Origin of the sequence: Streptomyces sp. SCL15-4, from assembly GCF_033366695.1 — a bacterium.
Taxonomy (GTDB): domain Bacteria; phylum Actinomycetota; class Actinomycetes; order Streptomycetales; family Streptomycetaceae; genus Streptomyces.
On the sequence record NZ_JAOBTQ010000001.1, the window covers coordinates 6,770,925 to 6,828,595 of the forward strand.

Here is a 57,671-nt window from a genome sequence, read left to right on the forward strand (position 1 = left end):
AGGTCACCCGTGTCCACCACCGACAACCAGGCTCCCGAGACCGGCACCGCCCGTGTGAAGCGCGGCATGGCCGAGCAGCTCAAGGGCGGCGTCATCATGGACGTCGTCACGCCGGAGCAGGCGAAGATCGCCGAGGACGCGGGCGCCGCCGCCGTCATGGCCCTCGAGCGAGTCCCGGCCGACATCCGCAAGGACGGCGGCGTGGCCCGTATGTCCGACCCGGACATGATCGAGGGCATCATCGACGCCGTCTCCATCCCGGTGATGGCCAAGTCCCGCATCGGCCACTTCGTCGAGGCCCAGGTGCTGCAGTCCCTCGGCGTGGACTACATCGACGAGTCGGAGGTGCTCACCCCGGCCGACGAGGTCAACCACTCCGACAAGTGGTCCTTCACCACCCCGTTCGTGTGCGGCGCCACCAACCTGGGCGAGGCCCTGCGCCGCATCGCCGAGGGCGCCGCGATGATCCGCTCCAAGGGCGAGGCCGGCACCGGCAACGTCGTCGAGGCGGTCCGCCACCTGCGCCAGATCAAGGGCGACATCGCCCGCCTGCGCGGCCTGGACAACCACGAGCTGTACGCCGCCGCCAAGGACCTGCGCGCCCCGTACGAGCTGGTCAAGGAGGTCGCCGAGCTGGGCAAGCTGCCGGTGGTGCTGTTCTCCGCCGGCGGCGTGGCCACCCCGGCCGACGCGGCCCTGATGCGCCAGCTCGGCGCCGAGGGCGTGTTCGTCGGCTCCGGCATCTTCAAGTCCGGCGACCCGGCCAAGCGCGCCGCCGCCATCGTGAAGGCCACCACCTTCTACGACGACCCGAAGATCATCGCGGACGCGTCCCGCAACCTCGGCGAGGCCATGGTCGGCATCAACTGCGACACCCTCCCCGAGACCGAGCGCTACGCGAACCGCGGCTGGTGACCCCCTTCTTCGGAAGACACTCATGAACACTCCTGTCATAGGCGTCCTGGCCCTCCAGGGCGACGTCCGGGAACACCTCATCGCCCTGGCCGCGGCGGACGCCGTGGCCAGGCCGGTGCGGCGCCCCGAGGAACTCGCCGAGGTCGACGGTCTCGTCCTGCCCGGCGGCGAGTCCACCACCATCTCCAAGCTGGCCGTCCTCTTCGGCGTGATGGAGCCCCTGCGCGCGCGCGTGCGCGACGGCATGCCCGTCTACGGCACCTGCGCGGGCCTGATCCTGCTCGCCGACAAGATCCTCGACCCGCGCTCGGGCCAGGAGACCATCGGCGGCATCGACATGATCGTGCGCCGTAACGCCTTCGGCCGGCAGAACGAGTCGTTCGAGGCCGCGGTCGACGTCAAGGACATCCCGGGCGATCCCGTGGAGGGCGTCTTCATCCGCGCTCCCTGGGTGGAGTCCGTGGGGGCCGCCGCCGAGGTGCTCGCCGAACACGACGGCCACATCGTCGCCGTCCGCCAGGGCAACGCGCTCGCCACCTCCTTCCACCCGGAGCTGACCGGCGACCACCGCGTGCACTCGCTGTTCGTCGACATGGTGCGCGCCAACGGGGCGGCGGAGTCCTTGTAGGATCTCCGGGGGTCCCCCCGGCCTTTCGACCGAGGGGCGTTCGTACAGGATGGGTTACGCGAAGGAGACAGGCAGATGTCCGGCCACTCTAAATGGGCCACGACGAAGCACAAGAAGGCCGTGATCGACGCCAAGCGCGGCAAGCTCTTCGCGAAGCTGATCAAGAACATCGAGGTCGCGGCACGCATGGGCGGCGCGGACCCCGAGGGCAACCCGACGCTGTACGACGCCATCCAGAAGGCGAAGAAGTCGTCGGTTCCGAACAAGAACATCGACTCCGCGGTCAAGCGCGGCGCGGGCCTGGAGGCCGGCGGCGCCGACTACGAGACGATCATGTACGAGGGTTACGGCCCGAACGGTGTCGCGGTGCTCATCGAGTGCCTCACCGACAACCGCAACCGCGCCGCCTCCGAGGTCCGTGTCGCCATGACCCGCAACGGCGGCTCCATGGCCGACCCGGGCTCGGTGTCGTACCTGTTCAACCGCAAGGGCGTCGTCATCGTCCCCAAGGGCGAGCTGACCGAGGACGACGTCCTCGGCGCCGTCCTGGACGCCGGTGCCGAGGAGGTCAACGACCTCGGTGAGACCTTCGAGGTCATCAGCGAGGCCACCGACCTGGTCGCCGTGCGCTCCGCGCTGCAGGACGCCGGCATCGACTACGACTCCGCCGAGGCCAACTTCGTCCCGACCATGCAGGTCGAGCTGGACGAGGAGGGCGCCAAGAAGATCTTCAAGCTCATCGACGCGCTGGAGGACAGCGACGACGTGCAGAACGTCTTCGCCAACTTCGACGTGAGCGACGAGATCATGGAGAAGGTCGACGCGTAACGCGCAAGGCTGACGACCGGGCCGACGGGACACACCCCGTCGGCCCGTCGCGTTGTACGGCGTTGTCGGTGTCACCCGATAGCCTGCACAAACATGCGAACGGGTGACGGTGACGAAGGGAGGCGGGCGTGCGTGTTCTGGGGGTGGACCCCGGCCTGACCCGGTGCGGGATCGGCGTCGTCGAGGGCGTGGCGGGCCGCCCGCTGGCCATGCTCGGCGTCGGAGTCGTGCGGACCCCGGCCGACGCCGACCTCAGCCACCGGCTGCTCGCCGTGGAGCAGGGCATCGAGGAGTGGCTGGAGGAGCACCGGCCCGAGGTCGTCGCCGTGGAGCGCGTCTTCAGCCAGCACAACGTGCGCACGGTCATGGGCACCGCCCAGGCCAGCGCCGTGGCCATGCTGTGCGCCGCCCGGCGCGGCATCCCCGTCGCCCTGCACACCCCGAGCGAGGTCAAAGCCGCCGTCACCGGCTCCGGACGCGCCGAGAAGGCCCAGGTGGGCGCCATGGTCACCCGGCTGCTGCGGCTGGCCGCGCCCCCGAAACCCGCCGACGCCGCGGACGCCCTCGCGCTCGCCATCTGCCACATCTGGCGGGCCCCGGCCCAGAACCGGCTCCAGCAGGCCGTCGCCCGGCACGCCGTCCACGCAACGAAAGGCCCCACGGCATGATCGCCTTCGTCAGCGGCACCGTCGCCGCGCTCGCCCCCGACACCGCGGTCGTCGAGGTCGGGGGAGTCGGCATGGCCGTCCAGTGCACCCCGAACACCCTGTCGACGCTGCGGATCGGCCGGCCCGCCCGGCTGCACACCTCCCTCGTCGTGCGCGAGGACTCGCTCACCCTGTACGGCTTCGCGGACGACGACGAACGCCAGGTCTTCGAGCTGTTGCAGACCGCGAACGGCGTCGGTCCGCGCCTCGCCCAGGCCATGCTGGCCGTGCACACCCCGGACGCGCTGCGCCGCGCGGTCGCCACGGGAGACGAGAAGGCCCTCACCGCCGTCCCCGGCATCGGCAAGAAGGGCGCCCAGAAGCTGCTGCTGGAGCTGAAGGACCGGCTCGGCGAGCCCGTCGGCGCCCCGGCCGTCGGCGCGCCCGTCAGCCAGGGCTGGCGCGACCAGTTGCACGCGGCCCTGATCGGCCTCGGCTACGCCACCCGGGAGGCCGACGAGGCGGTGGCCGCCGTCGCGCCCCAGGCCGAGGCGGCGGACGGCACTCCGCAGGTGGGCCAGTTGCTGAAGGCCGCCCTGCAGACCCTGAACCGCGCCCGCTGACCTCCCGCCACCCCGCTAGGAGAACTTCGTGAACTGGGACGACACCACCGCTACCCCCGCCGAGGAGCGGCTCGTCGGTGCGTCGGCCGATCGGGAGGACCAGGCCGTCGAGGCCGCCCTGCGCCCCAAGGACCTCGGCGAGTTCATCGGCCAGCACAAGGTCCGCGAACAGCTGGACCTGGTGCTGCGCGCCGCACGCGCGCGGGGCGCCACCGCCGACCATGTGCTGCTCTCCGGGGCGCCCGGCCTCGGCAAGACCACCCTGTCGATGATCATCGCGGCGGAGATGGGCGCCCCCATCCGCATCACCTCCGGACCCGCCATCCAGCACGCCGGGGACCTCGCCTCGATCCTGTCCTCGCTCCAGGAGGGCGAGGTGCTCTTCCTCGACGAGATCCACCGCATGTCCCGGCCCGCCGAAGAGATGCTGTACATGGCGATGGAGGACTTCCGCGTCGACGTCATCGTCGGCAAGGGCCCCGGCGCCACCGCGATCCCGCTGGAGCTGCCGCCGTTCACCCTGGTCGGCGCCACCACGCGCGCGGGCCTGCTGCCGCCCCCGCTGCGCGACCGCTTCGGCTTCACCGCGCACATGGAGTTCTACTCCCCGCAGGAGCTGGAGCGCGTGGTGCACCGCTCGGCGAGCCTGCTGGACGTGGGCATCGAGCCGGACGGCGCCGCCGAGATCGCCGGCCGCTCCCGGGGCACGCCCCGTATCGCCAACCGCCTGCTGCGCCGCGTCCGTGACTACGCGCAGGTCAAGGCCGACGGGCTGATCACCCGGGAGATCGCCGCCGCCGCGCTCGCCGTCTACGAGGTCGACGCGCGCGGCCTGGACCGGCTCGACCGCGCCGTCCTTCAGGCCTTGCTGAAGCTGTTCGGCGGCGGACCGGTGGGCCTGTCCACCCTCGCCGTCGCGGTGGGGGAGGAGCGGGAGACCGTGGAGGAGGTCGCCGAGCCGTTCCTGGTCCGCGAGGGCCTGCTCGCCCGCACCCCGCGCGGCCGGGTCGCCACCCCCGCCGCCTGGGCGCACCTCGGGCTGACCCCGCCGCACGCGCCGGCCGCGGGAAACGGACAACAGGACCTGTTCGGGGCGTGACGGCGGCCGAGCGGCGAGGACGATGGCCCGGCCGGAACCCAGGTGCCATGCTGAGCGTTGTTCCATGAGAGCGGACTCGCTTAGACTCCGCCGATGCCGCCCTTGCGGGCGGCGCCGACCACACCCCCATCCAACAGGCCGCTCACCCGCGCGGTCGCGCGAAGGAAATTCCGTCCCGTGAATGCCTATACCCTTCTCCCGTTCATCGTGCTCATCGCGGCCATGTTCCTGATGACGCGTTCGGCCAAGAAGAAGCAGCAGCAGGCCGCCGACATGCGGAACCACATGCAGCCCGGCTCCGGAGTCCGCACGATCGGGGGGATGTACGCGACGGTCAAGGAGGTCAACGAGGACACGGTCCTCCTCGACGCCGGGCCGGGCGTCGACCTCCTCTTCGCCAAGAACTCGATCGGCGCCGTCCTCACCGACGACGAGTACAACCGCATCGTCCACGGCGTCGAGCACGACCTGAAGTCCGACACCGGCCTCGTCCCGGACGACGCCTCCTCCCTCACCGAGACCGACGAGACCGACGGATCCGCCGACGCTGCCGCCGCCTCGGACGACAAGATCGACCTCGGTAAGAAGGACGCCGCCGAGGCCGGGGCGGACGACCAGCCGAAGAAGACCGACGGCGACTCCGACGCGAAGTAGCCGCACCCCGGGAAGCGCGGCGGCGGCATGATGGGCCCCGCGTGCCCCGGCGCGTCTGTTTCCGCACGGGAGCCCGACACCATGTCATGGCCGACCGCGCCGACCGGGCGCGGGGCGGCCCGAGAGGGAGTACGAGAAGGTGGCAGCACCTAAGAGGGGCCGAAGCGCGAGCGCCCCGAGCAAGCCAGGGCGCTCGCTGGCCCTCATCCTGATCGCCATCGTGGCGCTCGCCGGAGGGATGTTCGCCTCCGGGCACACCACCCCGCGTCTCGGCATCGACCTCGCCGGTGGTACGAGCATCACGCTCAAGGCGAAGGCCGACCAGGGGTCCGCGATCAACAAGGCCAACATGGACACCGCGGTCGACATCATGAACCGCCGGGTCAACGGCCTGGGTGTCTCCGAGGCGGAGGTGCAGACCCAGGGGAACGACAACATCATCGTCAACATCCCCAAGGGCACCAACTCCAAGGAGGCCCAGGAGCAGGTAGGCACCACCGCCAAGCTGTACTTCCGGCCGGTCCTGGCCAGCGAGCCCAGCGGCCCCGCGGCGAAGAGCCCGTCGCCGAGCGCGTCCTCCGGCACCGGCTCCTCCCCGAAGCCGAGCGGCAGCCCGTCCGCGTCCGCCTCCTCCAAGGAGAAGGCGTCCTCGACCGGCGGCTCCACCTCCCCCTCGGCCTCGGCCACCTCCCAGGGCCGCGCCGTCACCGAGGCCCTGAAGAAGGCCCCCACCCCCTCGCCGAGCGGCTCCGCCTCCGGCAGCGCCAAGCCGTCCACCACGCCGTCGGCCCCGGCCGGCAGCGGCTCCGACGCCGCGCTCCAGGCGCGGTACGCGGCGCTGGACTGCACCAAGCCCACCGACCGGGCCAAGGCCGGCAAGAACATCAAGCCCGGCCAGCCCACCGTGGCCTGCGGCGAGATCGACGGCGCCTGGTACAAGTACCTGCTCGGCCCCGCCGCCGTGGACGGCACCGAGGTGAAGAAGGCGCAGGCCGTCTACGACACCCAGGGCGCCTCCGGCTGGCAGGTCCAGATGACCTTCACCTCCGGCGGGGCCAAGAAGTTCGCCGACATCACCGAGGAACTGGCCAAGAAGACGCAGCCGCAGAACGAGTTCGGCATCGTCCTGGACGGCGAGGTCGTCTCCAGCCCGTACGTGCGGCAGTCCATCACCGGCGGCCAGGCGGAGATCTCCGGCAGCTTCAAGCAGGAGGAGGCGCAGGGCCTCGCCAACATGCTGTCGTACGGCGCGCTGCCGCTGTCCTTCCAGGAGCAGTCCGTCACCACCGTCACCGCCGCGCTCGGCGGCGAGCAGCTGCACGCCGGCCTGCTCGCGGGCGCCATCGGCCTCGCCCTGGTCGTGATCTACCTGGTGGTGTACTACCGCGGCCTGTCCCTCGTGGCCATGGCCTCGCTGGTGGTCTCCGCGATCCTCACGTACGTGATCATGTCGCTGCTCGGTCCGGCCATCGGCTTCGCGCTGAACCTGCCGGCCGTCTGCGGTGCCATCGTCGCCATCGGTATCACCGCGGACTCGTTCATCGTGTACTTCGAGCGCATAAGGGACGAGATCCGCGAGGGCCGCACGCTGCGCCCCGCCGTGGAGCGGGCCTGGCCGCGCGCCCGGCGCACCATCCTGGTCTCCGACTTCGTGTCGTTCCTGGCCGCCGCCGTGCTGTTCATCGTCACCGTCGGCAAGGTGCAGGGCTTCGCCTTCACGCTGGGCCTGACCACCCTGCTCGACGTGGTCGTCGTCTTCCTCTTCACCAAGCCGCTGATGACGCTCCTCGCCCGCCGCCCGTTCTTCGCGGACGGCCACAAGTGGTCCGGTCTCGACCCGAAGAGCCTGGGCGCCAAGCCCCCGCTGCGCCGCACCCGCCGTCCCGCCGGTCCCGCCGGCCCCGTCGACCCGAAGGAGGCGTGAGCGATGTCGAAACTCGGCAACATCGGCGCTCGACTGCACCGCGGCGAGATCGCCTACGACTTCATCGGCAAGCGGAAGATCTGGTACGGCATCTCGATCCTGATCACCATCACGGCCATCGTCGGCCTGGCGGTGCGCGGCCTGAACATGGGCATCGAGTTCGAGGGCGGCGCGGTCTTCACGACGCCCACCAAGATGAGCGCCTCGGTGGCCCAGGCGGAGGAGTACGCCAACGAGGCCTCCGGCCACCAGGCCATCGTGCAGAAGCTGGGCAACGGCAGCCTGCGCATCCAGATCGCCGGCATCGACACCGACCAGTCCGACCGGATCAAGCAGGAGCTGGCCAAGGACCTCGATCTCGACCCCGAGAAGCTGGCCGCCGACCTGGTCGGCCCGAGCTGGGGCGAGCAGATCGCCAACAAGGCCTGGGAGGGCCTGGCGATCTTCATGGTCCTCGTGGTGGTCTATCTGGCGATCGCCTTCGAGTGGCGCATGGCCGTCGCCGCGCTGGTCGCGCTGATCCACGACATCACCATCACGACCGGTATCTACGCCCTGGTCGGCTTCGAGGTCACGCCCGGCACGGTCATCGGCCTGCTGACCATCCTCGGTTACTCGCTCTACGACACGGTCGTCGTCTTCGACAGCCTCAAGGAGCAGACGAAGGACCTCACCAAGCAGACCCGGTTCACCTACAGCGAGATCGCCAACCGGTCGATCAACGGCACCCTGGTCCGCTCCATCAACACCACGGTCGTCGCGCTGCTGCCGGTCGCCGGCCTGCTCTTCATCGGCGGCGGCTTCCTCGGCGCGGGCACGCTCAACGACATCTCCCTGTCGCTGTTCGTGGGTCTCGCGGCCGGCGCCTACTCGTCGATCTTCATCGCCACGCCGCTCGTCGCCGACCTCAAGGAGCGCGAGCCGGCGATGAAGGCCCTCACCAAGCGGGTCCTGGCCAAGCGTGCCCAGGCCGCCGCGGGGGAGGACCGCGGCGACGTCCGCGCCGGCGATGACGACGCCGACGACGGCGCCCCCGCCGTCGTCGGTCCGCGCAACCAGCCCGCGCCCCGGGGCCGGGGCCGTGGCCGCACCTCCGGGAAGCGCCGATGACCGACATCCAGGAACTGCTGCTGAGCCGCATCCGCGATGTGACCGACTACCCGGAACCGGGCGTGATGTTCAAGGACATCACCCCGCTCCTGGCCGACCCGGCGGCCTTCACCGCGCTCACCGACGCGCTGGCCCGGATCGCCACCGACACCGGCGCGACCAAGATCGTCGGCCTGGAGGCCCGGGGCTTCATCCTCGGCGCCCCGGTCGCCGTCCGCGCCGGCCTGGGCTTCATCCCGGTCCGCAAGGCGGGCAAGCTGCCCGGGGCCACCCTGCGCCAGGCCTACGACCTGGAGTACGGCTCGGCGGAGATCGAGGTGCACGCCGAGGACCTGGCCGCCGGCGACCGCGTGCTGATCGTGGACGACGTCCTGGCCACCGGCGGCACGGCGGAGGCGGCGATCCATCTGATCCAGCGCGCCGGCGCCGAGGTGTCCGCGCTCGCGGTGCTGATGGAGCTGGGCTTCCTCGGCGGCCGGGCCCGGCTGGAGGCCGCGCTGGACGGGGCTCCGCTGGAGGCGCTGCTCCGGGTCTGAGCGCGTGAGCGGTGAGACGGCCGCACCCGGCGATTCCGCGCCGGGTGCGGCCGTCCGCGTCCCACCGGCCCGCACCGGCTCAGCGGACGGGGCTCCGTAACCCCTGTGCGGGCGTTTGCCCAGGTCCGCGGCGATGCGCCCGCTCGCCGCCGGCGCGGACGCGGGCCACTGGCGACCGGCCGGCCGGAATCCCGTGGCAGCCTCCCGCGTTGCAGGGGTACACGGTCCTCACAGCCGCCTGAAGGCGATGACCGGGCGCAGGATCGCTACCATGGGGTGTCCGGAGCCTGACCGGGGGACCCGGATCGCGCACGAGGAGCCCTCTTGCCAGACGAGGCCCAGCCACTGACCGCCGCCAAGCCCGAGCCCGCCTCGGCCGCCGCGGCGAAGCCCGCGCCGAGCACCTCCCAGGTGAAGAACGACACCCGCGGGACGGTCGAGCACGCCCACTCCGCCCCGGTGGAGAAGAGCGCGGAGTCCGCGCGTCCCAAGCAGCCCCCGGCCGAGCGACCCGCACAGCCCCCGGTGGTGCGCCAGCCGGCCACGCCGCCCACTCGCAGCGGCTCCTCCAACCGGGTCCGGGCCCGCCTCGCCCGCCTCGGTGTGCAGCGCGCGAACCCCTACAACCCGGTCCTGGAGCCGCTGCTGCGGATAGTGCGCAGCAACGACCCCAAGATCGAGAACTCCACGCTGCGCCAGATCGAGCGCGCCTACCAGGTCGCCGAACGCTGGCACCGCGGCCAGAAGCGCAAGAGCGGCGACCCGTACATCACGCACCCGCTCGCCGTCACCACCATCCTCGCCGAGCTGGGCATGGACCCGGCCACCCTGATGGCGGGGCTGCTGCACGACACCGTCGAGGACACCGAGTACGGCCTCGACGACCTGCGCCGCGACTTCGGCGACGTCGTCGCCCTGCTCGTCGACGGCGTGACCAAGCTGGACAAGGTCAAGTTCGGCGAGGCCGCGCAGGCCGAGACCGTGCGCAAGATGGTCGTGGCCATGGCGAAGGACCCGCGGGTCCTGGTCATCAAGCTCGCCGACCGGCTGCACAACATGCGCACCATGCGCTACCTCAAGCGCGAGAAGCAGGAGAAGAAGGCGCGCGAGACGCTGGAGATCTACGCTCCGCTCGCCCACCGCCTCGGCATGAACACCATCAAGTGGGAGCTGGAGGACCTCGCGTTCGCGATCCTCTACCCCAAGATGTACGACGAGATCGTACGGCTGGTGGCCGAGCGGGCGCCGAAGCGCGACGAGTACCTGGCCATAGTGACCGACGAGGTCCAGTCCGACCTGCGCGCCGCCCGGATCAAGGCCACCGTCACCGGCCGCCCGAAGCACTACTACAGCGTCTACCAGAAGATGATCGTGCGGGGCCGCGACTTCGCCGAGATCTACGACCTGGTGGGCATCCGCGTCCTCGTCGACACGGTCCGCGACTGCTACGCCGCACTCGGCACGGTGCACGCGCGATGGAACCCGGTCCCCGGCCGGTTCAAGGACTACATCGCGATGCCGAAGTTCAACATGTACCAGTCGCTGCACACGACGGTCATCGGCCCCAACGGCAAGCCGGTCGAACTCCAGATCCGCACGTTCGACATGCACCGCCGCGCCGAGTACGGCATCGCCGCGCACTGGAAGTACAAGCAGGAGGCCGTCGCCGGCGCCTCCAAGGTCCGCACCGACGTGCCGAAGGCGTCCGGGAAGGACAAGGACGCCATCAACGACATGGCGTGGCTGCGGCAGCTGCTGGACTGGCAGAAGGAGACCGAGGACCCCGGCGAGTTCCTGGAGTCCCTGCGCTTCGACCTGTCCCGCAACGAGGTCTTCGTCTTCACGCCCAAGGGCGACGTCATAGCGCTGCCGGCCGGGTCCACCCCGGTGGACTTCGCGTTCGCGGTCCACACCGAGGTCGGCTACCGCACCATAGGAGCGCGGGTCAACGGCCGCCTCGTCCCGCTCGAATCCACCCTGGACAACGGCGACCTCGTGGAGGTCTTCACCTCCAAGGCGACCGGCGCCGGCCCGTCCCGGGACTGGCTCGGCTTCGTCAAGTCGCCGCGGGCGCGCAACAAGATCCGCGCCTGGTTCTCCAAGGAGCGCCGCGACGAGGCGATCGAGCAGGGCAAGGACGCCATCGTGCGGGCCATGCGCAAGCAGAACCTGCCGATCCAGCGCATCCTGACCGGCGACTCGCTCGTCACGCTCGCCCACGAGATGCGCTACTCGGACATCTCCGCGCTGTACGCGGCGATCGGCGAGGGCCACGTCTCCGCGCAGAACATCGTGCAGAAGCTGGTGCAGGCCCTCGGCGGCGAGGAGGCGGCCACCGAGGAGATCGACGAGTCGGTCCCGCCGTCCCGCGGCCGCGGGCGCAAGCGGCGCTCCAGCGCCGACCCGGGCGTCGTGGTCAAGGGCGTCGACGACGTATGGGTCAAGCTGGCCCGCTGCTGTACGCCGGTGCCGGGCGACCCGATCATCGGCTTCGTCACCCGCGGCAGCGGCGTATCGGTTCACCGCAGCGACTGCGTCAACGTCGACTCGCTGTCCCGCGAGCCGGAGCGCATCCTCGACGTCGAGTGGGCGCCGACCCAGTCCTCGGTCTTCCTGGTCGCCATCCAGGTGGAGGCCCTGGACCGCTCCCGGCTGCTGTCGGACGTCACCCGGGTGCTGTCCGACCAGCACGTCAACATCCTGTCGGCGGCCGTGCAGACCTCCCGGGACCGGGTGGCCACCTCCCGGTTCACCTTCGAGATGGGCGACCCCAAGCACCTGGGCCACGTCCTGAAGGCCGTCCGTGGCGTGGAGGGCGTGTACGACGTGTACCGCGTGACCTCGGGCCGCAGCCGCTCGTAGCCGCGCACCGGTACCGGCGGCCGCCCACCGGTCCCGGCCGGTCCCGCGCACCGGACAGCGAGAAGGGCCCCGTACGCCTGTACGGGGCCCTTTCAGCGGGAGGGCGGGGGGATCAGCCGCCGAACTCCTGAAGGCCCTTCAGGGCCTGGTCCAGGAGTGCCTGGCGGCCCTCCAGCTCCCTCTCCAGCTTGTCGGCCCGGGCGTTGTTGCCCTGGGCGCGCGCCTGGTCGATCTGCGCCCGCAGCTTGTCCACGGCGGCCTGGAGCTGACCGGTCAGACCCTCGGCACGCGCGCGTGCCTCCGGGTTGGTGCGGCGCCACTCGGCCTCCTCGGCCTCCTGGAGCGCCCGCTCGACGGCGTGCATCCGGCCCTCGACCTTCGGCCGGGCGTCCCGCGGGACGTGACCGATGGCCTCCCAGCGCTCGTTGATCGAGCGGAAGGCGGCCCGCGCGGCCTTCAGATCGGCGATCGGCAGGAGCTTCTCGGCCTCCTCGGCCAGCTCCTCCTTCAGCTTCAGGTTCTCCGTCTGCTCGGCGTCCCGCTCGGCGAACACCGAGCTGCGGGCGGCGAAGAACACGTCCTGGGCGCCGCGGAAGCGGTTCCAGAGGTCGTCCTCGTGCTCGCGCTGGGCGCGGCCCGCGGCCTTCCACTCCGCCATCAGCTCCCGGTACCGGGCGGCCGTCGGACCCCAGTCCGTCGAACCGGACAGCGCCTCGGCCTCGGCGACCAGCCGCTCCTTGACCCGGCGGGCCTCCTCGCGCTGCGCGTCCAGCTGCGCGAAGTGCGCCTTGCGGCGCTTGGAGAACGCCGACCGGGCGTGCGAGAAACGGTGCCACAGCTCGTCGTCGGACTTGCGGTCCAGCCGCGGCAGCCCCTTCCAGGTGTCCACCAGCGCCCGCAACCGCTCCCCGGCGGCCCGCCACTGGTCGGACTGCGCGAGCTGCTCGGCCTCGGCGACCAGCTCCTCCTTGGACTTGCGGGCCTCGTCGGACTGCCTGGCCCGCTGCGCCTTGCGCTCCTCGCGGCGCGCCTCCACGGTCGCCACGAGCTTGTCCAGCCGCTTGCGCAGCGCCTCCAGGTCGCCGACCGCGTGGTGCGCGTCCACCTGCTCGCGCAGGTGACCGATGGCGGCCTGGGCGTCCTTCGCCGACAGGTCGGTGGTCCGCACTCGCTTTTCGAGGAGGCCGATCTCGACAACCAGGCCCTCGTACTTGCGCTCGAAGTAGGCCAGCGCCTCATCGGGGGAGCCGGCCTGCCAGGAACCGACGACCTTCTCGCCGTCGGCCGTACGCACGTACACGGTCCCCGTCTCGTCGACGCGGCCCCACGGGTCGCTGCTCACAGCGCCTCCTCCACATGATGCCTGCGGGGGGCCGCAGCACCCCCGGGCATCGTCCACAGTTTCGTCACGGCCAACATAGGCGACCAGCGGGTGGCCTGTCCGCATCCAGCACGACCGAAATTCCGCTGCCCGGCCTGTTGACCTTCGGGTCCGGGCAGCGGAGGGGGGCCGGCGGGGTCCGGCGTACGGGGGTCAGGACTTGACGACCGTGGCCTTGTCGATCACGACCGTCGCGTTCGGCGCGCCGTCGCCGGCGCCCGTGCTCTCACCGGCCGCCGCGATCTTGTTCAGCACCTTCATGCCGGCCGCGTCGACCGTGCCGAACGGGGTGTAGCTGGGCGGCAGCTGGCTGTCCTTGTAGACGAGGAAGAACTGGCTGCCGCCGGTGTGCGCCTGCCCGGTGTTGGCCATCGCCACCGTGCCCGCCGGGTAGGTGTTGTTCTTCAGGCTCTTGTCCTTGAGGTTCTCGTCCGGGAGCGTGTAGCCCGGGCCGCCCGCGCCGGTGCCCTGCGGGTCGCCGCACTGCAGGACGTAGATGCCCTGAGTGGTGAGCCGGTGGCACTTGGTGTGGTCGAAGTAGCCCTTGCCCGCCAGGAAGTCGAACGAGTTCGCCGTGTGCGGCGCCGCCGACGTCTTCAGCGCGACGCCGATGTCGCCGCACGTCGTCGCCAGCTTCAGCGTGTACTTCGCCGACGTGTCGATCGTCATCGCCGGCTCCTTCTTCCAGCTCAGCTTCTTCACCGAGCCGGCCGCCGGCTTCTCGCAGGGGTCCGGTGCCTTGCCGGACGGCGAGGCGCTCGGGGTGACCTCCGCGCTCGCGTTCGTCTTCTTGCCGTCGTCGTCCTTCAGGACCCCGGTCGTGTACAGGGCGACACTGCCGATCACGACCACGCCCAGTACCGACGCGATCACGGAGTTGCGCAGGCGGGCCTTGCGCCGCGCCTCGGTGCGCCGCTGCTGCTGCCGCAAGAACTTCTCCCGGGCGAGCTGACGCCGCCGCTGTTCCTGGCTGACCACCGGGTTTCTCCTCATGCGTGTCGTGTGTCGGGCGGTACGCGTGCGTCCTCGTGCTCCGACCGCTGCGTGTAGCCCCGTACCGTATATGGGTTCGCTGAGGAAAAGGCAGCGCCGGTAGGCTCTGGGAGCAGCTGAAGCCGCCCGTAACCGACACAACGAAGGACGATCGTGCTCATTGCCGGGTTCCCCGCCGGGGCCTGGGGGACGAACTGTTATCTCGTCGCCCCCGCCGCCGGTGAGGAGTGCGTGATCATCGACCCCGGCCATCAGGCCGCCGAAGGCGTCGAGGAAGCACTGCGCAAGCATCGGCTCAAGCCCGTCGCCGTCGTCCTCACCCACGGCCACATCGACCACGTGGCCTCGGTCGTCCCCGTCTGCGGCGCGCACGAGGTACCGGCCTGGATCCATCCCGAGGACCGGTACATGATGAGCGACCCGGAGAAGGCGCTCGGCCGGTCCATCGGCATGCCGCTGATGGGCGAGCTGACCGTGGGCGAGCCGGACGACGTCAGGGAGCTGACGGACGGCACGGCGCTGGAGCTGGCCGGCCTCACGTTCTCCGTCGCGCACGCGCCGGGCCATACCAAGGGGTCGGTGACCTTCCGGATGCCCGAGACCGCCGACGTCCCGTCGGTGTTCTTCTCCGGGGATCTGCTGTTCGCCGGCTCCATCGGACGTACCGACCTGCCGGGCGGATCCATGGCGGACATGCTCGAGTCGCTGGCCCGTGTGTGCCTGCCGCTCGACGACTCCACCGTGGTGCTGTCCGGCCACGGCCCCCAGACGACCATCGGCCGGGAACGCGCCGCCAACCCCTATCTGCGGCAGGTGGCCGCCGGCCCGGGAAGCGTGGACGCTCCCCGACGAGGAATGTGACGAGAGACCTTTCGTGAGCACTTTTCAGGCCCCCAAGGGCACCTACGACCTGATTCCGCCGGACTCGGCCGCGTACCTGGCGGTCCGCGAGGCCATCGCCGCGCCGCTGCGCAACTCCGGCTACGGCTACATCGAGACGCCCGGCTTCGAGAACGTCGAACTGTTCGCGCGCGGTGTCGGCGAGTCCACCGACATCGTGACCAAGGAGATGTACGCCTTCGAGACCAAGGGCGGCGACAAGCTCGCCCTGCGCCCCGAGGGCACCGCGTCCGTGCTGCGGGCGGCCCTGGAGGCCAACCTGCACAAGACGGGCAACCTCCCGGTCAAGCTCTGGTACTCCGGCTCGTACTACCGCTACGAGCGCCCTCAGAAGGGCCGCTACCGCCACTTCTCCCAGGTGGGCGCCGAGGCGATCGGCGCGGAGGACCCGGCGCTGGACGCCGAGCTGATCATCCTGGCCGACCAGGCGTACCGCTCGCTGGGCCTCAGGAACTTCCGCATCCTGCTCAACAGCCTCGGCGACAAGGAGTGCCGCCCGGTCTACCGTGCCGCGCTCCAGGACTTCCTGCGCGGCCTGGACCTGGACGAGGACACCCGCCGCCGTATCGACATCAACCCGCTGCGGGTCCTGGACGACAAGCGCGAGTCGGTCCAGAAGCAGCTCACCGGCGCCCCGCTGCTGCGCGACTACCTGTGCGACGCGTGCAAGGCGTACCACGAGGAGGTCCGCGAGCTGATCACCGCCGCGGGCGTCTCCTTCGAGGACGACCCCAAGCTGGTGCGCGGCCTGGACTACTACACCCGCACCACCTTCGAGTTCGTGCACGACGGCCTCGGCTCGCAGTCCGCGGTCGGCGGCGGCGGCCGCTACGACGGCCTGTCGGAGATGATCGGCGGCCCCGCGCTGCCCTCGGTCGGCTGGGCCCTGGGCGTCGACCGCACGGTCCTCGCGCTCCAGGCCGAGGGCGTCGCGCTGGACCTGCCGTCCTCGACGTCCGTGTACGCCGTCCCGCTCGGCGAGGAGGCCCGCCGGATGCTGTTCGCCAAGGTCACCGAGTTGCGCAAGGTGGGCATCGCGGCCGACTTCGCCTACGGCGGCAAGGGCCTGAAGGGCGCGATGAAGAACGCCAACCGCTCCGGCGCCCGCTATGCGATCGTCGCCGGCGAGCGCGACCTCGCCGAGGGCCTCGTCCAGCTCAAGGACATGCAGTCCGGCGAGCAGACCGCGATCGGCGTCAACGAGATCGTGGCGGAACTGGAGTCCCGGCTCGGCTAGCCGCACGCGCGCGCGGGCGCCGGACGCTCCTCTCGGGGAGCGGCCGGCGCCCTTGCTGTACCTGGGCGGGAGAGGCCGGCTTACCGAGCGGGGGCATCGGTCGTACGCACATCCTTATGCGCATCGAACGGTGCGGACACAGGCGCGTGCGGCACAATGACCCGTGCCCGAAGAAGGTCCGACCCTCGAGTGACGGAATCGGCGTGATGAGCAAGACGACAGTGAACGACGTCTCCGCGGAGCCCGGTCCCGAGCGCGCCGCCGACGCCCCGCGCACGGCCGGCGGCAGCCGTGCCCTCGCCATCCTGCTGGTGATCACCGGCGCGGCCGGACTGCTGGCCTCGTGGGTCATCACGATCGACAAGTTCAAGATCCTCGAAGCCAAGGTCGCGGGCACGTCCTTCACGCCCGGATGCAGCCTCAACCCGGTGGTCTCCTGCGGCAGCGTCATGGAGAGCAAGCAGGCCGCCGCCTTCGGCTTCCCCAACCCGATGCTCGGACTGGTCGCCTACGGCATCGTCGTCTGCGTCGGCATGAGCCTGCTGGCCCGCGCCCGGTTCCCGCGCTGGTACTGGCTGACGTTCAACTTCGGCACGCTGTTCGGCGTGGCCTTCTGCACCTGGCTGCAGTTCCAGTCCCTGTACCGGATCAACGCGCTGTGCCTGTGGTGCTCGCTGGCCTGGGTCGCCACGATCACCATGTTCTGGTACGTCACCTCGTTCAACGTCCGCAGCGCCTTCCTGCCGGCCCCGCGCTGGCTGCGGTCCTTCTTCGGCGAGTTCACCTGGGTCCTGCCGGTCGCGCACATCGGCATCATCGGCATGCTGGTGCTGACCCGGTGGTGGGAGTTCTGGACCAGCTGACGGCCCGGACCGGATTGTCGGTGCGGTGTTCTAGGGTTTCAGCGTGGAACCCGACCTGTTCACCGCCGCAGCAGAAGAACGCCAGGAGAAGGACCCGGCGGGCAGCCCCCTGGCGGTGCGCATGCGCCCGCGCTCCCTCGACGAGGTCGTGGGCCAGCAGCATCTCCTCAAGCCCGGCTCGCCCCTGCGCCGCCTGGTCGGCGAGGGCTCCGGCGGGCCCGCCGGACCGTCCTCGGTGATCCTCTGGGGCCCGCCCGGCACCGGCAAGACCACCCTGGCCTACGTGGTGTCCAAGGCGACCGACAAGCGGTTCGTGGAGCTGTCCGCGATCACCGCCGGCGTCAAGGAGGTCCGCGCGGTCATCGACGGCGCCCGCCGCGCCACCGGGGGCTACGGCAAGGAGACCGTCCTCTTCCTGGACGAGATCCACCGCTTCAGCAAGGCCCAGCAGGACTCGCTGCTGCCGGCCGTGGAGAACCGCTGGGTCACCCTGATCGCGGCCACCACGGAGAACCCGTACTTCTCGGTGATCTCCCCGCTGCTCTCCCGCTCCCTCCTGCTCACCCTCGAACCCCTCACCGACGACGACGTGCGCGGCCTGCTGCGGCGCGCCCTCGCCGACGAGCGCGGCCTGAAGAACGCCGTCACGCTCCCCGAGGAGACCGAGGAGCACCTGCTGCGGATCGCCGGCGGCGACGCCCGGCGCGCCCTGACCGCCCTGGAGGCAGCCGCCGGCGCCGCCCTGGACCAGGGCGAGAGCGAGATCGGCCTGCGCACGCTGGAGCAGACCGTCGACCGCGCCGCGGTGAAGTACGACCGCGACGGCGACCAGCACTACGACGTCGCCAGCGCCCTCATCAAGTCCATCCGCGGCTCCGACGTCGACGCGGCCCTGCACTACCTGGCCCGCATGATCGAGGCCGGCGAGGACCCCCGGTTCATCGCCCGCCGCCTGATGATCTCCGCCAGCGAGGACATCGGCCTCGCCGACCCGGGCGCCCTGCCGATCGCGGTCGCCGCCGCCCAGGCCGTCGCCATGATCGGCTTCCCGGAGGCCGCCCTCACCCTCAGCCACGCCACCATCGCGCTGGCCCTCGCCCCCAAGTCCAACTCCGCGACCACCGCGATCGGCGCCGCCCTGGACGACGTACGCAAGGGCCTGGCCGGCCCGGTGCCCCCGCACCTGCGCGACGGGCACTACAAGGGCGCGGCCAAGCTCGGCCACGCCCAGGGCTACGTCTACCCGCACGACCTGCCCGAGGGCATCGCCGAGCAGCAGTACGCCCCGGACGCCCTGAAGGACCGCGAGTACTACACCCCGGGCCGGCACGGCGCCGAGGCCAGATACGCGGACGCCGTCGAGTGGACCCGCAGGCACCTCGGTCGCAAGCGTTCCTGAGCAGCCTGTAGACTGCTGCGGAGTGCCGAGTCCCGTGCCGTCAGAGCGGGACACCCGGCCGGAGCCCGGTCCCCCGCGGACCGGCTCCAGGAGCGTCGCGCACCGTCGAACGGTGTCGCGGGCAGCCCACCACCCCCCGTGCAACCCCGGGACGGTCGGTGGGCCACTCGCGTGCTGCACGTATGTGCCCAGACCAGGGAAGCGGCTGCCCGGCAGGTCCCGCGCGGACCCGACGGGTTTTCCCGGCTGCGGATGCGACCTCCCTAACTCTGGCAAGCCGAAAACTACGAAAGAGATTGAGACAGTGGCGAACCAGTCCCGCCCCAAGGTCAAGAAGTCGCGTGCCCTCGGCATCGCGCTGACCCCGAAGGCCGTCAAGTACTTCGAGGCCCGCCCCTACCCGCCGGGTGAGCACGGCCGCGGCCGCAAGCAGAACTCGGACTACAAGGTCCGTCTGCTGGAGAAGCAGCGTCTGCGCGCGCAGTACGACGTGTCCGAGCGCCAGCTCGTGCGCGCCTACGAGCGTGCCTCCAAGGTCCAGGGCAAGACCGGTGAGGCCCTGATCATCGAGCTGGAGCGCCGTCTCGACGCGCTGGTCCTGCGTTCGGGCATCGCCCGCACGATCTACCAGGCCCGCCAGATGGTCGTCCACGGCCACATCCAGGTCAACGGCCAGAAGGTCGACAAGCCGTCCTTCCGTGTCCGCCCGGACGACGTCGTGCAGGTCCGCGACCGCTCCAAGGACAAGACGCTGTTCCAGATCGCCCGTGAGGGTGGCTTCGCCCCCGACGGCGAGACCCCGCGCTACCTCCAGGTGAACCTCAAGGCCCTGGCGTTCCGCCTGGACCGCGAGCCGAACCGCAAGGAGATCCCGGTGATCTGCGACGAGCAGCTCGTCGTCGAGTACTACGCCCGCTGACCCCGGTCACGGCGTAAGCCTCAGCCCGCCGTCTCCCCGCCCTTCCGGGTGGGCGAGGCGGCGGGTTCGCGCTGTCCGGGGCCGGTGTCGGCGGCCGGGCCGCGCGGCGCCGGCAGCGCGCCCAGCGTTCCCGGCTCCCGGTGCCGCAGCGCCCGGGCCACCGCCGCCTCCCGGTCCAGCCCGGCCCCCTCCCGCACGCACTCGGCGTACCGCGCGTCGCCGAGCGCCCGCCGCGCGGCGGCCTCGCACCGCTCGTGCGGCGCGTTGAAGTACGCGGAACCGAACAGCGGCAGCCCGACCGAGGGCCACAGCCGCCCGGCGGCGCCCTGGAGCACCGCCGCCTCCACCGGATCGCCCTGTGCCACCGTCACCAGCGCCAGCAGCTCGATCACCAGCACCGAGCCCAGCAGATCGCGGAAGGCGTGCGCGTCGGCCAGCGCCTTCGCCAGCAGCTCCCGCGCGCCCGCCGCGTCACCGTCGGCCCAGGCCGCGTACGCCAGCACGTACAGCGCGTAGCAACGCGCCCACCGCTCCCCGCGGTCCTCGGACATCCGGCGCACCTCCTCGCACAGGCGCACCGCGTCCGGCAGGTCCCCCTGGAACGCCCGGGCCATCGCCAGCTCCACCTGGCCCATCAGGACGTTGCTGTTCAGCTCGCCGATCGCCCGGTAGCGCTCCAGCGCCGCGCGCAGCAGCGTTTCCGCACCGGCCATGTCGTCCGTGACCAGGGCCAGACAGCCCATGCGGTGCTCGGCGTAGGCCACCGCCGCCGGATCGGCCGCCCGCTCCGCCCGCTCCCGGCACATCCGCAGCGTCCGCAGCGCCGGCCCGGTGTCGCCCTGGAGGACCGCCACATAGCCCAGTACCCACAGCGCCTTCAGCCGGGCCCGCTCGTACCCCGACTCCCGCTCCACGCTGCGCTCCAGCCACCGCCGCCCCTCCGACAGCCGCCCGCAGCCCACCCAGCAGAACCACAGCGAACCCGCCAGATGCTGACCGAGGTGCGCCTCGCCCGGCTCGGTCAGGCACAGCTCCAGCGCGCTCCGCAGATTCGGCAGCTCGGCGTCCACCCGCGCGGCCACCTCCCGCTGCCGGGGCGTGCACCACTCCAGCTCGCACCAGGTCGCCAGGCCCAGGTACCAGTCCCGGTGCCGTCGGCGCAGCCGGTCCGCGTCCCCGGCCGCAGCCAGCCACTCGGCGCCGTAGGCCCGCACCGTGTCCAGCATCCGGTAGCGCGGGCCCGCCGGGGTCTCCTCGCGGGCGACGACCGACTGGGCCAGCAGTTCCGACAGCACGTCCAGCACGTCCTCGGCGGGCAGCCCCGACCCGCCGCACACGTACTCGGCCGCCTCCAGGTCGAAGGTGCCTGCGAACACCGACAGCCGCGCCCACAGCATCCGTTCGGGCGGCGTGCACAGCTCGTGGCTCCAGCCGATCGCCGTGCGCAGCGTCCGGTGCCGGGGCAGGGCGTCCCGGGTGCCGCCGGTCAGCAGCCGGAACCGGTCGCCGAGGCGTTGCAGCAGCTGCGCCGGGGACAGCGCGCGCAGCCGCCCGGCCGCCAGCTCCAGCGCCAGCGGGATCCCCTCCAGCCGGCGGCACAGCTCCCGTACCTCCGGGCCGTCGGCCACCGGCACCCCGTGTGTGCGGGCCCGGTCGGCGAACAGCTCCACCGCCTCCTCGGGGCCGAGCGGCGCCAGCGGGAACAGCAGCTCGCCCGCGAGTCCCAGCGGCCGCCGGCCCACCGCCAGCACCCGCAGCTCCGGCAGCCCGCGCAGCAGCCGGGCCACCAGGGCGGCACAGGACGCCGCAAGGTGCTCGAACCCGTCCAGCACCAGCAGCATCCGCCGCCCCGCCAACTGCTCCAGCAGCGTCTCGCGGGGCAGCCGGGTGGTGTGGTCGGTCAGGCCCAGCGCCTCCACGACCGCGTACTCCACGAAGTGCGGGTCGCACACCTCGGCCAGCTCCACCCGGCCCCAGCCCGCGGTCTCCGCCGCCTCGCCGGCCGCCCACCGCACCGCCGCCCGCACCGCCAGCCGGGACTTGCCCACTCCGCCCACTCCGGTCACGGTCACCAGCCGGGCCCGGCCGAGGGCCGCCGCCAGCCCGGCCAGCTCCGCCGATCGACCGACGAAAGCGGTGAGTTCGAGGGGCGGGGCGCCGCCCGTCCGGGGGCCGGGACCGTGAGGATCTCGCATGGGACACGGAGCGTACTGAACCGTGTTCACTGCGTACAATCACCCGGCGCCACCGCGTTCGCACCGCCGGGGAATCCGGTACGGAGCCGTGGCCCCGGCGCGATAGGCTCGGGGCACGACTTTTCCGATGCTCAGGCACGTTTCAGGGAGCGGGTGCGCACAGTGTCCGGTACAGAGGTGGCCGGGATCCTGGTGGCCGTCTTCTGGGCGATCCTGGTCTCCTTCCTCGCGGTCGCGCTGGCGAGGCTGGCCCAGACGCTCAAGGCGACCACCAAGCTCGTCGCGGACGTGACCGACCAGGCCGTCCCGCTGCTCGCCGACGCCTCCCAGGCGGTGCGCTCCGCGCAGACCCAGATCGACCGGGTCGACGCGATCGCCTCCGACGTCCAGGAGGTCACCTCCAACGCCTCCGCGCTGTCGACCACCGTCGCCTCCACCTTCGGCGGCCCGCTGGTCAAGGTCGCGGCCTTCGGCTACGGCGTCCGCCGGGCGCTCGGCGGCCGCAAGGGGGAGGACGTGCCTGCGAAGTCCCCCCGGCGTACCGTGATCGTGGGCCGGACGGTCCCTGCCGCACGGCGCAAGCGGAAGTAAGGACTGAGACCGAGCGATGTTCCGCCGAACGTTCTGGTTCACCACCGGTGTCGCCGCCGGCGTGTGGGCCACCACCAAGGTCAACCGCAAGATCAGGCAGCTGACCCCGGAGAGCCTGGCCGCCACCGCGGCGAACAAGGCCCTGGAGACCGGTCAGCGCCTGAAGGACCGCGCGGCCGGCTTCGCGTCCGACGTCCGCGACAACATGGCCCGGCGGGAGGCCGAGCTGGAGGAGGCCCTCGGCATCCACGAGGACCCCGAACTCCCCGCGTCCCGGCGGTACACCGCCATCGAGAACGACAACAGCAGCACACCGAAGTACATCGAAGCCCCGATGTACTCGTACAACCGGAATGAGGACCACTGATGGAGTCGGCCGAGATTCGCCGCCGCTGGCTGAGCTTCTTCGAGGAGCGCGGGCACACCGTCGTCCCTTCGGCGTCGCTCATCGCGGACGACCCGACTCTGCTCCTCGTCCCCGCCGGCATGGTGCCCTTCAAGCCCTACTTCCTGGGTGAGGTCAAGCCGCCGTTCCCGCGCGCCACCAGCGTGCAGAAGTGCGTGCGCACGCCCGACATCGAAGAGGTCGGCAAGACCACGCGGCACGGCACGTTCTTCCAGATGTGCGGCAACTTCTCCTTCGGCGACTACTTCAAGGAAGGCGCCATCAAGCTCGCCTGGGAGCTGCTCACCTCGCCCCAGGACAAGGGCGGTTACGGCCTCGACCCCGAGCGCCTGTGGATCACCGTCTACCAGGACGACGACGAGGCGGAGCAGATCTGGCACGAGGTCGTCGGCGTGCCCAAGGAGCGCATCCAGCGCCTGGGCATGAAGGACAACTTCTGGTCCATGGGCGTGCCCGGCCCCTGCGGCCCCTGCTCCGAGATCAACTACGACCGCGGCCCCGAGTTCGGAGTCGAGGGCGGCCCCGCCGTCAACGACGAGCGGTACGTGGAGATCTGGAACCTCGTCTTCATGCAGTTCGAGCGGGGTGAGGGCATCGGCAAGGACAACTTCGAGATCCTCGGGGACCTGCCGAGCAAGAACATCGACACGGGCCTCGGCCTGGAGCGGCTCGCCATGATTCTGCAGGGCGTGCAGAACATGTACGAGATCGACACGTCCATGGCCGTCATCGACAAGGCCACCGAGCTGACCGGCGTCCGCTACGGCGAGGCCCACGACTCGGACGTGTCCCTCCGCGTGGTCACCGACCACATGCGCACCGCCACCATGCTCATCGGCGACGGCGTCACCCCGGGCAACGAGGGCCGCGGCTACGTCCTGCGCCGCATCATGCGCCGCGCCATCCGCAACATGCGGCTGCTCGGCGCCACCGGTCCGGTCGTCCAGGACCTGATCGAGACCGTGATCGGCATGATGGGCCGGCAGTACCCGGAGCTGATCACCGATCGCGAGCGCATCGAGAAGGTCGCGCTCGCCGAGGAGGCCGCCTTCCTCAAGACGCTGAAGGCCGGCACCAACATCCTCGACACCGCCGTCACCGAGACCAAGGCCGCCGGCGGCACCGTCCTCTCCGGCGACAAGGCGTTCCTGCTCCACGACACCTGGGGCTTCCCGATCGACCTCACCCTGGAGATGGCCGCCGAGCAGGGCCTGGCCGTGGACGAGGACGGCTTCCGGCGCCTGATGAAGGAGCAGCGGGAGCGCGCCAAGGCCGACGCCCAGGCCAAGAAGACCGGCCACGCCGACCTGGGTGCCTACCGCGAGATCGCCGACGCCGCCGGCGCGACCGACTTCATCGGCTACACCGACACCGAGGGCGAGTCCACGGTCGTCGGCATCCTGGTCGACGGCGCCTCCTCCCCGGCCGCCACCGAGGGCGACGAGGTCGAGATCGTCCTGGACCGCACGCCGTTCTACGCCGAGGGCGGCGGTCAGATCGGTGACACCGGCCGCATCAAGGTGGACACCGGTGCCGTCATCGAGGTCCGCGACTGCCAGAAGCCGGTCCCGGGCGTGTACGTCCACAAGGGCGTCGTCCAGGTCGGCGAGGTCACCGTCGGCGCCAAGGCCCACGCCAGCATCGACGCCCGCCGCCGCCACGCCATCGCCCGCGCCCACTCGGCCACCCACCTCACCCACCAGGCCCTGCGGGACGCCCTCGGCCCGACGGCCGCCCAGGCCGGTTCGGAGAACCAGCCCGGCCGCTTCCGCTTCGACTTCGGCTCGCCGTCCGCCGTACCGACGGCCGTGATGACCGACGTCGAGCAGAAGATCAACGAGGTGCTCGCCCGCGACCTGGACGTCCGCGCCGAGGTCATGGGCATCGACGAGGCCAAGAAGCAGGGTGCCATCGCCGAGTTCGGCGAGAAGTACGGCGAGCGGGTGCGCGTCGTGACCATCGGCGACTTCTCCAAGGAGCTGTGCGGCGGCACGCACGTGCACAACACCGCCCAGCTGGGCCTGGTGAAGCTGCTCGGCGAGTCCTCCATCGGCTCCGGTGTGCGCCGTATCGAGGCCCTGGTCGGCGTGGACGCCTACCACTTCCTCGCCCGCGAGCACACGGTCGTCAACCAGCTGACCGAGCTGCTCAAGGGCCGCCCGGAGGAGCTGCCGGAGAAGGTCTCCGCGATGCTCGGCAAGCTGAAGGACGCCGAGAAGGAGATCGAGCGCTTCCGCGCCGAGAAGGTCCTCCAGGCCGCCGCCGGCCTCGCCGAGTCCGCCAAGGACGTCCGCGGCATCGCCGTCGTCACCGGGCGGGTCCCGGACGGCACCACGCCCGACGACCTGCGCAAGCTGGTCCTGGACGTGCGCGGCCGGATCCAGGGCGGACGGGCCGCCGTGGTGGCGCTGTTCACCGTCAACAACGGCAAGCCGCTGACGGTCATCGCCACCAACGACGCCGCCCGCGACCGCGGCCTGAAGGCCGGTGACCTGGTCCGTGCCGCCGCCAAGACCCTCGGCGGCGGCGGTGGCGGCAAGCCGGACGTGGCCCAGGGCGGCGGCCAGAACCCGGCCGCCGTCGGCGAGGCCGTCGAGGCCGTCGAGCGGCTCGTCGCCGAGACCGCCAAGTAGGAACGGTCGAAGCAGATGCGCAGAGGACGTCGGCTCGCGATCGACGTCGGGGACGCCCGGATCGGGGTCGCCTCGTGCGACCCCGACGGGATCCTCGCCACCCCGGTGGAGACCGTCCCCGGCCGGGACGTCCCCGCCGCCCACCGACGGCTTCGTCAACTGGTGGAGGAGTACGACCCGATCGAGGTCGTCGTCGGCCTTCCTCGCTCCCTCAAGGGCGGCGAGGGCCCGGCCGCGGTCAAGGTCCGCGCCTTCGTCCAGGAACTGGCCAAGGGCGTCCAGCCCGTGCCGGTGCGCCTGGTGGACGAGCGGATGACGACCGTGACGGCCGGCCAGGGACTGCGCGCCTCGGGCGTCAAGTCCAAGAAGGGCCGCTCGGTCATCGACCAGGTGGCGGCCGTCATCATCCTGCAGCAGGCCCTGGAATCCGAACGGGTGTCAGGCAAACCACCCGGTGAGGGCGTCGAAGTGGTCATCTGATCGCGATACGGTAACGTTCCGCGCGATGCGCCGGTGTTCGAACAGCCGGGGCACAGCAAGAGGCGGAACGGAATCCGGCCCACGAGCCGCGGGACCGTCGGCCTCGCGGCTCTAGGGGATCGATGACTGAGTATGGCCGGGGCCCGGGCTCCGAACCGTGGAATCCGGAGGACCCGTTGTCCGGGGACGGCGGATGGGGAGGACAGCAGGCCCAGGAGGGTTCGCAGTCCCCCTACGGCGGCCAGCCGCAGCACCATCCGCAGGCGCCGCGGTACGGCGACTGGAACGAGGGACAGCAGCCCGGGTACGACGCGCAGCACCACCCCCGGCACGACGGTCAGTACCCCCCGCACCACGACGACCCGCAGCGGTACGACCAGCAGTTCGCCGGCCACGCCCAGCACCAGTTCCACCAGGGCGGCTGGGACGCGACCGGCACCCACGGCCATGTGCCCTACGCCGCCGACCCCGGCGACCCCTACGGCCAGCAGCCCGTGGCCTACGGCGCGGAGCAGCCCGACCTCTACCCCACCGAGGACGCCTACCCGCCGCCGGAGCCGCCCGGCCGCAGACGCCCCGAGCCGGAGCCGGCGGACGAGGAGGAGAGCGTCCTCGCCGGGCGCGACGGCGAGGACGGCGACGGCGGCGAGGAGCACGAGCTCCAGGGCCGGCGGGAGCGGCGCGGCAAGGGCCGCAAGCCGGTCAAGCCCAGGAAGCGGCGCACCGGCTGCGCCTGCATGGTGGTCGTCCTGGTGTTCGGCGGCGGCCTCGGCGGGGTCGGGTATTTCGGGTACCAGTTCTACCAAAATCGTTTCGGCGCGGCTCCGGACTACGCGGGCGACGGCACCGGCCAGACCGTCACCGTCGAGATCCCCAAGGGCGCGGGCGGCTGGGAGATCGGCCGCCGGCTGAAGGAGGCCGGCGTCGTCAAGAGCGCCGACGCGTTCGTCCACGCCCAGACCACGACACCGGGCGGCGACGGCATCCAGGCCGGTGCCTACCTCCTGAAGAAGGAGATGTCCGCCGCCAGCGCCGTCCGGCTGATGATGGACCCGCGCAGCCAGAACAACGTGATCGTCACTCCCGGTGAGCGCAACACCGACGTCTACGCGGCCATCGACAAGAAGCTGGAACTGTCCAAGGGCGCGACCAGGAAGCTCGCCGAGAAGCAGTACGCGTCCCTCGGCCTGCCCGCCTGGGCGCGCAACGGCGGCGGCGTCAAGGACCCGCTGGAGGGCTTCCTCTTCCCGGGCACCTATCCGGCCGCCAAGGGCATGAAGCCCGACGCCGTCCTCCGGCAGATGGTCGTCCAGGCCAAGCAGAAGTACGCCGCCTACGGCCTCGACGACAAGGCCAGGGAACTCGGGGTGGAGAACGCCTTCGAACTCGTCACGGTCGCCAGCCTGGTCCAGGCCGAGGGTAAGACGCACGACGACTTCCGCAAGATGGCCGAGGTGGTCTACAACCGCCTCAAGCCCACCAACACCGAGACCAACCGCAAGCTGCAGTTCGACTCGACGTACAACTACGCCAAGGGCACGAGCAACATCCACATCTCCGAGAAGGAGATCAACAGCGACCCGAGCCCGTACAACACGTACCGGCACCCGGGGCTTCCGCCCGGCCCGATCGGCAACCCCGGCGAGGACGCGCTGAAGGCCACGCTGAACCCGACCCACGACGGCTGGGTCTATTTCGTGGCGACCGACGGTATGAGCAATACCGAATTCGCCAAGACGTACGCGGAATTCCTAGAACTCAGGGACAAGTTCAATGCCAACACGGGCAACTGACGGCCGTCGTGCCGCCGTGCTCGGCTCTCCGATCGCACACTCCCTCTCCCCGGTGCTGCACCGGGCGGCGTACGAGGCGGCCGGGCTCACCGGCTGGTCGTACGACGGCTTCGACGTCGACGAGGCCGCGCTGCCCGGCTTCCTGGACCGGCTCGGGCCCGAGTGGGCCGGGCTGTCGCTGACCATGCCGCTGAAACGGGCGGTCATCCCGCTGCTGGACGAGGTCAGCGACACCGCCGCCTCGGTCGACGCGGTCAACACCCTGGTCTTCACCGAGGACGGACGCCGGATCGGCGACAACACCGACATCCCGGGCATGGTGGCCGCGCTGGGCGAGCACGGCATCAAGGAGGTCGGCTCCGCCGCGATCCTCGGGGCCGGCGCCACCGCCTCCTCCGCGCTCGCCGCGCTCGCCCGGATCTGCACCGGCGAGGTCGTCGCCTACGTGCGCAGCGAGGCCCGCGCCGCCGAGATGCGGCAATGGGGCGAACGGCTCGACGTGGAGGTCCGCACGGCCGACTGGTCCGACGCCGCCGAGGCGCTGCGGGCGCCGCTGGTGATCGCCACCACGCCCGCCGGGACCACCGATGCGCTCGCCACGGCCGTGCCCGAACGCCCCGCCACCCTCTTCGACGTGCTCTACGACCCCTGGCCCACCGAACTGGCGGCCCGCTGGTCCATGTTCGGCGGCGCCGTGGTCGGCGGCCTCGACCTGCTGGTCCACCAGGCCGTGCTCCAGTTCGAGCAGATGACCGGGCAGATCCCGGGCCCGGTGGACGCCATGCGGCAGGCCGGCGAGAAGGCGCTCGCCGCCCGCTGACGGCCCCGCACGCGTCCGCCTGCTGGACCGGCGGCCGTCCTCCGCCCGCGGACGTGGGAGGATCGGAGGCGGCGTGCCGGGGTCGCGCACCCGGAGACGCCGTCGCCGTACGCGAGGACGCGTGCGCCGGGCAGTACCGGGCGCGAGCACTGAGGAGCACCGTTGAGCAGGCTGCGTTGGCTGACCGCGGGGGAGTCCCACGGTCCCGCACTTGTCGCGACGCTGGAGGGTCTTCCCGCCGGCGTGCCGATCACCACGGAGATGGTGGCGGACCACCTGGCGCGGCGGCGGCTCGGCTATGGCCGTGGTGCGCGGATGAAGTTCGAGCGGGACGAGGTCACCTTCCTGGGCGGCGTCCGGCACGGGCTGACCCTGGGCTCGCCGGTGGCGGTCATGGTGGGCAACACCGAGTGGCCGAAGTGGGAGCAGGTCATGGCGGCCGACCCGGTCGACCCGGAGGTGCTGGCCGGCCTGGCCCGCAACGCGCCGCTGACCCGCCCGCGCCCGGGCCACGCCGACCTGGCGGGCATGCAGAAGTACGGCTTCGACGAGGCCCGCCCGATCCTGGAGCGCGCCTCGGCCCGGGAGACGGCGGCCCGTGTGGCGCTCGGCGCGGTGGCCCGCTCCTACCTGAAGGAGACGGCCGGCATCGAGATCGTCTCCCACGTGGTGGAGCTGGCCTCGGCGAAGGCGCCGTACGGCGTGTACCCGACTCCGGCGGACGTGGAGAGGCTGGACGCGGACCCGGTGCGCTGCCTGGACGCGGACGCCTCCGAGGCGATGGTCGCGGAGATCGACCAGGCCCACAAGGACGGCGACACCCTCGGCGGTGTGGTGGAGGTGCTGGCGTACGGCGTCCCGGTCGGCCTGGGCTCGCACGTGCACTGGGACCGCAGGCTGGACGCGCGTCTGGCCGCCGCCCTCATGGGCATCCAGGCGATCAAGGGCGTGGAGGTCGGCGACGGCTTCGACCTGGCCCGGGTGCCCGGCTCCCAGGCCCACGACGAGATCGTCACCACCCCCGACGGCATCAAGCGGGCCACGGGCCGCTCCGGCGGCACCGAGGGCGGGCTCAGCACGGGTGAGCTGCTGCGCGTCCGGGCGGCGATGAAGCCGATCGCGACCGTGCCCCGCGCGCTGCGGACGGTGGACGTGGTCACGGGCGAGCCCACGCAGGCCCATCACCAGCGCTCCGACGTGTGCGCGGTGCCGGCCGCCGGGATCGTGGCCGAGGCCATGGTCGCGCTGGTGCTGGCGGACGCGGTGGCGGAGAAGTTCGGCGGCGACAGCGTCACGGAGACCCGCCGCAACGTGCGCTCCTACCTCGAAGGGCTGGCGATCAGGTGAGCGCCGTGCCGGCGGTCGTCCTGGTCGGCCCGATGGGGGTGGGCAAGTCCACGGTGGGCCGGATGCTCGCCGAGCACCTCGGCGTGGGCTACCGGGACACGGACGACGACATCGTGGCCGCCGAGGGCCGCGCCATCGCCGACATCTTCCTGGACGAGGGCGAGAGCGCCTTCCGCGCGCTGGAGAAGGCGGCGGTGCGGGCGGCCCTCGCCGAGCACGACGGGGTCGTGGCGCTCGGCGGCGGGGCCGTGCTCGACCCCGGGACGCGGACGCTGCTGGCCGGGCACCGGGTGGTCTACCTGTCCATGGACGTCGAGGAGGCTGTCCACCGCACCGGTCTGAACGTGGCCCGCCCGCTGCTCGCGGTCAACCCGCGCAAGCAGTGGCGCGAGCTGATGGAAGCGCGCCGGCACCTGTACGAGGAGGTCGCCACCGTGGTGGTGGCGACGGACGGCCGCACCCCCGAAGAGGTCACGCAGAGCGTGCTGGAGGCACTGGAGTTGAGGCAGCGATGAGCGAGGCAGTCACCCGGATCCGGGTCGGGGCCACGGCGGGCACGGACGCGTACGAGGTGCTGGTCGGCCGGCAGTTGCTGGGCGAACTGGCCGGGCTGATCGGCGAGCGGGCCAAGCGGGTCGCGGTGATCCATCCCGAGGCCCTCGCCGAGACCGGCGAGGCGCTGCGGGCCGACCTGGCCGAGCAGGGCTACGAGGCCGTCGCCGTGCAGGTGCCGAACGCGGAGGAGGCCAAGACCGCCGAGGTCGCCGCCTACTGCTGGAAGGCGCTGGGCCAGAGCGGCTTCACCCGCACCGACGTCATCGTCGGCGTCGGCGGCGGCTCCACCACGGACCTGGCCGGGTTCGTCGCGGCGACCTGGCTGCGCGGGGTGCGCTGGGTGGCGATCCCCACCACGGTGCTGGCGATGGTGGACGCGGCGGTCGGCGGCAAGACCGGCATCAACACCGCCGAGGGCAAGAACCTGGTCGGCGCCTTCCACCCGCCGGCCGGTGTGCTGTGCGACCTGGCGGCGCTGGACTCGCTGCCGGTGCACGACTACGTCTCCGGTCTGGCCGAGGTCATCAAGGCGGGGTTCATCGCCGACCCGGTGATCCTGGACCTGATCGAGGCCGACCCCGAGGCCGCCCGCACGCCGGCCGGCCCGCACACCGCCGAGCTGATCGAGCGGTCCATCCGGGTCAAGGCCGAAGTGGTCTCCGCGGACCTGAAGGAATCCGGGCTGCGGGAGATCCTCAACTACGGCCACACGCTCGGCCACGCGATCGAGAAGAACGAGCGGTACAAGTGGCGGCACGGCGCCGCGGTCGCGGTCGGCATGCACTTCGCCGCCGAACTGGGCCGCCTGGCGGGCCGCCTGGACGACGCGACCGCCGACCGGCACCGCGCCGTCCTGGAGGCCGTCGGCCTGCCGCTGCACTACCGCTACGACCAGTGGCCCAAGCTGCTGGAGGCGATGAAGGTCGACAAGAAGTCCCGCGGCGACCTGCTCCGCTTCATCGTCCTGGACGGCCTGGCCAGGCCGACCGTCCTGGAGGGCCCGGACCCGGCCGTCCTCCTCGCCGCGTACGGCGAGGTCGGGCAGTAGATCCCGGACTGTTCCGCCTCGTCCGATTCCCTTCGCGGGCCGGGCACTTCGGGCCGTCCCCGGCCGTTTCACCGAACGACGGCCGGGGACGGTACCGTTCGGTAGGCGGCCGGGGCGTGCTCCTCGCCGCCGGCAGCACAGTGCCTGTACGAGACGGAGTGGCAACGGATGCAGCACGCAGTGGGTTCTCCGCTGCCGCCGCCCCACCAGCCGGGGCAGGGGCCGCACACCGGCTGGGCATCGGCCCCCCACCAGCCGACCCCTCACCTGCCGGCCGCCCACCCCCAGGGCCCGCACCCGGCAGCCTCCCGGCAGCCCGCCCCCGTACCCCCGTCACCCCCGGGCTTCCCGACCCCACCGGCCCCACAGCAGCCTCCGGCCTCACATCCGGCTCCCGCTTCCCAGCAGGCCTCGGCTCCCCACGGGGCCGGCTCTCCGCAGCAGCCTCCGGTCTGTCATCAGCCTTCCGGCCCCCAGCAGCCTTCGGCTTCCTCCGCGGCCCCGGCTCCGCAGCCACCGCTCTCTCATCCGGCTCCTGGTTCCCAACAGCCTCCGGCTTCTCATGCGGCTCATGCTCCGCAGCAGCCTCCGGTCTCTCCGGCTCCCGGTCCCCAGCAGCCTCCCGTCTCTCATCGGACGCCGGTTCCGCAGCAGCCGCCGTCCTCCCACCCGGCCCCGGTTCCGCACCCCCCGGCCTCCCACCCGGCCCCGCCGCAGCCCCCGGCCCCCGCCGGCCCGCCGCCCGCGCAGCATCCCGCGGCACCGCCGGCCCCCGGCGTCACCGGGCACGTGCCGCTGCCGTCCGGCGGCCCGGTCGGCGCCCCCGCGGCGCCGCCCGCCACGGCCCCGGCCCCGGACCCGGCGGCCGTCACGCTCGCCGTCCTCCTCATCGGCCCGGCCGGCGCGGGCAAGACCAGCGTCGCCAGGTACTGGGCGGACCACCGGCGCGTCCCCACGGCCCACATCAGCCTGGACGACGTACGCGAGTGGGTCCGTTCCGGCTTCGCCGACCCCCAGTCCGGCTGGAACGAGAACGCGGAGGCCCAGTACCGCCTGGCCCGCCGCACCTGCGGCTTCGCCGCCCGGAACTTCCTGGCCAACGGCATCTCCTGCATCCTGGACGACGCCGTCTTCCCGGACCGTCCGGTCGTGGGCCTCGGCGGCTGGAAGCGGCACGTGGGCCCCGGCCTGCTCCCGGTGGTCCTGCTCCCGGGCCTGGACATCGTCCTGGAGCGCAACGCCGAACGCACCGGCAACCGCCGCCTCACCGACGAGGAGGTGGCCCGCATCCACGGCCGCATGGCCGGCTGGTACGGCTCGGGCCTCCCGATCATCGACAACTCCCAGCTGGACGTTCCCGGGACGGCCCGTGTACTGGACGAGGTCCTGGCGCGCGCGATAGCGAGTCCGCCGAGCTGGTAGGCGGGCAAACCCCACTCGGCCCCCCTCAATCGGCACAACTCGGACAAAACTCCTACGCTCATCTCATGTCAGAGGTGTACGCGACCCGCCGATCCCGGCTGAGGGACCACGTCAACGCGGCCGGCACCGCGGCAGCGCTCGTCACCCGCCCGGCCAACGTCCGCTATCTCGCCGCCGCGGCCCCGCAGGGCTCCGTCCTGCTGCTCGGCAGACGCGAGGACCTCCTGGTGTGCGCCGGCCCGCCGGACGACCGCCCCTACGAAGGCAGGCCGGACGAGCACCTGCGCCTGCACGTCCTCCCGGCGAGCGGCGGCGACACCGGCGCGGCGGCGGCCGGCCTCGCCGTGGCCCAGGGAGCCGACTCCCTGGCCGTCGAGGAACACCACCTCACCGTGGCCCGCCACCGAGCCCTCGGCTCGGCCGCCCCGGCGCTGCGCCTCACCGACCTGGACACAGCGGTCGAGCAGCTGAGGGTGGTCAAGGACGAGGAGGAGATCTCCTGCCTCCGCATCGGCGCCGAGATCGCCGACCAGGCCCTCGGCGAGCTGCTGGAGTCCATCCTGGTCGGCCGCACCGAACGGCACCTCGCGCTGGAGCTGGAGCGGCGCCTGGTCGACCACGGGGCCGACGGCCCGGCCTTCCCGACCTCCGTGGCGACGGGACCGCACGCCGGCCGCCGCGGTCACCGCCCCACCGACCGGCGGGTGGAGGAGGGCGACTTCCTCTCCGTGTGCCTGGGCGCCACCTACCGCGGCTACCGGTGCGAGATCGGCCGCACCTTCGTCATCGGCACCTCGCCCGCCGACTGGCAGATCGAGCTGTACGACCTCGTCTTCGCCGCCCAGCGCGCCGGGCGGGAGTTCCTCGCACCCGGAGCCGCCTGCCGCGATGTCGACCGCGCGGCACGCCAGGTGTTGGACTCGGCGGGCTATGCGGAAGCGCTGCCACCGATGACCGGGCACGGCGTGGGACTCGAAATCGAGGAGGACCCGCAGCTGGCCCCCTCGGCCATGGGTAAACTGGACGCTTGCGTGCCGGTCACCGTCGAACCGGGGGTCCACCTCCCGGGCCGGGGCGGCGTCCGGATCGATGACACGCTCGTCGTGCGCCCCGAGGCGGACGGCGGACCCGAGCTACTCACCATCACGACCAAGGAGCTGCTCGCGCTGTAGCGCGTGTCCCGGGGTCGTACGTCAGTCCAGGAGATTCCGCAACCGTGGCTTCCACGAACGACCTCAAGAACGGCCTGGTGCTCAAGCTCGAAGGCGGCCAGCTCTGGTCCGTCGTCGAGTTCCAGCACGTCAAGCCCGGCAAGGGCCCGGCCTTCGTGCGCACCAAGCTCAAGAACGTGCTCTCCGGCAAGGTCGTGGACAAGACCTTCAACGCCGGCGTCAAGGTCGAGACGGCCACTGTCGACAAGCGCGACATGCAGTTCTCGTACATGGACGGCGACTACTTCGTCTTCATGGACATGGAGACCTACGACCAGCTGATGGTCGACCGCAAGGCCGTCGGCGACGCCGCCCACTTCCTCATCGAGGGCTTCACCGCCACCGTCGCCCAGCACGAGGGCGAGGTGCTCTTCGTCGAGCTGCCGGCCGCCGTCGAGCTGACCGTCGCCGAGACCGAGCCGGGCGTCCAGGGCGACCGCTCCACCGGTGGCACCAAGCCCGCCACCCTGGAGACCGGCCACCAGATCCAGGTCCCGCTCTTCATCACCACCGGTGAGAAGATCAAGGTCGACACCCGCACCAGCGACTACCTCGGCCGGGTGAACAGCTAACCGTGGCTGCCCGCAACACGGCCCGCAAGCGCGCCTTCCAGATCCTCTTCGAGGGCGACCAGCGCGACACCGACGTCCTGACGGTCCTCGCGGACTGGATCCGGCTCTCCCGGTCCGACACCCGGCAGCCGCCGGTCAGCGAGTACACGATGCAGCTGGTCGAGGGCTACGCCGAGTACGCGCGGCGGATCGACGAGCTGATCGCCCAGTACGCGGTGGGATGGACGCTCGACCGGATGCCGGTCGTGGACCGCAACATCCTGCGGCTGGGCGCGTACGAGCTGATCTGGGTCGACGAGACTCCGGACGCCGTCGTCCTGGACGAGATGGTGCAGCTGGCGAAGGAGTTCTCCACCGACGAGTCGCCGTCCTTCGTCAACGGCCTGCTGGGCCGGCTGAAGGAACTCAAGCCGACGCTGCGTCGCGCTTAGCCGACAGCGACAAGGGGCGCCGTGGGACCGCGGCAGCCGGACGGCCTCAGGGCCGCTCCCGGCTGCTCACGCGGTCCCCGCGCCCCTTTCGGCGTATGCGCCGGCGCCGGCCACGAAGCGAGCCGAGCGGCGGCCCCGCGCCCGAACCGGCCCGAACGGTCGTGAAAACGCCGCCGGGGTGGCCGGAACCGTATGGTTCCGGCCACCCCGGCGGCACGTTTCTGCTCGAATATGGCCGGTTGGCTACGCCTCTTCGTGCGTGGCCACCGCGCGCCGCGCGTCCGCGTCCAGCACGCCCCAGCTGATCAGCTGCTCGGTGAGGACCGAGGGCGACTGGTCGTAGATGACGGCGAGTGTGCGCAGGTCGTCCTGGCGGATGGAGAGCACCTTGCCGTTGTAGTCACCGCGCTGGGACTGGATCGTCGCCGCGTAGCGCTGCAGGGGGCCCGCCTTCTCGGCCGGCACGGTGGCCAGCCGCTCCAGGTCCAGGACCAGCTTCGGCGGCGGCTCGGCGGCGCCGCCCGGCGTGGTGCCCGGCAGGAGCTCCTGCACCGGAACGCCATAGAAATCGGCCAGCTCGGCGAGGCGCTGCACGGTCACGGCACGGTCGCCGCGCTCGTACGAACCCACCACCACGGCCTTCCAGCGACCCTGGGACTTCTCCTCGACACCGTGGAGGGAAAGGCCCTGCTGGGTGCGGATGGCCCGGAGCTTGGCCCCGAGCTGTTTGGCGTATTCGCTGGACATATAGCTCCCCGGACACTGTGTCGACGCGACCGGACTGTCTTCCCGCCGCGCGGCTGGTAACTCACTGTGAGGTTACGCAGCGTGACTCTCCTGCGTCAAGCCGAATGGTCCACACCGACGCTTCCGTGGCAGCGGAGGCCGATTAGGCCAAGGGGGTGACAGAAGGCCGTCGGGCGACCTGCTACGGTGGATGGCGCAATTCCGACGTCCTTTAAGGTCCGTCCCGTGAGGCGGAGAAGGAGGTCCGTTTCGTATGGACACGCACGACACTTCCGTGCACCCGCAAGCGTCCGATGCCCGGCCCGTGCTCGAAGGCCCTGACATCGCGCGGGTGCTGACCCGTATCGCCCACGAGATCGTCGAGCGCGCCAAGGGCGCCGACGACGTGGTGCTCCTCGGCATCCCGACCCGGGGCGTCTTCCTCGCCCGGCGGCTCGCCGCCAAGCTGGCGCAGATCACCGACCGCGCGATCCCGGTCGGCTCTCTCGACATCACCATGTACCGCGACGACCTGCGCATGCACCCGCCGCGTGCGCTGGCCCGCACCGAGATCCCCGGTGACGGCATCGACGGCAAGCTGGTCGTCCTGGTGGACGACGTGCTCTTCTCCGGCCGCACCATCCGCGCCGCCCTGGACGCCCTGAACGACATCGGGCGTCCCCGCGCGGTGCAGCTCGCGGTCCTGGTCGACCGGGGTCACCGCGAACTGCCGATCCGCGCCGACTACGTCGGCAAGAACCTCCCCACGTCGCTGCGGGAGACGGTCAAGGTCCAGCTCGCCGAGGAGGACGGTCGCGACACCGTGCTGCTCGGTGCGAAGCCGGAACCTCAGTAGCACGTCAGGCGCACGGCCGCCCCGGCGTGCCTCCGCACGCGCCTGCCTGCCCGAAATCTCCCGAATGAACTGCCTTACGGAGCCTGTCAGATGCAGCGCCATCTCATCTCGGCCGCCGACCTCACCCGCGACGACGCAGTCCTGATCCTCGACACCGCCGAGGAGATGGCCCGGGTCGCCGACCGGCCGATCAAGAAGCTGCCGACCCTGCGCGGCCGGACGGTCGTCAACCTCTTCTTCGAGGACTCCACGCGGACGCGTATCTCCTTCGAGGCCGCCGAGAAACGGCTCTCCGCGGACGTCATCAACTTCTCCGCCAAGGGCTCCTCGGTGTCCAAGGGCGAGTCCCTGAAGGACACCGCCCAGACCCTGGAGGCCATGGGCGTCGACGCCGTGGTCATCCGGCACGGCGCCTCCGGGGCCCCGTACCGGCTCGCCAACTCCGGCTGGATCGACGCGGCCGTCATCAACGCCGGCGACGGCACCCACCAGCACCCCACCCAGGCCCTGCTGGACGCCTTCACCCTGCGCCGCCGGCTGGTCGGCCGCGACGCCGGTCTCGGCCAGGACCTGTCCGGCAAGCGGATCACCGTCGTCGGCGACGTCCTGCACAGCCGGGTCGCCCGTTCCAACGTCGACCTGCTGCACACGCTCGGCGCCGAGGTCACCCTGGTCGCCCCGCCCACCCTGGTACCGGTCGGCGTCGAGTCCTGGCCGTGCGCGGTCTCCTACGACCTCGACAGCACGCTGCCCAAGAGCGACGCGGTGATGATGCTCCGTGTCCAGCGCGAGCGCATGAACGCGGCCTTCTTCCCGACCGAGCGCGAGTACTCCCGGCGCTACGGCCTCGACGGCGACCGCATGGCCAGGCTGCCCGAACACGCCATCGTGATGCACCCCGGCCCGATGGTCCGCGGCATGGAGATCACCGCCGAGGTCGCCGACTCCGGCCGCTGCACCGCCGTCGAACAGGTCGCCAACGGCGTCTCCATCCGGATGGCCGTCCTCTATCTGCTGCTCGGTGGCAACGAGCCCGCCGTCACCCACTCCCGTACCGAGGAGAAGTAAGACCATGAGCAAGATCCTGATCCGTGGTGCGAAGGTGCTCGGCGGCGCGCCGCAGGACGTGCTGATCGACGGCGAGACCATCGCCGAGGTGGGCACGGGCCTCGCCGCCGAGGGCGCCGAGGTGGTCGAGGCCGGCGGCAAGGTGCTGCTGCCGGGCCTGGTCGACCTGCACACCCACCTGCGCGAGCCGGGCCGCGAGGACTCCGAGACCGTGCTGACCGGCACCCGCGCCGCGGCGAGCGGCGGCTACACCGCCGTGTTCGCCATGGCCAACACCTTCCCGGTCGCCGACACCGCAGGCGTCGTCGAGCAGGTCTGGCGGCTCGGCCGCGAGCACGGCTACTGCGACGTCCAGCCCATCGGCGCCGTCACCGTCGGCCTGGAGGGCAGGAAGCTCGCCGAGCTGGGCGCCATGCACGAGTCGGCCGCCGGGGTCACCGTCTTCTCCGACGACGGCAAGTGCGTGGACGACGCGGTGATCATGCGCCGCGCGCTGGAGTACGTGAAGGCCTTCGGCGGCGTCGTCGCCCAGCACGCCCAGGAGCCGCGGCTGACCGAGGGCGCCCAGATGAACGAGGGCGTCGTCTCCGCCGAGCTGGGCTTGGGCGGCTGGCCGGCCGTCGCCGAGGAGTCGATCATCGCCCGGGACGTGCTGCTCGCCGAGCACGTCGGCTCCCGCGTCCACATCTGCCACCTGTCGACCGCCGGCAGTGTCGAGATCGTCCGCTGGGCCAAGTCCCGCGGCATCCGGGTCACCGCCGAGGTCACCCCGCACCACCTGCTCCTCACCGACGAGCTGGTGCGCACCTACAACCCCGTCTACAAGGTGAACCCGCCGCTGCGCACCGAGCGCGACGTCATGGCCCTGCGCGAGGCGCTCGCCGACGGCACGATCGACATCGTCGCCACCGACCACGCCCCGCACCCGCACGAGGACAAGGACTGCGAGTGGGCCGCCGCCGCCATGGGCATGGTGGGCCTGGAGACCGCGTTGTCGGTGGTCCAGGAGACGATGGTCGACACGGGCCTGCTGGACTGGGCCGGCGTGGCCGACCGCATGTCCGTCACGCCCGCCCGGATCGGCCAGGCCACCGGCCACGGCCGCCCCGTCTCGGCTGGTGAGCCCGCCAACCTCACCCTCGTCGACACGGCATACCGTGGCGAGGTGGACCCCGCGGGCTTCGCCTCGCGCAGCCGCAACACTCCCTACGAGGGCCGTGAGCTGCCGGGCCGTGTGACGCACACGTGGCTGCGGGGCAAGGCCACGCTCGTCGACGGGAAGCTCACGTGACACCTGTAATCCTGCTGGCCGAGGCGAAGAAGTCGGCCGAGGTCACCGACTGGGGGGCCCGGATCGGCTGGCTCGTCGGCCTGGCCCTGTTCATCGCGCTGGTCTACTGGCTGATGCGCGAGGGCTGGAAGTGGCGCGGCACCCTCCAGGCGGGCCTGCCCCCGCTGCCCGCCGCGCCCGAGGACCCCGGCCCGGCCAGACTGGGCATGAGCGGCCGCTACCACGGCTCCACCACCGCCGGGCAGTGGCTGGACCGCATCGTGGCGCACGGCCTGGGCACCCGCAGCCGGGCCGAGCTGACCCTGACCGACGCGGGCCTGGAGGTCGAGCGCCCCGGCGCCACCGACTTCTTCGTCCCCCGGGCCGCCCTGCGCGGCGCCCGCCTGGACAAGGGCATCGCCGGCAAGGTCCTCACCGAGGGCGGACTGCTGGTGGTGACCTGGCAGCACGGCGACAAACTGATCGACTCCGGTTTCCGCTCGGACCGCTCGGCCGAGCACGCCGAGTGGGCCGACACCCTGAACAAGATGACCAACGACACGGAAGGCGCACGATGACGACCTCCACCAGGGGAGCCGCCAGGGTTCCCGCCGTACTCGTCCTGGAGGACGGCCGCACCTTCCGCGGCCGCGCCTACGGGGCCGTGGGGGAGACCTTCGGCGAGGCCGTGTTCTCCACCGGCATGACCGGCTACCAGGAAACCCTCACCGACCCGTCGTACGACCGCCAGATCGTCGTCGCGACCGCCCCGCAGATCGGCAACACCGGCTGGAACGACGAGGACGACGAGTCGGGCCGCATCTGGGTCTCCGGCTACGTCGTGCGCGACCCCGCGCGCGTGCCGTCCAACTGGCGGGCCAAGCGCTCCCTGGACGACGAGCTGGAGCGCCAGGGCGTGGTCGGCATCTCCGGCATCGACACCCGCGCCCTCACCCGCCACCTGCGCGAGCGCGGCTCGATGCGGGCCGGCATCTTCTCCGGCGAGGCCCTCGCCCCCGAGGCGGAGCTGCTGGCCCGCGTGCAGGCCCAGCCGCAGATGAAGGGCGCGAGCCTGTACGAGGAGGTCGCGACCAAGGAGGCGTACGTCGTCCCGGCCGTCGGCGAGAAGCGCTTCACCGTCGCCGCCATCGACCTCGGCATCAAGGGCATGACCCCGCAGCGGATGGCCGAGCGCGGCATCGAGGTGCACGTCCTGCCCGCCACCGCCACCGCCGACGACGTCTACGCCGTCGGCCCGGACGGCGTGTTCTTCTCCAACGGCCCCGGCGACCCGGCGACCGCCGACGGCCCGGTCGCGCTGATGACGGCCGTCCTGGAGCGCCGGACGCCCCTGTTCGGCATCTGCTTCGGCAACCAGATCCTCGGCCGCGCCCTCGGCTTCGGCACCTACAAGCTGAAGTACGGCCACCGCGGCATCAACCAGCCGGTCCAGGACCGTACGACCGGCAAGGTCGAGGTCACCGCGCACAACCACGGCTTCGCCGTGGACGCGCCGCTCGACAAGGTCAGCGAGACGAAGTTCGGCCGCGCCGAGGTCTCGCACGTCTGCCTGAACGACAACGTCGTGGAGGGGCTCCAGCTGCTCGACCAGCCCGCCTTCTCCGTCCAGTACCACCCCGAAGCGGCAGCCGGACCGCACGACGCCGCCTACCTGTTCGACCGCTTCGTTTCCCTGATGGAGGGCCAGCGTGCCTAAGCGCACCGATATCCAGTCCGTCCTGGTCATCGGCTCCGGCCCGATCGTCATCGGCCAGGCCGCCGAGTTCGACTACTCCGGCACCCAGGCGTGCCGCGTGCTCAAGGCCGAGGGCCTGCGCGTGATCCTGGTCAACTCCAACCCGGCGACGATCATGACCGACCCGGAGATCGCCGACGCCACCTACGTCGAGCCGATCACCCCCGAGTTCGTCGAGAAGATCATCGCCAAGGAGCGCCCGGACGCCCTGCTGCCCACCCTGGGCGGCCAGACGGCCCTGAACACCGCCATCTCCCTGCACGACAACGGCGTCCTCGCCAAGTACGGCGTGGAGCTGATCGGCGCCAAGCCCGAGGCGATCCACAAGGGCGAGGACCGCGACCTGTTCAAGGAGGTCGTGGAGGAGGTCCGCAAGAAGATCGGGCACGGCGAGTCCGCCCGCTCGGTCATCTGCCACTCCATGGACGACGTCCTCAAGGGCGTCGAGACCCTCGGCGGCTACCCGGTCGTCGTCCGCCCGTCCTTCACCATGGGCGGCGCCGGCTCCGGCTTCGCGCACAACGAGGAGGAGCTGCGCCGCATCGCCGGTCAGGGCCTCACGCTCTCCCCGACCACCGAGGTACTCCTGGAGGAGTCCATCCTCGGCTGGAAGGAGTACGAGCTGGAGCTGATGCGCGACAAGAACGACAACGTCGTGGTCGTCTGCTCCATCGAGAACTTCGACCCGATGGGCGTGCACACCGGCGACTCCATCACCGTCGCGCCCTCGATGACGCTGACCGACCGCGAGTACCAGGTGCTGCGTGACATCGGCATCGCCGTGATCCGCGAGGTCGGCGTCGACACCGGTGGCTGCAACATCCAGTTCGCGGTCAACCCCGAGGACGGCCGCGTGATCGTCATCGAGATGAACCCGCGCGTGTCGCGTTCCTCGGCGCTCGCCTCCAAGGCCACCGGCTTCCCGATCGCGAAGATCGCCGCCAAGCTGGCCGTCGGCTACACCCTGGACGAGATCCCGAACGACATCACCGCCGAGACCCCGGCCTCCTTCGAGCCGACCCTCGACTACGTCGTCGTCAAGGCCCCGCGGTTCGCCTTCGAGAAGTTCCCGCAGGCCGACTCCACGCTGACCACCACCATGAAGTCGGTCGGCGAGGCCATGGCCATCGGCCGCAACTTCCCCGAGGCCTTTCAGAAGGCGCTGCGCTCCCTGGAGAAGAAGGGCAGCCAGTTCACCTTCGTCGGCGACCCGGGCGACAAGGACACCCTGCTGCGCGAGGCCGTGCGGCCCACCGACGGCCGGATCAACACCGTCATGCAGGCCATCCGCGCCGGCGCCACGCCCGAGGAGGTCTTCGAGTACACGAAGATCGACCCCTGGTTCGTGGACCAGCTCTTCCTCATCAAGGAGATCGCCGACGAGCTGGCCGAGGCTCCCGAGCTGACCGCCGACGTGCTCGCCGAGGCCAAGCGGCACGGCTTCTCCGACCAGCAGATCGGCGAGATCCGCGGCCTGCGCGAGGACGTCGTCCGCGAGGTCCGGCACGCCCTCGGCATCCGCCCGGTCTACAAGACGGTCGACACCTGCGCCGCCGAGTTCGCCGCCAGGACGCCGTACTTCTACTCGGCCTACGACGAGGAGAGCGAGGTCGCCCCCCGGCAGAAGCCGGCCGTCATCATCCTCGGCTCCGGCCCCAACCGCATCGGCCAGGGCATCGAGTTCGACTACTCCTGCGTCCACGCCTCCTTCGCGCTGGCCGACGCCGGATACGAGACGGTGATGGTCAACTGCAACCCGGAGACCGTCTCCACGGACTACGACACCTCCGACCGCCTGTACTTCGAGCCGCTGACGCTGGAGGACGTGCTGGAGATCGTCCACGCCGAGCAGCAGGCCGGCCCGGTCGCGGGCGTCATCGTCCAGCTCGGCGGCCAGACCCCGCTGGGCCTGTCGCAGGCGCTGAAGGACAACGGCGTGCCGATCGTGGGCACCTCCCCGGAGGCCATCCACGCGGCCGAGGACCGCGGCGCCTTCGGCCGCGTCCTCGCCGAGGCGGGTCTGCCGGCGCCCAAGCACGGCACGGCCACCACCTTCTCGGAGGCCAAGGCCATCGCCGACGAGATCGGCTACCCGGTCCTGGTCCGGCCGTCGTACGTGCTCGGCGGGCGCGGCATGGAGATCGTCTACGACGAGACCCGCCTCGCCTCCTACATCGCCGAGTCGACCGAGATCAGCCCCTCCCGGCCGGTCCTCGTCGACCGCTTCCTGGACGACGCCATCGAGATCGACGTCGACGCGCTCTACGACGGCGAGGAGCTGTACCTCGGCGGTGTGATGGAGCACATCGAGGAGGCCGGCATCCACTCCGGCGACTCGGCGTGCGCCCTGCCCCCGATCACCCTGGGCGGCTTCGACATCAAGCGGCTGCGCGCCTCCACCGAGGCCATCGCCAAGGGCGTCGGCGTGCGCGGCCTGATCAACATCCAGTTCGCGATGGCCGGCGACATCCTCTACGTCCTGGAGGCCAACCCGCGCGCCTCCCGCACGGTGCCCTTCACCTCCAAGGCGACCGCGGTGCCGCTCGCCAAGGCCGCCGCCCGCATCTCGCTGGGCGCGACCATCGCCGAGCTGCGCGCCGAGGGCCTGCTGCCGAAGGACGGCGACGGCGGCGAGCTGCCGCTGGACGCGCCGATCTCCGTCAAGGAGGCCGTCCTGCCGTGGTCGCGCTTCCGCGACTTCCAGGGCCGCGGCGTGGACACCGTGCTCGGCCCGGAGATGCGCTCCACGGGCGAGGTCATGGGCATCGACTCCGTCTTCGGCACGGCGTACGCCAAGTCGCAGGCGGGCGCGTACGGCCCGCTGCCCACCAAGGGCCGCGCGTTCATCTCGGTCGCCAACCGCGACAAGCGCTCGATGATCTTCCCGGCGCGCGAGCTGGTCGCCCACGGCTTCGAGCTGCTCGCCACCTCCGGCACCGCCGAGGTCCTCAAGCGCAACGGCATCAACGCCACGGTCGTGCGCAAGCAGTCCGAGGGCACCGGCCCGAACGGCGAGCGGACCATCGTCCAGCTCATCCACGACGGCGAGGTCGACCTCATCGTCAACACGCCGTACGGCACCGGCGGCCGCCTCGACGGCTACGACATCCGTACGGCCGCGGTGGCCCGCTCCGTGCCCTGCCTGACCACCGTCCAGGCCCTCGCGGCGGCCGTCCAGGGCATCGACGCCCTCAACCACGGAGACGTGGGCGTCCGCTCGCTCCAGGAACACGCCGAACGCCTGACCGCGGCCCGCGACTAGCAGCCCCGAGGGGGACACCGGAAACGGTGTCCCCCTCTTCACGAGGACACCATGTACAAGATCTTTTTCAGGTTGGTCTTCCGGCGCATGGACCCGGAGCAGGCCCACCACCTGGCCTTCCGCTGGATCCGCCTGGCCGCCCGCATCCCCGTGCTGCGCACCTTCGCCGCCGCCGTTCTCGCGCCCCGCCACAAGGAGCTGCGCACGGAGGCGTTCGGGCTGCGGATGCACGGCCCGTTCGGGCTGGCCGCCGGCTTCGACAAGAACGCCGTCGCCGTCGACGGGATGTCGATGCTGGGCTTCGACCACGTCGAGATCGGCACGGTGACGGGGGAGCCGCAGCCCGGCAACCCCAGGAAGCGGCTGTTCCGGCTCGTCGCCGACCGCGCGCTGATCAACCGCATGGGCTTCAACAACGACGGCTCGCTGACCGTGGCCGCCCGCCTGGCCACGCGTGAGCCCGTCTTCAGGACCGTCGTCGGCGTCAACATCGGCAAGACCAAGGCCGTCCCCGAGGCGGAGGCCGTCGCCGACTACGTGAAGTCGGCCGAGCGCCTCGCGCCGTACGCGGACTACCTCGTCGTCAACGTCTCCTCGCCCAACACCCCCGGCCTGCGCGACCTCCAGGCGGTGGACCACCTGCGCCCGCTGCTCACCGCGGTGCGCGAGGCCGCCGACCGCACGGTCCCCGGCCGACGCGTCCCGCTGCTGGTGAAGATCGCTCCCGACCTCGCCGACGAGGACGTCGACGCGGTCGCCGACCTCGCCGTGGAACTGGGCCTGGACGGCATCATCGCCACCAACACCACCATCGCCCGCGAGGGCCTGGGCCTGCGCTCCGCGCCCGCGCTGGTGCGGGAGACCGGCGGCCTGTCCGGGGCCCCGCTCAAGGCGCGCTCCCTGGAGGTCCTGCGCCGCCTGTACGCGCGCGTGGGCGACCGGATCACCCTGGTGGGCGTAGGCGGCATCGAGACCGCCGAGGACGCCTGGCAGCGCATCCTGGCCGGTGCCACGCTGGTCCAGGGCTACAGCGCCTTCATCTACGAGGGCCCCTTCTGGTGCCGCTCGATCCACAAGGGCCTCGCCGCGCGCCTGCGCACCAGCCCGTACGCCACCCTCGCCGACGCGGTCGGCGCCGACGTGAGGAAGCCCGCATGACCCACCCGGAGCCCTTCGGCGCCCGGCTGCGCCGCGCCATGGACGAGCGCGGCCCGCTGTGCGTCGGCATCGACCCGCACGCCTCCCTGCTCGCCGAGTGGGGCCTGGCCGACGACATCGCCGGCCTGGAGCGGTTCAGCCGCACGGTCGTCGAGGCCATGGCCGACCGGGTGGCCGTGCTGAAGCCGCAGAGCGCCTTCTTCGAGCGGTTCGGCTCGCGCGGCCTCGCCGTGCTGGAGAAGTCGGTCCAGGAGGCGCGCGCGGCCGGCGCGCTGGTCGTGATGGACGCCAAGCGCGGCGACATCGGCTCCACCATGGCCGCCTACGCCGAGGCGTTCCTGCACCCGGACGCCCCGCTGTTCTCCGACGCCCTGACCGTCTCGCCGTACCTCGGCTACGGCTCGCTCTCCCCGGCCGTCGCGCTGGCCCGGGAGAGCGGCGCCGGCCTGTTCGTGCTGGCGCTGACCTCGAATCCGGAGGGCGGCGAGGTGCAGCACGCGGTGCGCGCCGACGGCCGCACCGTCGGCGCGACGATGCTGGCCCACCTGGCGGCCGAGAACGCGGGGGAGGAGCCGCTGGGCTCCTTCGGCGCGGTCGTCGGCGCCACGCTCGGCGACCTGTCCTCCTACGACCTGGACACGGGCGGCCCGCTCCTCGCTCCCGGCATCGGCGCGCAGGGCGCGACCCCGGCCGACCTCCCGCGGGTCTTCGGGGCGGCCGTCCGCAATGTCGTGCCCAACGTCAGCCGGGGTGTGCTGCGGCACGGCCCCGACGCCGGCGCGCTGCGCGGCGCGGCCGAGCGGTTCGCGGCCGAGATCGCGGAGGCCGTCGCCGCGGGCTGAGCCGCGGGCGCGGTGCCCGGCTGAGCGGGATCACGCCGACTTGAGTGTGAATACATCCTCAAATCGAGGGCAATATGTCCAAAATGCCAGACCTGACGGAGGCTGACCAGGACTTTTCCGCTGTTCTCGCTGACTCTGGCGGACTTGCCCGCTAGTCTCCGAGGCAGTGGGGACACCTCCCGTGCCCCTCAAGGCAGTGGGGGAGGTCGGGCAGCGTGTTGCTCGTAGGTCCCCAGGTGTGGGGCGACTAGGTTCCTCACCGGTCCGTATCCGACAGTTCGACATCCGAGGTGACGTAGGCGTGGCTCTTCCGCCCCTTACCCCTGAACAGCGCGCAGCCGCGCTCGAAAAGGCCGCCGCGGCTCGCCGGGAGCGGGCCGAGGTCAAGAATCGACTCAAGCACTCCGGCGCCTCCCTGCACGAGGTCATCAAGCAGGGCCAGGAAAACGACGTCATCGGCAAGATGAAGGTCTCCGCGCTGCTGGAGTCCCTGCCGGGCGTGGGCAAGGTCCGCGCCAAGCAGATCATGGAGCGTCTGGGCATCTCCGAGAGCCGCCGCGTGCGCGGTCTCGGTTCGAACCAGATCGCCTCCCTGGAGCGTGAGTTCGGCAGCACCGGCTCCTGAGTCCGCCTCCCGGGCGGACCGGGAGTCCCGGGCACCCCGGGATTGCTGGAATAATCGCTGCATGAGTGAACGTCCGCGGCTGACCGTGCTCTCCGGCCCCTCGGGGGTCGGCAAGAGCACGGTCGTCGCCCATATGCGCAAGGAACACCCCGACGTCTGGCTCTCGGTGTCGGCGACCACCCGCAAGCCGCGGCCCGGCGAGCAGCACGGAGTCCACTACTTCTTCGTCACCGACGAGGAGATGGACAAGCTGATCGCCAACGGCGAGCTGCTGGAGTGGGCCGAGTTCGCCGGCAACCGCTACGGCACGCCCCGCGCGGCCGTGGCGGAACGGCTGGAGAACGGCGAGCCCGTTCTGCTGGAGATCGACCTCCAGGGCGCCCGGCAGGTCCGGGAGTCCCTGTCCGACGCCCAGCTGGTGTTCCTGGCTCCGCCCTCCTGGGAGGAGCTGGTGCGCAGGCTGACCGGCCGGGGGACCGAGTCGCCCGAGGTCATCGAGCGTCGCCTCCAGGCGGCGCGGACCGAGCTGGCGGCCGAGCCGGAGTTCGATGTGACCTTGGTCAACACCTCCGTCGAGGACGTGGCCCGCGAGCTGCTAGCCTTGATGGACGTTGTGTGATCGTGACTGTGATCACGATGTCTGATTCTTTTCCATCCATCGGAAGGTAGAGCGTGTCCTCTTCCATCACCGCGCCCGAGGGCATCATCAACCCGCCGATCGACGAGCTCCTCGAGGCGACCGACTCGAAGTACAGCCTCGTGATCTACGCGGCCAAGCGTGCGCGTCAGATCAACGCGTACTACTCGCAGCTCGGTGAAGGCCTCCTTGAGTACGTCGGTCCGCTCGTCGACACCCACGTGCACGAGAAGCCGCTCTCGATCGCTCTGCGCGAGATCAACGCGGGTCTGCTGACCTCCGAGGCCGTCGACGGCCCGGCGCAGTAGTACTTTCAGATTGCGACTGACTTATCCACAGGCCCGGCAGTCCTGCTGCCGGGCCTGTGGTGTGTCATGGGTGGTGCAGATTCCCGAATGCGAGGAGCCATGGTGGACAAGCCGAAGGTCGTACTGGGGGTCAGTGGCGGCATCGCCGCCTACAAGGCCTGTGAGCTGCTGAGAAGGTTCACCGAGTCGGGCCACGACGTCCGCGTGGTGCCCACCGCCTCCGCGCTGCACTTCGTCGGCGCCGCCACCTGGTCCGCGCTGTCCGGCAACCCGGTCTCCACCGAGGTCTGGGACGACGTCCACGAGGTCCCGCACGTCCGCATCGGCCAGCACGCCGACCTGGTGGTGGTGGCCCCGGCCACCGCCGACATGCTCGCCAAGGCCGCCCACGGCCTCGCCGACGACCTGCTGACCAACACCCTGCTCACCGCGCGCTGCCCGGTGGTCTTCGCACCCGCGATGCACACCGAGATGTGGGAGCACCCGGCCACCCAGGAGAACGTGGCCACGCTGCGCCGCCGCGGCGCCGTCGTCATCGAGCCCGCCGTCGGCCGCCTCACCGGCGTCGACACCGGCAAGGGCCGGCTGCCCGACCCGGCCGAGATCTTCGAGGTCTGCCGCCGGGTGCTGGCCCGCGGCAGCGCCGCGCCCGATCTCGAAGGACGGCACGTCGTCGTCTCCGCCGGCGGCACCCGCGAGCCCCTCGACCCGGTCCGCTTCCTCGGCAACCGCTCCTCCGGCAAGCAGGGCTACGCCCTCGCCCGCACCGCCGCGGCCCGCGGCGCCCGGGTCACGCTGGTCGCGGCCAACACCGCTCTGCCCGACCCGGCGGGCGTGGACGTCGTCCGGGTCGGCACCGCCGTGCAGCTGCGCGAGGCCGTCCTGAAGGCCGCGGCGGACGCCGACGCCGTGGTCATGGCCGCCGCCGTGGCCGATTTCCGGCCGGCCGCCTATGCCACCGGGAAGATCAAGAAGAAGGACGGCCAGGAGCCGGAGCCCGTCGTCCTGGTGCGCAACCCGGACGTCCTCGCGGAGATCTCCGCCGACCGGGCCCGGCCCGGACAGGTGATCGTGGGCTTCGCCGCCGAGACCGACGACGTCCTCGCCAACGGCCGCACCAAGCTCGCCCGCAAGGGCTGTGACCTGCTCGTGGTGAACGAGGTGGGGGAGCGCAAGACCTTCGGCTCCGAGGAGAGCGAGGCCGTGGTGCTGGGCGCCGACGGCAGCGAGACCCCGGTGCCGTACGGCCCCAAGGAGGACCTCGCCGACACCGTCTGGGATCTGGTCGTCCGGCGACTGGGCTGACCCACCGCGCCGGCCGGACACCCGCGAGGTCGTGTCCACGCCACGCTCGAATTGGGCGTGGCGAGCCTGGCCAACGCCGCTCGGCATTGGGCAGAATGCCCGTGCCGCAGGTCACAGCGCTCCCGAGAGGCGAGACGGGTGGCCCGTCGGCGGAGTGCGACCGATAAACTGTTCACGGTCGACGCCGGGCGCAGCCCCGCGTCGACCGAAAATGATCAGCCAGCAGCCGCTGCAACCACAGGGAGCGTTGTGTCCCGTCGCCTGTTCACCTCGGAGTCCGTGACCGAGGGTCACCCCGACAAGATCGCTGACCAGATCAGCGACACCATTCTCGACGCGCTTCTGCGTGAGGACCCGACCTCCCGGGTCGCCGTGGAGACGCTCATCACCACCGGCCTGGTGCACGTGGCCGGCGAGGTGACGACCAAGGCCTACGCGGACATCGCGACCCTCGTCCGCAACAAGATCCTGGACATCGGCTACGACTCCTCCAAGAAGGGCTTCGACGGCGCCTCCTGCGGCGTGTCGGTGTCCATCGGCGCGCAGTCCCCGGACATCGCCCAGGGTGTCGACGCCGCGTACGAGGCCCGGGTCGAGGGCGACGACGACGAGCTGGACCGGCAGGGCGCGGGCGACCAGGGCCTGATGTTCGGCTACGCCTCCGACGAGACGCCGACCCTCATGCCGCTGCCGATCTTCCTGGCGCACCGCCTGTCCAAGCGCCTGTCCGAGGTCCGCAAGAACGGCACCATCCCCTACCTGCGCCCGGACGGCAAGACCCAGGTCACCATCGAGTACGACGGCGACAAGGCCGTCCGCCTGGACACGGTGGTCGTCTCCTCGCAGCACGCCTCCGACATCGACCTGGAGTCGCTGCTCGCGCCCGACATCCGCGAGTTCGTGGTGGAGCCGGAGCTGAAGGCGCTGCTGGACGAGGGCATCAAGCTGGACACCGAGGGCTACCGCCTGCTGGTCAACCCGACCGGCCGGTTCGAGATCGGCGGCCCGATGGGCGACGCCGGCCTGACCGGCCGCAAGATCATCATCGACACCTACGGCGGCATGGCCCGCCACGGCGGCGGCGCCTTCTCCGGCAAGGACCCGTCCAAGGTGGACCGCTCGGCCGCGTACGCGATGCGCTGGGTCGCCAAGAACGTCGTGGCGGCCGGACTGGCCTCCCGCTGCGAGGTCCAGGTCGCCTACGCCATCGGCAAGGCCGAGCCCGTCGGTCTGTTCGTGGAGACCTTCGGCACCCACAAGATCGACCCCGAGAAGATCGAGAAGGCGATCGACGAGGTCTTCGACCTCCGCCCCGCCGCGATCATCCGCGACCTCGACCTGCTCCGCCCGATCTACGGCCAGACCGCCGCGTACGGCCACTTCGGCCGCGAGCTGCCCGAGTTCACCTGGGAGCGCACCGACCGCGTCGACGCCCTGCGCGCCGCAGCGGGCCTGTAACCCCGATCCCACCCGCCGAGACCCGGTTCTCCCTGCTAGGGGGCCGGGTCTCGGCGTGTTCCGGGGCGGCCGGCAGGTGCCGGCCGACCGGGCATTGTCGGTGGGGTTTGGTAAGAATGCAGGCGTGAGCAGCGAGAACGGGGCGGGCCGGGGTGAGGGGGGCGGCGGGGCCGAAGGGGCGCCGCCGGAGCAGCTCGCGCTGATCCGGGAGAGTGTGCGCCAGGCCAAGGTGCCGCGGGCCAAGCCGCGGACCTGGCGCGGAGCGGCGCTCGCCCCGGAGCTGCCCGTCGCACGGGTGCTGGTCGACAAGGGCGTGCTCCACCTCGACCGGTACTTCGACTACGCCGTGCCCGCCGAGCTGGACGCCCAGGCCCAGCCCGGGGTGCGGGTGCGGGTGCGGTTCGGGGCCGGACGGCACCGGGTGCGCGACGGGCGCCGGGAGGGCGGCGGGCTCATCGACGGCTTCCTGATCGAGCGCCGGGCGGAGTCCGACTACTCCGGACCGCTGGCCGCGCTCGCCCAGGTCGTCTCGCCCGAACCGGTGCTCGGCGAGGAACTGCTCGGCCTCGCCCGGGCCGTCGCCGACCGGTACGCCGGCAGCCTCGCCGACGTGCTGCAACTGGCCGTCCCGCCGCGCAACGCCCGCGCCGAGCAGCGGCCCTCTCCCGCCCCGCTGCCTCCGCCCGAGGCGCCCGGCACCGGTTCCTGGGCCCGGTACGAGCACGGGAGCGCCTTCCTCGACGCGCTGGCCTCCGGCGGAGCGCCCAGAGCCGTGTGGAACGCGCTGCCCGGGCCGCTGTGGAGCGAGGAGCTGGCCCGGGCCGTCGCCGCCACGCTCGCCTCCGGGCGGGGCGCCCTGGTCGTCGTACCGGACGGGCGGGCCGCCGCGCGCGTCGACACCGCGCTGACCGCGCTGCTCGGCCCCGGCCGGCACGCGCTGCTCACCGCCGACGCCGGTCCCGAGAAGCGGTACGCGCAGTGGCTGGCGGTGCGGCGCGGTGCCGTGCGCGCCGTCGTCGGGACCCGGGCGGCGATGTTCGCGCCCGTGCGGGACCTCGGGCTCGTCGCGGTCTGGGACGACGGCGACGACAGCCACAGCGAGCCGCACGCGCCGCAGCCGCACGCCCGCGACGTGCTGCTGCTGCGCGCCGCGCTGGACCGGTGCGCCTTCCTGCTGGGCGGCTGGGGCTGCACCGTGGAGGGTGCCCAGCTGGTCGAGAGCGGCTGGGCCCGGCCGCTGGTCGCCGGGCGCGAGCAGGTGCGCCGGTCCGCGCCCCTCGTCCGGACCGTCGGCGACGAGGACCTCGCGCGCGACGAGGCCGCCCGCGCCGCCCGGCTGCCCACCGTCGCCTGGCAGGCGGCGCGCGAGGGACTGCGGCACGGGCCGGTGCTCGTCCAGGTGCCCCGGCGCGGTTACACCCCCCGCATGGCCTGCGCCCGCTGCCGCGCGCCCGCCCGGTGCCGGCACTGCTCCGGGCCGCTGGAGGGACAGGACGGGGGCGTGCTGCGGTGCGGGTGGTGCGGGCGCGAGGAGAGCGCCTGGCACTGCCCGGAGTGCGGCGGCTTCCGGCTCCGCGCCCAGATCGTCGGCGCGCGCCGTACCGCCGAGGAACTGGGGCGGGCCTTTCCCGCCGTACCGGTGCGCACCTCGGGACGCGAGCATGTGCTGGACACCGTTCCGGACACGCCCGCGCTGGTGGTCAGCACGCCGGGCGCCGAACCGGTGGCCGAGGGCGGCTACGCGGCGGCCCTGCTCCTGGACGGCTGGGCCATGCTCTCCCGTCCCGACCTGCGGGCCGGCGAGGACGCGCTGCGCCGGTGGATCGCGGCCGGCGCGCTGGTGCGGCCGCAGGAGGAGGGAGGCACCGTGGTCGTGGTGGCCGAGCCCACGCTGCGGCCCGTGCAGGCGCTGGTGCGGTGGGACCCCGTCGGGCACGCCGTGCGGGAACTGGGCGAGCGGGCGGAGCTGGGATTCCCGCCGGTGTCCCGGATGGCCGCCGTGTCCGGACCGCCGGCGGCCGTCGCGGAGTTCCTGGCGGCCGTCGAGTTGCCGCCGGACGCGGAGGTGCTGGGACCGGTACCGCTGCCGCCCCCGCCGCCCGGCCGTCCGCGCAGACCCGGCGCGCCCCCGCCCGGCGAACACTGGGAGCGCGCCCTCGTCCGCGTCCCGCCGGGCAGCGGCGCCACCCTGGCCACGGCCCTGAAGACGGCCCAGGCCGCCCGCATGGCCCGCGGCACCGCCGAGCAGGTACGGGTCCGTATCGACCCACCGGACATCGGCTGAGCGGCTGGGCGCGTCCGCCTCCCGTCCGCCGCCTCCGTACGTCCGCCCCTCCCGGAAGGCTCCGGACGGCTCGGGAAGGGCGGGAGGAGAAGCCGCGGGGTCAGCCGTTGCGGGGGCTCGGGAAGGGTGCGGGACGGGTGTCCTCGCGCAGGGCCGGGGCGGCCGCCGTCGGCTGGGTGGGCATGGAGCGGGCCGCGGGGACCGTCGGCATGGTGGGCAGCCCGGCGTTCACATTGATCGTGCGGGTGCCGGACGGCTCCGGCGACCGCTCGGCCTCGGCCGCCGCCTGGGCCGCGGCGCGCCGCGCGCCGTACCGGCGGTGCACCGCCTGTTTGGTGACCCCGAGCGCCGAGCCCACCGCGTCCCACGAGAAACCGAGCGAGCGGTCGAAGTCCACCGCGGCCGTGACCAGGGTCTCGACACTGTCGCGGAGTTCCTGGGCGAGGCGGACGGTCGGGGCGGGAGCGCGGCCGTAGACGACGAAGCCCGTGGAAGGGCCGGAGCGGCGCGGGCGGTAGACGTTGCCCAGCTGGGCGGTGAGCGTGCGCAGCGCGTCCACCTGCCGGCGGACCCGCTCGATGTCCCGCACCAGCAAGTGCAGGCTGGCCCGGGCCTGGGCGTCGTGGGTTGCGTGGTCGGCCATGAACAAGCCTCTCGAACCGGCGTTGAAAGGAATTGGGCCGTGAAAGGGGCCCGATGTGGTCAACTCTTTCTTGACCAACGCGCCGACCCTCCGCTGGTCACGGGCTGGGGGCGTACAGGCATATGCGTACGCCGGTCGCCCACCCGTGCGCCGCCCGTGGCCATAGACTGGTGCGCCGCCCGCCCGACCCCCGCCCGAGAGGCCCGATCCCGCCCATGAAGCTCGTCTTCGCCGGTACCCCCGAGGTCGCCGTTCCCGCACTCGACGCCCTGCTCGCCTCCGGGCGGCACGAGGTGGCCGCCGTCGTCACGCGCCCCGACGCACCGACCGGGCGCGGGCGCAGGCTGGTCGCGTCGCCCGTGGCCGAGCGGGCGGAGGAGGCCGGCATCGAGGTGCTGAAGCCGCTCAAGCCCCGGGACCCGGAGTTCCTGGAGCGGCTGCGGGAGATCGCCCCGGACTGCTGCCCGGTCGTCGCCTACGGCGCCCTGCTGCCCCGGGCCGCCCTGGACGTCCCCGCCCACGGCTGGGTCAACCTGCACTTCTCGCTGCTGCCCGCCTGGCGCGGTGCCGCGCCCGTGCAGCACGCCGTCATGGCGGGCGACGAGATCACCGGCGCGTCCACCTTCCTCATCGAGGAGGGCCTGGACTCCGGCCCCGTCTACGGCACCGTCACCGAGGAGGTCCGTCCCACCGACACCAGCGGCGACCTGCTGACCCGGCTCGCCTTCGCGGGCGCCGGGCTGCTCGCCGCCACCATGGACGGCATCGAGGACGGCACCCTGAAGGCCGTACCGCAGCCCGCCGAGGGCATCACCCTCGCGCCGAAGATCACCGTCGAGGACGCCCGGGTGGACTGGGCGGCACCCGCGCTGCGCGTGGACCGGGTGGTGCGCGGCTGCACGCCGGCGCCCGGCGCCTGGACCACCTTCCGCGGCGAGCGGCTCAAGCTCGTCCAGGTCACTCCCGTGCCCGAGCGGACCGACCTCGCGCCGGGCCGGCTCGCGGTCGGCAAGAACAGCGTGCACGTGGGCACCGGTTCGTACGCCGTCGAGCTGGTCTGGGTGCAGGCCCAGGGCAAGAAGCCGATGCGCGCCGCCGACTGGGCCCGCGGAGTGCGCATCGCGGAGGGCGAGACGCTCGGCGGCTGACGCCCCGGACGGCAGCGCGGGGGACGCGCCGACGTAGGCTGGAGGCGCATTCCCTTCTATCTCCGGAGCACCTTTTTCGTGAGCGAGCAGTCCCGGCGGCCCCGCAGGCCCGCCAAGCCCTACCGCCGTCCCCAGAAGGACCCCGTCCGCATCCTGGCCTTCGAGGCACTGCGCGCGGTGGACGAGCGGGACGCCTACGCCAACCTCGTGCTGCCCCCGCTGCTGCGCAAGGCCCGCGAGAAGGGCGACTTCGACGCCCGGGACGCCGCGCTCGCCACCGAGCTGGTGTACGGCACGCTGCGCCGGCAGGGCACCTACGACGCGGTCATCGCCGCCTGTGTCGACCGGCCGCTGCGCGAGGTCGACCCGCCGGTGCTGGACGTGCTGAGCCTCGGCGCGCACCAGTTGCTCGGCACCCGGATCCCGACGCACGCCGCCGTCTCCGCCTCCGTGGAGCTGGCCCGCGTGGTGCTCGGCGACGGCCGGGCCAAGTTCGTCAACGCCGTGCTCCGCAAGGTCGCGCAGGACGACCTCGACGGCTGGACCGAGAAGGTCGCGCCGCCGTACGACGAGGACCCCGAGGACCACCTCGCCGTCGTGCACTCGCACCCGCGCTGGGTCGTCTCCGCGCTCTGGGACTCCCTCGGCGGCGGCCGGACCGGCATCGAGCGGCTGCTGGCGGCCGACAACGAGCGGCCCGAGGTGACCCTGGTCGCCCGGCCCGGGCGGGCCACCACCGAGGAACTGCTGCGCGAGGAGGCCGCCGTACCGGGCCGCTGGTCGCCGTACGCCGTACGGCTCGCGGAGGGCGGCGAACCGGGCGCGGTCGACGCCGTGCGCGAGGGCCGGGCCGGCGTGCAGGACGAGGGCAGCCAGCTGGTGGCCCTCGCGCTCGCGAGCGCCCCGCTCGACGGGCCCGACGAGAAGTGGCTCGACGGCTGCGCCGGACCCGGCGGCAAGGCCGCGCTGCTCGGCGCCCTCGCCGCCGAGCGCGGCGCCGTGCTGCTCGCCTCCGAGAAGCAGCCGCACCGGGCCGGCCTGGTCGCCAAGGCGCTGCACGGCAACCCGGGCCCGTACCAGGTCATCGCCGCCGACGGCACCCGCCCGCCGTGGCGCCCCGGCACCTTCGACCGGGTGCTGGTGGACGTCCCGTGCACCGGTCTCGGTGCCCTGCGCCGCCGTCCCGAGGCCCGCTGGCGCCGCCGTCCCGAGGACCTGGACACCTTCGCCCCGCTCCAGCGCGCCCTGCTGCGCACCGCCCTGGAGTCCGTGCGCGTCGGCGGGGTCGTCGGCTACGCCACCTGCTCCCCGCACCTGGCGGAGACCCGGGCGGTGGTCGCCGACGTCCTCAAACAGCACCCGCACACCGACCTGATCGACGCCCGCCCGCTCCTTGCCGGCCTTCCCGACCTGGGCGAGGGCCCGGACGTCCAGCTCTGGCCCCACCTGCACGGCACGGACGCGATGTACCTGGCACTGATCCGCAGAACCGCCTGACGCGGGCCGCCCCGGGCCTGACCCCGCGTCCCCGGCAGGGCATAGGCTTGGGGTCATGCCCGTGCAGATCAACCCCAGCATCCTGTCCGCCGACTTCGCCCGCCTCGCGGACGAGGCCGAGGCGGTCCGCGGCGCCGACTGGCTCCATGTCGACGTCATGGACAACCACTTCGTCCCGAACCTCACCCTCGGCGTGCCGGTGGTGGAGTCCCTGGCCCGGGCGACGGACACCCCGCTGGACTGCCATCTGATGATCGAGGACCCCGATCGGTGGGCGCCCCGGTACGTCGAGGCGGGGGCGTCGTCGGTCACCTTCCACGTGGAGGCCGCCGCCGCCCCGGTGCGGCTGGCCCGGGAGATCCGCGCCAAGGGTGCCCGGGCCTCGATGGCGCTGAAGCCCGCGACGCCCATCGAGCCGTACGAGGACCTGCTGCCGGAACTCGACATGCTGCTGATCATGACGGTGGAACCCGGCTTCGGCGGCCAGGCGTTCCTCGACATCATGCTGCCGAAGATCCGCCGCACCCGTGAGCTGATCAAGAAGCACGGTCTGGAGCTGTGGCTCCAGGTCGACGGCGGTGTCTCGGCCGCCACCATCGAGCAGTGCGCCGACGCGGGAGCGGACGTGTTCGTGGCGGGCTCGGCCGTGTACGGGGCCGCGGACCCCGCCGAGGCCGTGCGCGCGCTGCGCGCCCAGGCGGAGTCGGCCGCCGCCAAGGCGTCCTGGGCGTGCGACCACTGAGCCACGGCCAAGTGAACGGTTGAATGAAGGCCGCCCATCAGGGCGGATCAGTCGCCCCGAATCTGCGAGGATGAACGGCGAATCCAGAGTGTGAACAGCAGTGAGGAGATCGCCGTGTCGGGTATGTCGGCGGGCCGGTCAGCCATGCGGATGGGACCCGCTGAGCTGGTGCAGGCGGCGGCCATGGCCCGCCGCTTCTACCTCGAGGGAAAGTCCAAGATCCAGATCGCGGAGGAGTTCGGCGTCAGCCGCTTCAAGGTGGCCCGGGTCCTGGAGACGGCCCTCGAACGGGACCTCGTACGCATCGAGATCCGCGTGCCGGCCGAGCTGGACGCCGAGCGCTCCGACGCGCTCCGCGCCCGCTACGGCTTGAGGCATGCCGTCGTGGTCGAGTCCCCGGCCGAGGCGGAGGAGACCCCGGACCCCGAGAACCTCGGCGAGGTCGCCGCCGACCTGCTCGGCGAACTCGTCAACGAGGGCGACGTGCTGGGGCTGGCCTGGGGCCGGTCCACCATCCACATGGCGGCGGCGCTCGACCGGCTGCCGCCGTGCACGGTGGTGCAGCTGACGGGCGTGTACGACGCCGGGACCGCCGAGCGGGGCTCGGTGGAGGCCGTCCGCCGGGCCGCCCAGGTCTCGGGCGGCGACGCGCACCCCATCTACGCGCCGATGCTGCTGCCGGACGAGGCCACCGCGGCGGCGCTGCGCCACCAGACCGGGATCGCCCGGGCCTTCGAGTACTTCGACAAGGTCACGGTCGCCTGTGTCTCCATCGGCTCCTGGGAGCCGGGCATCTCGACCGTGCACGACATGCTCAGCGACGAGGAGCGCGCGCACTACGCCTCGCTCGGAGTCGCCGCCGAGATGTCGGCGCACCTCTTCGACGCCGACGGGCGCCGGATCGGACGGGACCTCGGAGAGCGGTGCATCACGGTCAAGGCCGACCAACTGCGCCGTATCCCGGAGGTGGTGGCCATCGCGGGCGGCCAGCGCAAGGCCGCCGCGATCGACGCGGTGCTGCGCTCCGGGCTGGTCACCAGCCTGGTGACCGACACCTCGGCCGC

51 protein-coding genes and 1 pseudogene (1 of these 52 only partly in view) are annotated in these 57,671 nt (G+C 72.0%); 47 read left to right on the forward strand and 5 right to left on the reverse strand.

The features are described 5' to 3' along the window. The first annotated feature begins 9 nt into the window (after nucleotides 1–9). The 11 genes from pdxS (at nucleotide 10) to relA (ending at nucleotide 11,826) form a co-directional block, all read left to right on the forward strand. Nucleotides 10–915, forward strand: a complete 906-nt coding sequence (pdxS, locus tag SCK26_RS30435; protein ID WP_318204542.1) for a pyridoxal 5'-phosphate synthase lyase subunit PdxS — start codon at nucleotides 10–12, stop codon at nucleotides 913–915. Between the two features lie 22 nt (nucleotides 916–937). Next, nucleotides 938–1,543 carry a pyridoxal 5'-phosphate synthase glutaminase subunit PdxT gene (pdxT, locus tag SCK26_RS30440; protein ID WP_318204543.1) on the forward strand — a complete coding sequence of 202 codons (606 nt, stop codon included), beginning with the start codon at nucleotides 938–940 and terminating at the stop codon, nucleotides 1,541–1,543. Nucleotides 1,544–1,618: 75 nt separating this feature from the next. Then, nucleotides 1,619–2,371, forward strand: coding sequence for a YebC/PmpR family DNA-binding transcriptional regulator (locus tag SCK26_RS30445; protein ID WP_318204544.1), 753 nt, complete (start codon nucleotides 1,619–1,621; stop codon nucleotides 2,369–2,371). Between the two features lie 128 nt (nucleotides 2,372–2,499). Next, on the forward strand, nucleotides 2,500–3,039 hold the full coding sequence (gene ruvC, locus SCK26_RS30450) for a crossover junction endodeoxyribonuclease RuvC (protein WP_318204545.1): 540 nt from the start codon (nucleotides 2,500–2,502) through the stop codon (nucleotides 3,037–3,039). Next, nucleotides 3,036–3,641, forward strand: coding sequence for a Holliday junction branch migration protein RuvA (gene ruvA, locus SCK26_RS30455; protein WP_318204546.1), 606 nt, complete (start codon nucleotides 3,036–3,038; stop codon nucleotides 3,639–3,641). The genes ruvC and ruvA overlap by 4 nt, the downstream gene beginning before the upstream one ends. A 28-nt stretch (nucleotides 3,642–3,669) precedes the next feature. After that, a complete protein-coding gene (gene ruvB / locus SCK26_RS30460; RefSeq protein ID WP_318204547.1) occupies nucleotides 3,670–4,740 on the forward strand; it encodes a Holliday junction branch migration DNA helicase RuvB in 1,071 nt (356 codons plus the stop codon). Nucleotides 4,741–4,917: 177 nt separating this feature from the next. Next, complete coding sequence (yajC, locus tag SCK26_RS30465) at nucleotides 4,918–5,394, forward strand: preprotein translocase subunit YajC (RefSeq protein ID WP_318204548.1); 477 nt, start codon at nucleotides 4,918–4,920, stop codon at nucleotides 5,392–5,394. A 139-nt stretch (nucleotides 5,395–5,533) separates the two neighbouring features. Then, nucleotides 5,534–7,318, forward strand: coding sequence for a protein translocase subunit SecD (gene secD, locus SCK26_RS30470; protein WP_318204549.1), 1,785 nt, complete (start codon nucleotides 5,534–5,536; stop codon nucleotides 7,316–7,318). A gap of 3 nt (nucleotides 7,319–7,321) precedes the next feature. Further along, nucleotides 7,322–8,428, forward strand: a complete 1,107-nt coding sequence (gene secF, locus SCK26_RS30475) for a protein translocase subunit SecF (RefSeq protein WP_318204550.1) — start codon at nucleotides 7,322–7,324, stop codon at nucleotides 8,426–8,428. Then, on the forward strand, nucleotides 8,425–8,964 hold the full coding sequence (locus SCK26_RS30480) for an adenine phosphoribosyltransferase (protein WP_318204551.1): 540 nt from the start codon (nucleotides 8,425–8,427) through the stop codon (nucleotides 8,962–8,964). The genes secF and SCK26_RS30480 overlap by 4 nt, the downstream gene beginning before the upstream one ends. Before the next feature lie 324 nt (nucleotides 8,965–9,288). Beyond that, nucleotides 9,289–11,826, forward strand: a complete 2,538-nt coding sequence (gene relA / locus SCK26_RS30485) for a GTP pyrophosphokinase (RefSeq protein ID WP_318204552.1) — start codon at nucleotides 9,289–9,291, stop codon at nucleotides 11,824–11,826. A 112-nt stretch (nucleotides 11,827–11,938) separates the two neighbouring features. On the opposite strand, the gene SCK26_RS30490 is transcribed toward relA, so the two are convergent. Together SCK26_RS30490 and SCK26_RS30495 are read right to left on the reverse strand one after the other, a co-directional pair. Beyond that, complete coding sequence (locus tag SCK26_RS30490; RefSeq protein ID WP_318204553.1) at nucleotides 11,939–13,168, reverse strand: DUF349 domain-containing protein; 1,230 nt, start codon at nucleotides 13,166–13,168, stop codon at nucleotides 11,939–11,941. Between the two features lie 192 nt (nucleotides 13,169–13,360). Continuing rightward, nucleotides 13,361–14,185: a peptidylprolyl isomerase gene (locus tag SCK26_RS30495; protein WP_318204554.1), complete on the reverse strand. Its 825-nt coding sequence runs from the start codon at nucleotides 14,183–14,185 to the stop codon at nucleotides 13,361–13,363. 168 nt (nucleotides 14,186–14,353) lie between these two features. Between SCK26_RS30495 and SCK26_RS30500 the strand changes: the two genes are divergently transcribed. The 5 genes from SCK26_RS30500 to rpsD all read left to right on the forward strand — a co-directional run bounded on the left by SCK26_RS30500 (nucleotide 14,354) and on the right by rpsD (nucleotide 19,518). Next, nucleotides 14,354–15,061, forward strand: coding sequence for an MBL fold metallo-hydrolase (locus tag SCK26_RS30500; RefSeq protein WP_318204555.1), 708 nt, complete (start codon nucleotides 14,354–14,356; stop codon nucleotides 15,059–15,061). Nucleotides 15,062–15,074: 13 nt separating this feature from the next. Continuing rightward, nucleotides 15,075–16,337, forward strand: coding sequence for a histidine--tRNA ligase (gene hisS, locus SCK26_RS30505; RefSeq protein WP_318204556.1), 1,263 nt, complete (start codon nucleotides 15,075–15,077; stop codon nucleotides 16,335–16,337). A 206-nt stretch (nucleotides 16,338–16,543) separates the two neighbouring features. Continuing rightward, nucleotides 16,544–17,200 carry a vitamin K epoxide reductase family protein gene (locus tag SCK26_RS30510; RefSeq protein WP_318204557.1) on the forward strand — a complete coding sequence of 219 codons (657 nt, stop codon included), beginning with the start codon at nucleotides 16,544–16,546 and terminating at the stop codon, nucleotides 17,198–17,200. A 43-nt stretch (nucleotides 17,201–17,243) separates the two neighbouring features. Next, a complete protein-coding gene (locus tag SCK26_RS30515) occupies nucleotides 17,244–18,599 on the forward strand; it encodes a replication-associated recombination protein A (RefSeq protein ID WP_318204558.1) in 1,356 nt (451 codons plus the stop codon). A 304-nt stretch (nucleotides 18,600–18,903) separates the two neighbouring features. Continuing rightward, nucleotides 18,904–19,518, forward strand: coding sequence for a 30S ribosomal protein S4 (gene rpsD, locus SCK26_RS30520; RefSeq protein WP_066996810.1), 615 nt, complete (start codon nucleotides 18,904–18,906; stop codon nucleotides 19,516–19,518). A 20-nt stretch (nucleotides 19,519–19,538) separates the two neighbouring features. Here the strand turns inward: rpsD and SCK26_RS30525 are convergent, their stop codons facing one another. Next, the gene (locus tag SCK26_RS30525; protein ID WP_318204559.1) at nucleotides 19,539–21,713 is read right to left on the reverse strand and encodes a regulator; all 2,175 of its coding nucleotides are present in this window, start codon (nucleotides 21,711–21,713) and stop codon (nucleotides 19,539–19,541) included. A gap of 162 nt (nucleotides 21,714–21,875) precedes the next feature. Here SCK26_RS30525 and SCK26_RS30530 point away from each other — a divergent pair, with 162 nt between their 5' ends. The 13 genes and pseudogenes from SCK26_RS30530 to nusB all read left to right on the forward strand — a co-directional run bounded on the left by SCK26_RS30530 (nucleotide 21,876) and on the right by nusB (nucleotide 35,022). Beyond that, nucleotides 21,876–22,304: a DUF948 domain-containing protein gene (locus tag SCK26_RS30530; RefSeq protein WP_318204560.1), complete on the forward strand. Its 429-nt coding sequence runs from the start codon at nucleotides 21,876–21,878 to the stop codon at nucleotides 22,302–22,304. A gap of 16 nt (nucleotides 22,305–22,320) precedes the next feature. After that, a complete protein-coding gene (locus SCK26_RS30535; protein ID WP_318204561.1) occupies nucleotides 22,321–22,671 on the forward strand; it encodes a hypothetical protein in 351 nt (116 codons plus the stop codon). Continuing rightward, nucleotides 22,671–25,343 (forward strand): alanine--tRNA ligase, encoded by a 2,673-nt coding sequence (gene alaS, locus SCK26_RS30540; protein ID WP_318204562.1) that lies wholly within the window; start codon nucleotides 22,671–22,673, stop codon nucleotides 25,341–25,343. Before SCK26_RS30535 ends, alaS begins: the two co-directional genes overlap by 1 nt. A 15-nt stretch (nucleotides 25,344–25,358) precedes the next feature. After that, nucleotides 25,359–25,823, forward strand: coding sequence for a Holliday junction resolvase RuvX (gene ruvX / locus SCK26_RS30545; protein ID WP_318204563.1), 465 nt, complete (start codon nucleotides 25,359–25,361; stop codon nucleotides 25,821–25,823). Between the two features lie 122 nt (nucleotides 25,824–25,945). Continuing rightward, nucleotides 25,946–27,616 (forward strand): endolytic transglycosylase MltG, encoded by a 1,671-nt coding sequence (mltG, locus tag SCK26_RS30550; RefSeq protein WP_318204564.1) that lies wholly within the window; start codon nucleotides 25,946–25,948, stop codon nucleotides 27,614–27,616. After that, nucleotides 27,597–28,436: a shikimate dehydrogenase gene (locus SCK26_RS30555; RefSeq protein ID WP_318204565.1), complete on the forward strand. Its 840-nt coding sequence runs from the start codon at nucleotides 27,597–27,599 to the stop codon at nucleotides 28,434–28,436. The genes mltG and SCK26_RS30555 overlap by 20 nt, the downstream gene beginning before the upstream one ends. A gap of 162 nt (nucleotides 28,437–28,598) precedes the next feature. After that, nucleotides 28,599–29,783: a chorismate synthase gene (gene aroC, locus SCK26_RS30560; RefSeq protein WP_318204566.1), complete on the forward strand. Its 1,185-nt coding sequence runs from the start codon at nucleotides 28,599–28,601 to the stop codon at nucleotides 29,781–29,783. A 32-nt stretch (nucleotides 29,784–29,815) separates the two neighbouring features. After that, nucleotides 29,816–30,298, forward strand: a complete 483-nt coding sequence (locus SCK26_RS30565) for a shikimate kinase (protein WP_318206128.1) — start codon at nucleotides 29,816–29,818, stop codon at nucleotides 30,296–30,298. Continuing rightward, nucleotides 30,295–31,386: a 3-dehydroquinate synthase gene (aroB, locus tag SCK26_RS30570; protein WP_318204567.1), complete on the forward strand. Its 1,092-nt coding sequence runs from the start codon at nucleotides 30,295–30,297 to the stop codon at nucleotides 31,384–31,386. Before SCK26_RS30565 ends, aroB begins: the two co-directional genes overlap by 4 nt. Before the next feature lie 561 nt (nucleotides 31,387–31,947). Further along, a pseudogene (locus tag SCK26_RS30575) lies at nucleotides 31,948–32,808 on the forward strand (AAA family ATPase); the annotation flags it as partial. A gap of 65 nt (nucleotides 32,809–32,873) precedes the next feature. Beyond that, nucleotides 32,874–33,980, forward strand: a complete 1,107-nt coding sequence (locus SCK26_RS30580; protein WP_318204568.1) for an aminopeptidase P family protein — start codon at nucleotides 32,874–32,876, stop codon at nucleotides 33,978–33,980. 44 nt (nucleotides 33,981–34,024) lie between these two features. Continuing rightward, complete coding sequence (efp, locus tag SCK26_RS30585) at nucleotides 34,025–34,591, forward strand: elongation factor P (protein WP_318204569.1); 567 nt, start codon at nucleotides 34,025–34,027, stop codon at nucleotides 34,589–34,591. A 2-nt stretch (nucleotides 34,592–34,593) separates the two neighbouring features. Further along, on the forward strand, nucleotides 34,594–35,022 hold the full coding sequence (gene nusB / locus SCK26_RS30590; protein WP_318204570.1) for a transcription antitermination factor NusB: 429 nt from the start codon (nucleotides 34,594–34,596) through the stop codon (nucleotides 35,020–35,022). A 243-nt stretch (nucleotides 35,023–35,265) separates the two neighbouring features. Here the strand turns inward: nusB and bldD are convergent, their stop codons facing one another. After that, nucleotides 35,266–35,769 carry a transcriptional regulator BldD gene (gene bldD / locus SCK26_RS30595; protein WP_014671524.1) on the reverse strand — a complete coding sequence of 168 codons (504 nt, stop codon included), beginning with the start codon at nucleotides 35,767–35,769 and terminating at the stop codon, nucleotides 35,266–35,268. Between the two features lie 253 nt (nucleotides 35,770–36,022). On the opposite strand from bldD, the gene pyrR reads away from it, so the two are divergent. From pyrR to SCK26_RS30665, 14 genes are all read left to right on the forward strand, one after another. Then, entirely contained in the window at nucleotides 36,023–36,604 is a 582-nt protein-coding gene (pyrR, locus tag SCK26_RS30600) for a bifunctional pyr operon transcriptional regulator/uracil phosphoribosyltransferase PyrR (RefSeq protein ID WP_318204571.1), read from the forward strand. A gap of 90 nt (nucleotides 36,605–36,694) precedes the next feature. After that, nucleotides 36,695–37,672 carry an aspartate carbamoyltransferase catalytic subunit gene (locus tag SCK26_RS30605; protein WP_318204572.1) on the forward strand — a complete coding sequence of 326 codons (978 nt, stop codon included), beginning with the start codon at nucleotides 36,695–36,697 and terminating at the stop codon, nucleotides 37,670–37,672. Nucleotides 37,673–37,676: 4 nt separating this feature from the next. Then, a complete protein-coding gene (locus tag SCK26_RS30610) occupies nucleotides 37,677–38,963 on the forward strand; it encodes a dihydroorotase (RefSeq protein WP_318204573.1) in 1,287 nt (428 codons plus the stop codon). After that, a complete protein-coding gene (locus tag SCK26_RS30615; RefSeq protein ID WP_318204574.1) occupies nucleotides 38,960–39,520 on the forward strand; it encodes a hypothetical protein in 561 nt (186 codons plus the stop codon). Before SCK26_RS30610 ends, SCK26_RS30615 begins: the two co-directional genes overlap by 4 nt. After that, nucleotides 39,517–40,659, forward strand: a complete 1,143-nt coding sequence (carA, locus tag SCK26_RS30620) for a glutamine-hydrolyzing carbamoyl-phosphate synthase small subunit (RefSeq protein ID WP_318204575.1) — start codon at nucleotides 39,517–39,519, stop codon at nucleotides 40,657–40,659. Before SCK26_RS30615 ends, carA begins: the two co-directional genes overlap by 4 nt. Continuing rightward, complete coding sequence (carB, locus tag SCK26_RS30625; RefSeq protein ID WP_318204576.1) at nucleotides 40,652–43,960, forward strand: carbamoyl-phosphate synthase large subunit; 3,309 nt, start codon at nucleotides 40,652–40,654, stop codon at nucleotides 43,958–43,960. The genes carA and carB overlap by 8 nt, the downstream gene beginning before the upstream one ends. Before the next feature lie 51 nt (nucleotides 43,961–44,011). Beyond that, a complete protein-coding gene (locus tag SCK26_RS30630) occupies nucleotides 44,012–45,118 on the forward strand; it encodes a quinone-dependent dihydroorotate dehydrogenase (protein ID WP_318204577.1) in 1,107 nt (368 codons plus the stop codon). Beyond that, nucleotides 45,115–45,960 carry an orotidine-5'-phosphate decarboxylase gene (gene pyrF / locus SCK26_RS30635; RefSeq protein ID WP_318204578.1) on the forward strand — a complete coding sequence of 282 codons (846 nt, stop codon included), beginning with the start codon at nucleotides 45,115–45,117 and terminating at the stop codon, nucleotides 45,958–45,960. Before SCK26_RS30630 ends, pyrF begins: the two co-directional genes overlap by 4 nt. 301 nt (nucleotides 45,961–46,261) lie before the next feature. Then, nucleotides 46,262–46,585, forward strand: a complete 324-nt coding sequence (locus SCK26_RS30640) for an integration host factor (RefSeq protein ID WP_003977346.1) — start codon at nucleotides 46,262–46,264, stop codon at nucleotides 46,583–46,585. A 61-nt stretch (nucleotides 46,586–46,646) separates the two neighbouring features. Beyond that, nucleotides 46,647–47,204 carry a guanylate kinase gene (gmk, locus tag SCK26_RS30645; protein WP_318204579.1) on the forward strand — a complete coding sequence of 186 codons (558 nt, stop codon included), beginning with the start codon at nucleotides 46,647–46,649 and terminating at the stop codon, nucleotides 47,202–47,204. Between the two features lie 53 nt (nucleotides 47,205–47,257). Beyond that, nucleotides 47,258–47,530, forward strand: a complete 273-nt coding sequence (gene rpoZ / locus SCK26_RS30650; RefSeq protein WP_030620214.1) for a DNA-directed RNA polymerase subunit omega — start codon at nucleotides 47,258–47,260, stop codon at nucleotides 47,528–47,530. A gap of 102 nt (nucleotides 47,531–47,632) precedes the next feature. After that, entirely contained in the window at nucleotides 47,633–48,835 is a 1,203-nt protein-coding gene (gene coaBC / locus SCK26_RS30655) for a bifunctional phosphopantothenoylcysteine decarboxylase/phosphopantothenate--cysteine ligase CoaBC (RefSeq protein WP_318206129.1), read from the forward strand. A 249-nt stretch (nucleotides 48,836–49,084) separates the two neighbouring features. After that, nucleotides 49,085–50,293, forward strand: a complete 1,209-nt coding sequence (gene metK / locus SCK26_RS30660) for a methionine adenosyltransferase (protein ID WP_189757148.1) — start codon at nucleotides 49,085–49,087, stop codon at nucleotides 50,291–50,293. A gap of 124 nt (nucleotides 50,294–50,417) precedes the next feature. Next, nucleotides 50,418–52,577 (forward strand): primosomal protein N', encoded by a 2,160-nt coding sequence (locus SCK26_RS30665; RefSeq protein ID WP_318204580.1) that lies wholly within the window; start codon nucleotides 50,418–50,420, stop codon nucleotides 52,575–52,577. A gap of 100 nt (nucleotides 52,578–52,677) precedes the next feature. Here the strand turns inward: SCK26_RS30665 and SCK26_RS30670 are convergent, their stop codons facing one another. After that, nucleotides 52,678–53,220: a hypothetical protein gene (locus SCK26_RS30670; protein ID WP_318204581.1), complete on the reverse strand. Its 543-nt coding sequence runs from the start codon at nucleotides 53,218–53,220 to the stop codon at nucleotides 52,678–52,680. Nucleotides 53,221–53,435: 215 nt separating this feature from the next. Here SCK26_RS30670 and fmt point away from each other — a divergent pair, with 215 nt between their 5' ends. The 4 genes from fmt to SCK26_RS30690 form a co-directional block, all read left to right on the forward strand. After that, entirely contained in the window at nucleotides 53,436–54,368 is a 933-nt protein-coding gene (fmt, locus tag SCK26_RS30675) for a methionyl-tRNA formyltransferase (protein ID WP_318204582.1), read from the forward strand. A gap of 78 nt (nucleotides 54,369–54,446) precedes the next feature. After that, nucleotides 54,447–55,865, forward strand: coding sequence for an RsmB/NOP family class I SAM-dependent RNA methyltransferase (locus tag SCK26_RS30680; protein WP_318204583.1), 1,419 nt, complete (start codon nucleotides 54,447–54,449; stop codon nucleotides 55,863–55,865). Between the two features lie 55 nt (nucleotides 55,866–55,920). After that, a complete protein-coding gene (gene rpe / locus SCK26_RS30685) occupies nucleotides 55,921–56,607 on the forward strand; it encodes a ribulose-phosphate 3-epimerase (RefSeq protein WP_318204584.1) in 687 nt (228 codons plus the stop codon). A 90-nt stretch (nucleotides 56,608–56,697) separates the two neighbouring features. Next, nucleotides 56,698–57,671 carry the 5' portion of a sugar-binding transcriptional regulator gene (locus SCK26_RS30690; RefSeq protein WP_318204585.1) on the forward strand. It continues 70 nt past the right edge of the window, so 974 of the gene's 1,044 nt are visible here — the first part of the coding sequence; the start codon lies at nucleotides 56,698–56,700; the stop codon falls past the right edge of the window.

Coding starts and splice junctions, on each gene's coding strand:
- pdxT (WP_318204543.1), top strand. CDS start 938: ATGAACACTCCTGTCATAGGCGTCCTGGCCCTCCAGGGCGACGTCCGG.
- SCK26_RS30445 (WP_318204544.1), top strand. CDS start 1,619: ATGTCCGGCCACTCTAAATGGGCCACGACGAAGCACAAGAAGGCCGTG.
- ruvA (WP_318204546.1), top strand. CDS start 3,036: ATGATCGCCTTCGTCAGCGGCACCGTCGCCGCGCTCGCCCCCGACACC.
- secF (WP_318204550.1), top strand. CDS start 7,322: ATGTCGAAACTCGGCAACATCGGCGCTCGACTGCACCGCGGCGAGATC.
- SCK26_RS30480 (WP_318204551.1), top strand. CDS start 8,425: ATGACCGACATCCAGGAACTGCTGCTGAGCCGCATCCGCGATGTGACC.
- SCK26_RS30510 (WP_318204557.1), top strand. CDS start 16,544: ATGAGCAAGACGACAGTGAACGACGTCTCCGCGGAGCCCGGTCCCGAG.
- SCK26_RS30525 (WP_318204559.1), bottom strand. CDS start 21,713: ATGCGAGATCCTCACGGTCCCGGCCCCCGGACGGGCGGCGCCCCGCCC.
- SCK26_RS30535 (WP_318204561.1), top strand. CDS start 22,321: ATGTTCCGCCGAACGTTCTGGTTCACCACCGGTGTCGCCGCCGGCGTG.
- alaS (WP_318204562.1), top strand. CDS start 22,671: ATGGAGTCGGCCGAGATTCGCCGCCGCTGGCTGAGCTTCTTCGAGGAG.
- ruvX (WP_318204563.1), top strand. CDS start 25,359: ATGCGCAGAGGACGTCGGCTCGCGATCGACGTCGGGGACGCCCGGATC.
- mltG (WP_318204564.1), top strand. CDS start 25,946: ATGACTGAGTATGGCCGGGGCCCGGGCTCCGAACCGTGGAATCCGGAG.
- SCK26_RS30555 (WP_318204565.1), top strand. CDS start 27,597: ATGCCAACACGGGCAACTGACGGCCGTCGTGCCGCCGTGCTCGGCTCT.
- SCK26_RS30565 (WP_318206128.1), top strand. CDS start 29,816: ATGGGGGTGGGCAAGTCCACGGTGGGCCGGATGCTCGCCGAGCACCTC.
- aroB (WP_318204567.1), top strand. CDS start 30,295: ATGAGCGAGGCAGTCACCCGGATCCGGGTCGGGGCCACGGCGGGCACG.
- SCK26_RS30580 (WP_318204568.1), top strand. CDS start 32,874: ATGTCAGAGGTGTACGCGACCCGCCGATCCCGGCTGAGGGACCACGTC.
- bldD (WP_014671524.1), bottom strand. CDS start 35,769: ATGTCCAGCGAATACGCCAAACAGCTCGGGGCCAAGCTCCGGGCCATC.
- pyrR (WP_318204571.1), top strand. CDS start 36,023: ATGGACACGCACGACACTTCCGTGCACCCGCAAGCGTCCGATGCCCGG.
- SCK26_RS30605 (WP_318204572.1), top strand. CDS start 36,695: ATGCAGCGCCATCTCATCTCGGCCGCCGACCTCACCCGCGACGACGCA.
- SCK26_RS30610 (WP_318204573.1), top strand. CDS start 37,677: ATGAGCAAGATCCTGATCCGTGGTGCGAAGGTGCTCGGCGGCGCGCCG.
- carA (WP_318204575.1), top strand. CDS start 39,517: ATGACGACCTCCACCAGGGGAGCCGCCAGGGTTCCCGCCGTACTCGTC.
- SCK26_RS30630 (WP_318204577.1), top strand. CDS start 44,012: ATGTACAAGATCTTTTTCAGGTTGGTCTTCCGGCGCATGGACCCGGAG.
- pyrF (WP_318204578.1), top strand. CDS start 45,115: ATGACCCACCCGGAGCCCTTCGGCGCCCGGCTGCGCCGCGCCATGGAC.
- gmk (WP_318204579.1), top strand. CDS start 46,647: ATGAGTGAACGTCCGCGGCTGACCGTGCTCTCCGGCCCCTCGGGGGTC.
- SCK26_RS30670 (WP_318204581.1), bottom strand. CDS start 53,220: ATGGCCGACCACGCAACCCACGACGCCCAGGCCCGGGCCAGCCTGCAC.
- fmt (WP_318204582.1), top strand. CDS start 53,436: ATGAAGCTCGTCTTCGCCGGTACCCCCGAGGTCGCCGTTCCCGCACTC.
- rpe (WP_318204584.1), top strand. CDS start 55,921: ATGCCCGTGCAGATCAACCCCAGCATCCTGTCCGCCGACTTCGCCCGC.